This window comes from Marinomonas vaga (assembly GCF_055388305.1).
Genome location: NZ_AP043903.1, coordinates 333,358 through 391,028, shown reverse-complemented (window position 1 = coordinate 391,028; position 57,671 = coordinate 333,358). Strand labels below are relative to the sequence as shown.

Genomic DNA, 57,671 nt, shown 5'->3' with positions numbered 1-57,671 from the left:
ATTTTTCGTACGTCGCCCCGTCTTTGCGTGGGTCATCTCGATCGTCATCATGTTGGCTGGTATTCTGTCCATCACTCAGTTGCCGATCTCTCAATATCCAAACGTAGCCCCCCCGTCTATCCGGATTTCTGCCACCTATACTGGTGCTTCGGCTGAGACGGTAGAAAACAGTGTGACGCAAATCATCGAGCAGCAGTTAACAGGGCTCGATGGTTTGCTGTATTTCTCTTCGAGCAGTAGTGCCAGTGGCCGAACCAGTATCGATGTGACCTTCCAGCAAGGTACTGATGCGGATACTGCTCAAGTGCAAGTACAAAATAAGGTGCAACAAATCACCTCAAGTTTGCCTAATTCTGTTCAGCAAAACGGTGTCACTGTTACCAAGTCTCAATCTGACTTTTTGTTGATTCTGGCTTTGTATGATGAGACAGACACAGATACAGCCAACGATTTGTCTGATTACCTAGTGTCCAACATGCAGGACCCTATCTCGCGAATCGAAGGGGTGGGTAGTGTGCAGGTGTTTGGTTCCTCATACGCCATGCGTATTTGGTTAGACCCACTTAAGCTTGCGACATACAACCTGATGCCATCCGATGTGTCCAGCGCGATTACCGCACAAAACACTCAGGTTGCCGCAGGTAGCTTAGGAAGCTACCCCATCGAAGAGGGGCAAGAGCTTAACGTAACGGTAACTGCTCAGTCTAAGCTTCAAACCCCGGAAGAATTCGAAAACATCATTCTTAAATACGATGATAATGGTGCCACCGTACGTTTGAAAAACGTAGCGAAGGTTGAACTGGGTAGTGAAAACTACAACTTCTCCCCTCGTCTAGATGGCCATCCATCCTCTGGTATGGCGGTTATGTTGGCACCGGGTGCCAATGCTTTGTCTACTTCTGAAGCGGTTCGTGCTGAGATTGATGAGCTAACACGTAACCTGCCTGAAGGCTATGAAGTGGCTTTGCCACGAGATTCAACAGACTTCATTAAGATCTCTATTAAAGAAGTTGTTAAAACGATGTTTGAGGCGATTGTCTTAGTTGTCATCGTAATGTTTATCTTCTTGCAAAGCTGGCGCGCTACCTTGATCCCTGCCATCGCTGTACCTGTGGTGTTATTGGGTACTTTTGGTGTGCTGCAGTTGTTTGGCTACTCCATTAATACCCTGACCATGTTTGGTTTGGTGTTGTCTATCGGTCTGCTGGTGGACGATGCGATTGTGGTGGTGGAGAACGTGGAGCGGGTCATGGAGGAAGAGAAACTCTCCGCCCGAGAAGCTACCATTAAATCCATGAAAGAAATCACCAGTGCCTTGATTGGTATCGCGGTGGTCTTGTCAGCGGTATTTGTACCTATGGCATTCTTTAGTGGCTCCACAGGTGTTATCTATCGTCAGTTCTCGATCACCATTGTGTCTTCGATGATTTTATCTGTCGTGGTCGCCTTGACGCTTTCTCCTGCATTGTGTGCCACCTTGCTAAAACCAAGTCACCACAAAGAGAAGCGTGGTCTTGGTGGTTGGTTTAACCGTAACTTTGATCGTTTGAATACTCGTTACACTGGCGGCGTTGCTCGCATGATTCGTAAACCATTGCGTTGGTTGGCGGGTTATTTGGTCATTATTGCTGGTATGAGCTACCTAATGGTGAATGTGCCGACTGGCTTCCTACCAACGGAAGATCAGGGTTCCATCATGGTTATGGTGTCTTTGCCTGAAGGGGCATCAATGGCTCGTACCGAGGAAGTGATGGAGCAGGTGCAAACCCATTTCCTTGAAGGTGAGAAGGACTATGTGAAGTCGATCTTCACGATTTCTGGATTCAGCTTCATGGGCACTGGACAAAATGCGGGTATGGCATTTGTACTGTTAAAAGATTGGGATGAGCGTACGACACCGGGCAGCAGTGCTTCGGCGATTGTTGGTCGTTCGTATGGTGCTTTTGCTCAGTTGCGCGATGCACAGATCTTCTCGTTGTTGCCACCGTCTATCATGGGCTTGGGGCAAAGCAACGGCTTTACATTCCAGCTTCAGGCAGCAGGTAATACTTCCCGAGATACCTTGGTGGAAATGCGTGATCAATTGCTGGCAGATGCCAACGCGAGCGCTATTTTATCTGGTGTCCGTATGGGTGGACAGGGCGAAACGGCTCAATTGCATATTGATATAGACCAAGAGAAAGCGTCTGCTTTAGGTCTGTCTATGTCTGACATCAGTAGTACTTTGTCATCTGCATGGGCCGGTAGCTATGTGAATGACTTCATCGACCGTGGTCGAGTGAAAAAGGTCTACATTCAAGGTGATGCGGAATACCGTGGCGCGCCTTCAGACCTGCAGCATTGGTATGTTCGCGGTGATGGAGACACTATGACGCCATTCTCTGCTTTCGCTGAGAGCGAGTGGACCTACGGGCCTAAGAGTTTGACTCGATTCAATGGTCTGCCTTCTTACGAAATCCAAGGCTCTGCTGCGGGAGGCTTAAGCTCCGGTGATGCGATGACCGAAATGGCCCGTATCGCAGACAATATGCCTCAAGGAGCGACCTACTCCTGGAGCGGCTTGTCATACCAAGAGCAACAATCTAGTGGCCAGACATACTTCTTGTATGCGGTGTCTATCTTAGTTGTGTTCTTGTGTCTGGCAGCCTTGTACGAGAGCTGGACAGTACCTTTCTCCGTGATCATGGTGATTCCGTTGGGTGTTATCGGTGCGGTGGCTGCGGTGCATTTGCGCGGCTTGCAGAACGACGTGTTCTTCCAGGTAGCCTTGTTGACCACCATAGGTTTGTCGTCGAAGAACGCTATCTTGATTGTGGAGTTTGCGGAGGCAGCTTATCGTCGAGGTGAAAACGTCTGGAATGCGGCCCGAGAAGGTGCCATGTTGCGTCTTCGTCCGATTATCATGACTTCTTTGGCTTTCATCGTAGGTACGCTACCTTTGGCATTGTCTTCCGGTGCCGGTGCCAACAGCCGTATATCAATCGGTACGGGTATCGTAGGGGGAACGCTATCTGCCACAGTGCTAGCGATCTTCTTTGTGCCTTTGTTCTTTGTGGTGGTTCGACGCATGTTCCCGAAACGCCCAATCGAAGATTGATCGATTCCTAAGCATTAAAAAAGGAGCCCATAAGTGGCTCCTTTTTTTGTGCTTGTTGGCATTTAGATCGCGTCAGTGTTGGCGGCTGGACTTTTGGAAAGTGACCTTGTTTGCATGGTTGCACAACTGACTGATTTCTGTGGGTTGGCCTTCTTGATTTAGTTTCACAAGTCCCATGCCTGAGTGATTTAGTAGGCGTTCCCCTTTGTCCGCGTTGTCCGGTTTGCGTGGAGTGATCCGTAAGGCGCGACGCTTGGTAAAGACGTTAAGGGGAGACCAAGGGGCATAAAGCCAGCGATTTAATCGGTCAAACCATTCCAATAAGCTGTGTGGGAATTCATTGCGCTGACCACTGCTGGTGATTTGCCAAATGTTTGGACTGCTTTTTTGCCCTCTCAGTTTGATGTCATAGGCAAAAGAATAGTGCACATCCCCAGATAAGATGACGAAATTGTTTGGAGTCTTAGCATGGGTAAATAAATTCATCAGGGCATAGGCGGAGCCTGGGTGAGCCATCCAGTTCTCCGCATCCACCATGAGCGGTTTGCCTATCCAGGCAAAGATTCGTTGAATCGACTCAATGAGTTTTACCCCAAAGACTGGGGCAGGGGACACCATGATAACGGAGTCAAGGTTCTTAATGTCTTGCTGTAAATCGGTGAGGGCTTCCCAGTCCATAAGCCCAGAAGGACGATTGATGTCTTGTTCTGAGCGCCAGCGACGTGTACGGGTATCGAGTACCACTAATTTGGGAGTGGTTGGCCACTCGTAATGCCATTGTTCAAATTGCAGTAGCTCGTCAATATAGTCGTCTTGGTTCTTTCCTTGTTGAGCAATAGCCTCTTGGGCGGCTTGGAAGACACTCTCGTCAAAGGCGTCTGGATTATTGCCCCAGCCTTGGCAGAGAAAGTAACCCAGCAGGGCATTACCAATAATGCGCTTAGAAAGGGGATGCTCATAGGCTGCCACTTCCCATGCGGCGGTTAGGTTCCAGTCATCAGTCACGTCATGGTCGTCAAACATCATTGCCGTAGGCAGGTGTGCAAGGACCCGCTGTACTTTGTGAAGTTGGCTGTTGAATTCCTCAATCGAGCGTTTTTCCAGCTGATAGCGGGTTTTGTGTTCTTCGTTTTCAATGGTGTCTGGCATCTCTAGGGAGATATGTTTCCAAAGGGATGGCGACCACACTAGCAAATACATGCAGACGACTTCAGCGAGGCTAATCAGGTGGTTGTGCGCTGTATCTGTGGTAAAGACAGGTTTGCGCTTGCCTTTGAAAAATTGGGAACGCACATCGTCTGCCAACTCACTTTGGGGAAGTAGTGCTTCCCTATGATAGAGGTAAGCATTCTCTCCGAGAGTATCCTTACGATCAGGTAGGCTCTCTTCATCAATGCCCAATAGTTCAATCGCCTGACGAATAGCGTGAAGCATTGGGCCAGCCACGTCATCCGCATAGATTTGATCACCAGACAAAATAAGTAAGTCCGGCCAATCGTTTGGGGCTGTTTGCTTCAAAAGCTCATCAGCTTGGGCTAAACCATCGCCTACCTGAGGGCGATTCTCCATGTTTTTGTAACCATAGTGGGCTTTACGACATGAGCCATGGAGTAGCGACGAGATCTGAACAGGGCGCTTAAAAGAAAGGGTGTCATGATTGCTGTAAAGTAGGTTATCCAACTCGGTAGGGACATCATGTCCGTTTTTGTCAGATAATGACACGTGATAACCGTAGGTCGTATCTGCTTTAAGATCGCACTCAGTTGTCAGTGTTATAAAGTTAAGGAAGAGTCTTTCCCCTATCTTAATAGTGTGTGTATGTTGTTCTGATGTTAGTGTGTCTTTACTATCGTTTATTGATATGGAAACTCTGTACGGTGCGCTAGTTGCCAGCCAGAAATGACAGGAGTTGCTCTCCACTTTTCGAACAATGGGCCCAGCTAAGATGGGGTCTAATGTCAGTTCGGTTAGATCCTTTGGCATACTTACTTTCCAATTCTGAGTGCGAGTCACCATGCTAGCGTAGATGAGGTCATATAAAAGTAATTTGTTATTAAAACTTATCCACCTTTTTTGCAAAAACTGCGCAGCTTGAAAGATTGCAACAGGCGCTAGGATTCGATAGCGTTATGAACTTAAGTTATTTTAGGTATCTCTGAGTTCAATTAGAGATGAATGTATCAGTAGTCGGTGTTTGTATGATTAGAAAGTCTGTATGTTGTTCGTTAGCCACCATGTTAGCTCTTGGTGCAACGTCCATGTTTGCACAAGCCAACAGTACAGCCTCTTCTTCTATTTCTTCTCCGATCAAAGATACCACCCCAAAACCTTTTACCTTTCCCTCCAAAACTCATTTTCTGATGGCCGTTGATCGTCAAATCGTGTCTCGTATTCAGTATCAAGATGTGTCTGAGTTGTTGGGTCTTGAAGATATGAACGTGGCGGATGAGGTGACAGTTTACCGTGGCATGCGCAAAGCCATGTTAAAGCACGCAGCCAAAAAATGGGATGCAGGTATGGCGGAGTATTACGGCCGTCAAGTTGATCGCATGTTGGGTTGGCGTGGACAATATAACGGCTCAGGGGAAGACATTGAGAATCGACTCATGTTGTTTCGCTATGCCCAAGAGTCAAAAGACGCTAGCCAAGTTATGAAGCGCTATGATGAAAAACTGGTGGCTGTGCTACAGGAGCCAGAGCAGCAGGAAGCAGTAGAGCTTGGTAAGTGTGATGATGAGTTGGTTTCTCAGGCAGATTATGGCTTTTATCAACATCTAGGCACTTCGGTTAAGCAAGAAGATCAGGCTATTGATTTAGCGATTTTGTATGAATCTCTTGAGCCTTGTGAGCGTTTCGTTGTCGAGCGTCGACTCGACAGTCATAGCCATCTTTCTGAATCTGTTATTGAACACAGCATCATCGACGTACAATCCACCCCAATTTCTCACGTACTTCTCTCTTATTCCCAAGATCAACGTTGAGTATCCTCTCAGGATCGGTGAAAATACGCGCCAGTTTTGAAAATCCTGATTTGCGCCGATTCGAGCGTAGTGTCTAGTCAATTTAACGAAGAAGATCATTGTCCATGTCCCATTCTGAATTTGTTCAGCAGGTAAACAGCCGCCGAACGTTTGCGATCATATCCCACCCTGATGCTGGTAAGACCACCATCACTGAAAAAGTACTGCTGTTTGGGCGTGCGATTCAGCAAGCGGGTACCGTTAAAGGTCGCGGTTCTAAGCAACACGCAAAGTCAGACTGGATGGACATGGAAAAAGAGCGTGGTATCTCCATCACCACATCTGTGATGCAGTTTCCATACAATGACTGCTTGGTAAACCTGCTGGATACACCTGGGCACGAAGACTTCTCGGAAGATACCTACCGTACATTAACGGCGGTGGACTCTTGTTTGATGGTGATTGACGCAGCAAAAGGTGTCGAGGATCGTACCCGTAAGCTAATGGAAGTCACTCGCCTACGTGACACGCCAATCGTGACCTTCATGAACAAATTGGACCGTGATATTCGTGATCCAATGGAGGTGTTAGACGAGGTGGAGAGTGAGTTGAACATGCTTTGTGCTCCAATCACTTGGCCAATTGGTTGTGGTAAAGCGTTTAAAGGGGTGTATCACATCCACGATGATGAGACGATTCTATACGCCACTGGACAAGGTCATACGATTCAAGAAGTTCGTAAAATTAAAGGTTTAGATAACCCTGAGTTAGACAAAGCGGTCGGTGAAGATTTGGCCGCACAGCTACGAGAAGAGCTTGAGTTGGTGATCGGGGCCTCTAACGAGTTTGATGAAGAGTTGTTCCTTGCGGGCGAGTTAACCCCAGTTTACTTCGGTACAGCATTGGGTAACTTTGGTGTGGACCACATGCTAGACGGCTTGACTCAATGGGCGCCTGCGCCGTTACCTCGTCAAACCAATGATCGTGAAGTGGTGGCAACCGAAGAAAAATTCTCAGGTTTCGTATTTAAGATACAAGCCAACATGGATCCGAAACACCGTGACCGTATTGCCTTCATGCGAGTAGTGTCTGGTACCTATACTCAGGGCATGAAAATGAATCACGTGCGCATTGGTAAGCAGATCAGTATTTCGGATGCGGTGACCTTCATGGCGGGGGACCGTTCTCGTGCTGAAGAAGCCTTCGCAGGGGACATTATTGGCTTGCATAACCACGGTACGATTCAAATCGGTGACACCTTTACTCAAGGTGAGAACTTAAAATTTGCTGGGATTCCAAACTTTGCCCCAGAGTTGTTCCGCCGTATCCGTCTAAAAGATCCGTTGAAGCAAAAGCAGCTTTTAAAAGGCCTAGTGCAATTGTCTGAAGAAGGCGCTGTACAGGTGTTTCGCCCATTCCAGAACAACGACCTAATTGTAGGTGCAGTCGGTGTGCTTCAGTTTGATGTGGTGGTGGCGCGCTTAAAAGCAGAATACAACGTGGAAGCCATTTACGAGAGTATCAACGTGGCCACTGCCCGCTGGGTCGAAGCGGAAGAAGGCAAAAAGTTTGAAGAGTTTAAACGTAAAAACGAAGCAAACTTGGCGCTTGATGGTGGGGATAACCTCACTTACATTGCGCCAACCATGGTGAACTTAAATCTAGCCAAAGAGCGTTACCCAGAAGTTGAGTTCCGTGCTACCCGTGAGCACTGATCAATACTTGACTGAATTACTTGGTTAAGTGGATAATGACCGCAATTATTTTTAGCGTAATAAAGGTGTTTTTCTCATTATGGTTGAGTCTGCGGATCCTATTTCTATGACCTCTGCTGCGGCTGATAAGCTTAAGTCATTGATTGTGGAGGAAGAAAACGAGCGCTTAATGTTGCGTGTCTACGTGACAGGAGGCGGTTGCTCCGGTTTTCAGTATGGTTTCGCCTTTGATGAAGAGTATCAAGAAGACGATACTGAAGTGGTACGTGATGGCGTGAAACTAGTGGTTGATCCCCTAAGTTTTCAGTATTTAGTGGGATCCGAAGTGGATTACTTAGAAAACCTAGAAGGTGCCCGGTTTACTGTCGCCAATCCGAATGCAGCATCCACTTGCGGTTGTGGTGCGAGTTTTAGCATCTAGACGCAATTTTGATTGAAACAGGTTACAGTAGAAACCCTCGTTTATGACGAGGGTTTTTTTATGGCAAAAGGAAGGTAAATGAAAACGCTAGCATGGGCCGGATTAATGGCCGCACTATTGATGTCTAATGCCTATGGCGAAGAAGGGGATTGGCGTATCGCCGCTGGAATTGGCTCCATGTATTTGGATGGCGAAAAACATGGTTACGACGACAGTAAATTAGATGCTTACGCGTTAGATTTGCAAGTTATGTATGTAGTGTCACCTTTGTTAGATATTTCGGCAGGCTATATGCATGGTGTTCGAGGGTTGACGGAGCAAAATGGCGATCCGATTGATGCTTCAATGATGTATCTTGATAGTCATTGGAAGCTTTCTGAGGGCTCTATTCGCCCCTATTTCGTTTTTGGCGTAGGCATGGTGGATGTGTCCAATGAAATAGGTAAGCAGATTCCTAGTGTTCGTGGTGGTTTAGGGGTCATGCATGAGCTAGTCGATAACTTGGATTTGAATTTTTCTTATGTGGCGTCTTCGGCAAGTGTTGAGGACGCAGAAATGGAGAGTATGACCACGATCGGTGTGGCGTACACATTTCGCTAGTGCTAAAAAAGTGCCCTGTGGCATTTAACTCAAATGGGTTGACGGTTAGAATCGTCGCCCATTTTTAAGCATTCAAAACTGGAGGTGACCAATGAAATTTACGTCTCGCGTTTCTATGCTGGCCGTAGCTGCAAGTGTTGTTGTTCCGCTTAGTGTTCAGGCGGAAGATGTGGTGCATTTTTATAATTGGTCGGACTATATCGATGAAGAGACTTTGCCCAGTTTTGAAGCACAAACGGGCAATAAGGTCGTTTACGATGTGTTCGATAGCAACGAAGTGCTAGAGGCGAAGCTGCTGTCAGGTCAATCCGGTTTTGATTTGGTGGTGCCGACGAATGACTTTTTAGGTAAGCAAATCCAAGCGGGGGCTTTTATGGAGCTGGATCGCTCTAAGCTGCCAAACTGGTCAAACTTAGATCCGCAAATTATGTCTTTGCTTGAAAACGTAGACCCAGATAACAAATATGGCGTTCCCTATATGTGGGGCACCACGGGCATTGGCGTTAACGTGGATAAAGTGAAAGAGGTGCTGGGTGACGATGCGCCGATTAATAGCTGGTCTTTAGTGTTTGAAAAAGAGTACCTAGAAAAGCTTCAGTCCTGTGGTGTGGTGTCTTTGGACGCTCCGACTGAAGTGATGAGTTCAGCGATGAACTACCTCGGACTTGATCCAAATAGCACGGCGAAAGCGGATCTTGCTAAAGCCACGGATCTACTTATGTCCGTGCGTCCTTACTATCGTTATTTCCACAGCTCCCGTTACATTAATGACCTAGCGAACGGTGACATATGTGTGGCGATTGGTTGGTCTGGGGACGTTGCCCAAGCAGCGGCTCGTGCGGAGGAAGCTGACAATGGTGTCAACGTGAGTTACACCATCCCGAAAGAGGGAGCCCTGATGTGGTTTGATATGCTTGCCATTCCCCGTGATGCTCGTAATCCCGAAGGTGCTCATGAGCTGATTAACTACCTAATGCGTCCTGAGATCACAGCGAACATTACTAACTATGTCTGGTATGCCAATGCGAACCCTGCGTCCATGTCCATGGTGGATGAGGAAATTGCAACGGACGAAAGTATCTTTCCTCCTGCTGATGTGAAAGCCAAACTTTGGTTGCCTGTTGTGCTGGATCAACGTACTGCTCGTACAGTGACCCGCAGCTGGAACCGTATCAAAACTGGCCAGTAATTCCGGCCCTAGCCTAGGACGAGCGTTTGCGTCCTAGGCTGCTTCCTTTTTATTATCTTAGTGTACCGAACTTAACCTGAAGCAGAGGGTAATTGATGATAGAGCCGAGCCTTTCTCGAGATGTGACCGATGAGAGCTTTCTTCAAATTCAAGGCATTGTAAAAACTTACGATGACGTAGTAGCAGTAAATGATGTGTCTTTGGACATTGCCAAAGGTGATATTTTTGCCTTGCTAGGCGCGTCAGGCTCAGGGAAATCCACTCTTTTGCGTATGTTGGCAGGCTTTGAAGCGCCAAATTCAGGGCAGATTCTATTAGATGGTGAAAACATTGTCCCGCTTGAGCCCTATCGTCGCCCGATCAATATGATGTTCCAATCCTATGCATTGTTTCCTCATATGACCGTAGCTCAGAATATTGCCTATGGTTTGAAGCAGGATCGTATGCCCAAAGCATTAATCGCAGAAAAAGTCGATGAAATGCTTCGCTTAGTGCACATGACAAATTATGCCAAACGTAAGCCTGATCAATTGTCTGGTGGGCAACGCCAGCGTGTGGCGTTAGCTCGAAGCTTGGCAAAATCGCCCAAGTTATTGTTGCTTGATGAGCCAATGGGAGCGTTGGATAAGAAACTGCGCAACCGCATGCAATTGGAAGTGGTGGACATCATTGAGCGAGTGGGTGTGACCTGTGTCATGGTGACCCATGATCAGGAAGAGGCCATGACCATGGCGAACCGAATCGCCATCATGGAAGAAGGACGCATCGTTCAGGCGGGCTCTCCGCGGGATGTTTATGAGGCGCCAAACAGCCTGCAGGCGGCGGAATTCATCGGCAGTATGAACTTGTTCCATGGAGTGATTTCTGTTGATGCCCAGGATCATGCGGTGATTGACGCAGAAGGCGCCTCAACGCAGCTTTATGTGTCCTATGGTGTGACCACGGCCATTGAAGACAAGTCCGTGGTGTTTGCCGTGCGACCTGAGAAAACCTTAATCAGTCGTGAACAACCTCAGTCTCAATATAACTGGTGTAAAGGTGTGGTGCATGATATCGCTTACCTAGGTGGTCATTCTGTGTACCATATTCGCTTGGAGAATGGGCAAATCCTGAATTCATTTATGATCAATTCGGATCGTTTTGCCGACCTGCCTACATGGGAAGATGAAGTGTTCGTGTATTGGTCTGACGACAGCGGATTGGTTTTGCGCCCATGATGAGCTTATTGGATACCTTGAAACGACGTGTGATTTTTGGAAAGCAATGGGTGGTTGCTATTCCGATGGTTTGGTTGGTGCTGTTTTTTGCTCTGCCGTTTGTCATCGTTTTAAAGATTGCCTTTGCGGAAGCGGCTATCGCTATTCCGCCTTATACCGCTTTGGTGAGTCTGGCTGATCAAGCGCTTGATTTGCATGTGTATCTAGGTAATTTCGTCTTTTTGACAGAAGACGATCTCTACATTCATGCCTATCTCAACAGTTTGGAGATGGCGGCCATATCGACCTTTTTGTGTTTATTGATTGGTTATCCTATGGCTTATCATATTGCCCGTGCTAAGCCTGAAAAACAGTCCGTTCTCTTGCTGTTAATTTTATTGCCTTCTTGGACCTCTTTTCTCATTCGTATTTATGCTTGGGTTGGTATCCTGAAGAGTAACGGGGTACTCAATAATATGTTGCTCTGGATAGGTGTCATTGATGAGCCGCTGGCGTTACTGAATACGAATATTGCCGTTTATATAGGCATTGTATATGCCTATTTGCCCTTCATGATATTGCCTTTGTACGCTAATTTGGTGAAACACGATTACAGCTTAATTGAAGCTTCTCAGGATCTGGGGGCGAAGCGTATTACGTCATTCTGGAATATTACTTTTCCTCTCTCTCGTAATGGCATGATTGCTGGCTCTATGTTGGTGTTTATACCTGTTGTAGGGGAGTATGTGATTCCAGAGTTGCTGGGCGGTAGTAATTCTATTGTGATTGGTAAAGTCATGTGGCAAGAGTTCTTTAATAACCGGGACTGGCCGTTAGCGTCTTCTTTGGCATTGATTATGTTGCTCTTGTTGATGATTCCGATTCACTTCTTTAGGCGTTACCAAGAGAAAGAGTGGGAGGCGGGTAAATGATAGCGCGACCTAGTTTTTCTCAAGTTATGTTTTGGTTTGGTATGGCATTTTTGTATCTGCCCATGCTGAGTCTGATAATTTATTCTTTTAATGAATCGCGACTGGTCACCGTTTGGGCAGGGTGGTCGGTGAAGTGGTACGGTGAGTTATTCCAAGATCGTGACTTGATGACGGCTGTTTGGCGCAGTTTGAAGGTGGCCTTTTGGAGTGCTAATGCGGCGGTAGTGCTGGGTGTTTTAGCATCGGTGGCGCTGACACGATTTGGTCGATTTAAGGGACGATCCTTGTTGCATAGCTTGGTGACGGCGCCATTGGTGATGCCGGATGTGATTATTGGTCTGTCTTTGCTCTTGTTGTTTGTGTCCATGTCGGATTTGATTGGCTGGCCACAGAATAGGGGGCTGCTAACCATTTGGATTGCCCATGCGACTTTCTGTACCGCCTATGCAACCGTGGTGATCACGTCTCGATTGAAAGAGCTGGATCGTTCCTATCTTGAGGCGGCCATGGATCTAGGGGCAACGCCATTAAAGGCTTTTATACAAATAACCCTGCCGATTATTATGCCGGCTTTGGTGTCTGCTTGGTTGTTGGCTTTTACGCTTTCATTGGATGATGTGGTGATTGCGAGTTTTGTGTTGGGGCCTGGTTCCACTACGTTGCCGATTGAGGTGTTTAGTTCTGTACGCTTAGGGGTCTCTCCAAAGATCAACGCTTTGGCAACCATCATTATCTTGATCGTTTCCTTGGTGACTCTGTGTGTGTGGTGGCTGTCTCGCCGCAAACTACAGAAAAGTAAGGGGCACGCTTAAATTAGGCGCTGGTATCAATGTCACCTTCATGATGAATGGTGGGTGACTGATGCTCTGACGCGGTGCTCCCTGTGCCGTAATTGCCAATGTATACATATCCAAAATTTGGATCAGCAATGAGCAATGGCAGAGCGTCTCGTTCTTTTTCGTACCAAATTTGCAATCCGGGTACCGATATGGTGTAAGTCGCTCGAGTGCTGACATTATTGTAAAGGCTTGAAAGAGGCTGCTGCTCGCCATCTTGATCCATTTCAAACGTCCAGTGTTCTGGCAGGCTTTGCAACTGTTCAATGCTGTAGGGGGTTGTAAGCTGCTGGTTTGGTGGGATGCCTTGTAACCTCTGTATGGCTGAAGTGTTGAGATGCTGGATTCGAAATAGCAGCATCAGCTTTCGTTGTTGATTGCTTTTGCCCAATAGAGTGAACTCAAAACGTTTTTCAATGCCTTTCTTTTGTTGAGCCTTTAGATGCTCTGTGTAATCGGTTGGAGAATCTTGTGCTTGCTCGAGAGGTGGTGTCTGTAGCGGTAATTCCCAGTCTTCTTGGTTGGCGGCAAGCTGAGAAAGTGCCGTGACATCCAGTTTCTGGTTCTCAAACTGCTCTAATAAAGTTTCCAAAATGTTAGCGATGATGCTATCCACAGGGGTGAGTTCAAACGCTGCGTCTGCGGTAAGGGTGATGTGTTGAACATAGGTTGCGGCTTCGCTTAGGGTCAAACTGTCATTAGAACTCACAGTACGGCGTCGACGTTGAAACACCGTATCATCCCTTTCAGGAAGTTGTCGTAAGCGATTTACCGTATCGATGAAGATCATATCAGCATCCAAAGCAGTGGTTATTTAAAGCTTATCGGCTGAAAAAGAGAAGAGTTGAGGCTGACAAGTGTCAGCCTCAGGGAATCTTAGCGAAGCAAGTTAGAAAGCTTTGGGTTTGGCTCAATCGCTGCGCGGTATAAAAGTGCTACTTTACCGATGGTTTGTACCACTTCACACTTCAAAATTTTGCTGGTTTCTTCTACGTGAGCATAACGTGCTTCACGGTCAGCGATGCTATAACGCACCTTGATCAATTCGTGGTCTTCCAGGGCGCGGTCGATTTCGGTCAAGACGGATTCTGTTAAACCGTTACCTGCAATCGTTACTACTGGATTAAGTGAATGCCCAATGAGGCGATATTGCTTTTTTTGAACGTTCGTCAAACTCATAATTAAAATTTCTCATCTTAGTTGACCCTCTTTATTGGAGGCTTCAGAGGTTAGGCGATATTATAGCGGAATATTGGTCTGATTAGGTATGATTGCAAGGCTCCTGAAGGCAAAAAGTCAGGTTGGCGGAATACGGGGAACGTTTCCGGCAGGGCTTTGTCCATAAACGTGCTGAGGTGTCTTCTGATATAGTAAAGTGCGTCCCTTGATTCGACCTTGGTCACGAAAATATACGTATCAGGGTTGGAACTATGGGAGTGAATCTTGTAATTTGGAATATGACCCCAATATGTAAGCTCATGTATGGGAAAAGTTTTCTCGGACATGGTAAATAATCGGTGGTAATGCTTATCGCTCACGATCAATGTGAATGCTAAGCTTATAAAGCGATACGGGACCAATTTGGTTCGGCTGTGCCCCTAACAACCGATGCTTTCGTTGACTCGAAATGTATCCAACTAGGACGACAATTAAGGGTTGTTTGCAGAAGTGGCGAAAACGCTTCGTTTGATGACCATTAAGAGGTGTACTCTTGAACGATATGCTAAAAAATATTTTATTGTGGTTGGTAATTGCCGCAGTGTTACTGACGGTGTTTAACAACTTTAATACCTCTACTGAGACAAATAGAATCTCGTACTCCGAATTCGTGCAAGAAGTGCATGATGGACGTATTGCCCGAGTGGTAATCGACGGATATACGATCAGCGGCTCTCGTACGGGCGGAGACAGCTTTGAAACTGTTCGTCCTGCAGCACAGGATCCAAAAATTATGGATGACCTGTTGAGCAACAATGTAGTTGTGGAAGGTCGTATGCCTGAGCAACAAAGCATTTGGACTCAGTTGTTGGTTGCCAGCTTCCCGATCCTCTTAATTCTCGCCATCTTTATGTTCTTTATGCGCCAAATGCAAGGCGGTGGTAGTGGCAAGGGCGGCCCAATGTCGTTCGGTAAGTCGAAAGCGCGCTTGTTGCCTGAAGATCAGATTAAAACCACATTCGCCGATGTGGCGGGTTGTGATGAAGCCAAAGAAGACGTGGAAGAGCTAGTGGACTTCCTGCGTGAACCAGGAAAATTCCAACGCCTAGGTGGTAAGATTCCACGTGGTATCTTGATGTGTGGTCCTCCAGGTACAGGTAAGACCTTACTTGCGAAGGCCATTGCAGGTGAAGCTAAAGTACCTTTCTTCACTATTTCTGGTTCTGACTTTGTTGAAATGTTTGTGGGTGTGGGTGCGTCCCGTGTTCGAGATATGTTCGAACAAGCGAAGAAACATGCGCCTTGCATCATCTTTATCGACGAGATTGATGCGGTAGGTCGTAACCGTGGCTCTGGTATGGGCGGTGGTAACGATGAGCGCGAACAAACCCTTAACCAATTGTTGGTTGAGATGGATGGTTTTGAAGGTAATGAAGGTATCATCGTGATCGCCGCTACCAACCGTCCAGATGTATTGGACCCAGCGTTATTGCGTCCTGGCCGTTTTGACCGTCAGGTAACAGTGGGTCTGCCAGATATCCGTGGTCGTGAACAGATTCTTAAGGTACACCTTCGTAAAGTACCTGTAGATGATGATGTGGTGCCTAAAAACATTGCCCGTGGTACACCAGGTTTCTCTGGTGCTGATTTGGCCAACTTGGTGAACGAAGCAGCATTGTTTGCGGCCCGTTCTAACCGCCGCTTGGTTAACATGGAGCTATTGGAGCTTGCAAAAGACAAAATCCTAATGGGTGCTGAACGTAAGTCCATGGTGATGAAGGAAGAAGAGAAACTGAATACGGCGTACCACGAAGCAGGTCACGCGATTGTCGGTTACTTGATGCCTGAGCATGATCCAGTTTACAAGGTGACTATTATTCCTCGTGGGCGCGCCTTGGGTGTCACCATGTATCTTCCAGAAGAAGATAAGTACAGCTTAAGTAAGCGCGGTCTAGAGTCTCAGATCTGTAGTTTGTACGGTGGTCGTATTGCCGAGGAATTGATCCATGGCTTTGACGGGGTCTCCACAGGGGCATCAAATGATATAGAGCGTGCGTCTAGTTTGGCTCGTAACATGGTGACCAAATGGGGTCTTTCTGAAGAGTTGGGTGCTTTTGCCTACGAAGAAGACGATCAGCAGAGCATGACGGGTAGTAAGAATAACTACTTCTCTGCAGAGACTGGCAAAGTATTGGATAAAGAAGTTAAAGATATCATTGATCGTTGTTACCAGAAAGCGACTGATATCCTTGTCGAGCACCGCTCGAAGCTTGATATGATGGCAGACGCTTTGATGGTGTACGAAACAATCGATGCCGATCAAATCAAAGAAATTATGGAAGGTAAAAAGCCTAGCCCTCCAGCAGGTTGGACTGATCCATCTGGTGGTAATGGACCAGGCAGCTCTGAGCCAGAAGTAGCTCCTGAGCAGGCTGATACAGCGGAAGCACCAAAAGATGCGTCTACTGACCAAATGACAGGTCAAACAGGCCAAGCTTCCGTTTCTCAAAAAACCTCTGGCGAAGCGTAAGCTTCGCCAGACACCTCATCAAACGCTATTTGGACACATAATGTCTGTGATGAAATTTGGCGATAAGTCTCTCGACTTATCGCTTCCTCACGTTATGGGGATACTCAATGTCACCCCTGATTCCTTTTCTGACGGTGGTCAGCACAACTCTTTAGAGGCTGCGTTACGACAAGCTGAAAAGATGCTTGAAGATGGCGCTAGCTTTATTGATATCGGTGGTGAGTCGACCCGCCCTGGCGCAGCAGAAGTCAGTGAGCAAGAAGAGCTAGATCGTGTATTGCCTGCTGTGGAAGCTATTGCTCAGCGCTTCGATACGATTATCTCAGTCGATACGAGTACACCTTCCGTTATGCTGGAGTCGGCAAAGTTGGGGGCTGGGTTGATCAATGATGTTCGTGCTTTAGAACGTGATGGCGCAGTGGCTGCGGCCGCGCAAACAGGTCTGCCTGTTTGTTTGATGCACATGCGCGGAACGCCCAAAGACATGCAGCAGTCACCCTCCTACGACGCGTTAATTGAGGATGTGGAGCAGTATCTCCTAGAGCGTGTTGCTATTGCGGAAGCGGCGGGGATTCAGCGGGAACAAATTCTGCTAGATCCAGGGATCGGCTTCGGTAAAAGTTTGGTCCATAATGCCACATTACTGAATTACACTCAGAGATTTGTGGACTTGGGGTTTGAAGTGCTGATAGGAGTGTCCCGTAAAACTATGATCGGTGACATTTTGGGTGTGCCGGTTGATCAGCGTTTGTATGGCACAATGGGGGCAAATGCTTCAACCTATCTTAAAGGTGCGCGAATTTTTCGTGTTCACGATGTGAAGCCCCATGTAGACATGTTGAAAGTGATGCATCAAATAGAAGAGAGTCGAAATGCGTAAATATTTTGGGACAGATGGAATTCGTGGTGAAGTAGGGAAGGCGCCGATCACACCAGAATTTATGTTGAAACTTGGTTGGGCCGCTGGGCAAGTGTTCAAAGAACACGATAAAAAGATCTTGATTGGCAAGGATACGCGCATTTCTGGCTACATGTTTGAATCTGCCCTTGAATCAGGCATCGTGGCGGCTGGGGCGGATGTGCGCTTGGTGGGGCCAATGCCTACGCCAGCCATTGCCTACTTAACGAGAACATTTCGTGCCAGTGCGGGCATTGTGATCAGTGCTTCCCATAACCCTTATACGGATAACGGCATCAAATTCTTTTCAGCCCAAGGTGGCAAAATATCGGATGAAATAGAGGAACGAATCGAATACTTCCTTGATCAACCAATGGAAGTGGTGAAATCCGAATTAATTGGTCGTGCTAAACGTATCGATGATGCGGCCGGTCGTTACATTGAATACTGTAAGGGTACTTTTCCGATTGGCCTGCAGCTGTCTGGACTCAAAATCGTAGTTGATTGTGCCGATGGGGCTACTTACCACGTGGCGCCGCGAGTCTTCTCAGAGCTTGGTGCAGACGTGGTGGCTGTTGGGGTGAACCCAGATGGCCTGAATATTAATGAAGTTAGTGGTGCGACTAAGCCAGAACTACTTCGTAAAAATGTTTTGGCAGAAGGTGCGGATCTCGGCATTGCTTTGGATGGTGATGGAGATCGTTTGATCCTCGTGGATGCCAAAGGTGTCGTCCGAGATGGGGATGATGTGTTGTATATCATTGCCAACCACCTAATGAATACCGGCCGCTTCAATGGCGGTGTTGTTGGTACTTTGATGAGTAACTTCGGCCTTGAATTGGCGTTTTCAGAAACGGGTATTGGTTTTAGCCGTGCAAAAGTGGGCGATCGTTATGTAAATGAGAAGTTGCTTCAGCATGGTTGGGTGTTGGGTGGCGAACCATCTGGACATATTGTCTGCCGAGATATCACCACAACAGGGGATGGCATCATTGCTGCGCTGCAAGTATTGCGCGCCATGGTGGAAGAAGAAAAGACACTGGAAGAGCTGTTAGAAGGCTTGGTTAAATTTCCTCAGCGCCTGAAAAACGTACGGGTGGCCGAGCGTTTTGCCCCTGCGGAAGAGCCTTCCCTACAAAAAGCCATTGCCCATGCCAATGAGCGTTTGAACGGTTTAGGGCGCGTATTGCTGCGTGCATCGGGTACTGAGCCATTAATACGTGTCATGGTAGAGGGGCGTGACCAAGTCATGGTGGATGAGTTGGTTGATATTCTCACGGAAGAAGTGCAAGCGGTAGCAAATCGCAAAGCTCAGTCAATTGGCTGATTTCTAAACCTAAATTCTTAAATAGCGCTTGATATGCTAAGGGCAATTGCCTAGAATGAGCGCCTCGAAATCAAGGGTATCAATATGACACGTCGTAAGATTGTTGCTGGTAACTGGAAGATGAATGGCTCGTTAGGGTCGGTTGTTGAACTAGTGAAGGGCATTAAGTCAGATGACGCCGTTGATGTCGTAGTCGCTCCTTCGTTTGTTTACCTAGCTAAGGTAAGTGAATTAGTGCCTCAAGCTGGTATTAAGCTGGCGGCGCAAAATGTGTCCGAGCAAAACAAGGGTGCATTTACGGGTGAAGTAAGTTTGTCCATGCTGAATGACTTTGCGGTCTCTCACGTGATTTTAGGACATTCAGAGCGACGTGCTTTGTATGCTGAAACGGATGCGATGATTGCGCAGAAGGTTGAAGCAACACTGGCAGCAGGTCTAACCCCAATTCTATGTGTGGGGGAAACCCTCGAGCAGCGCGAAGATGGCACAACCCTAGCGGTTTGTAATGGCCAAATTGATGCGGTATTGCAGGTTGTTGGAACAGAGCGTTTTGCTGATGTAGTCGTAGCTTATGAGCCAGTTTGGGCTATAGGCACAGGTAAATCTGCTACATCTGAGCAAGCACAAGAAGTGCATAAAGGTATTCGAAATCACATTGCTCAGTCTTCTGAGACGGTTGCTGAAAAAGTAGCCATCCTATACGGCGGCAGTGTGAAGGCATCTAACAGCGCAGAGTTGTTTGCTCAGCCTGACATTGATGGCGCTCTTATTGGTGGCGCGTCTTTGGATGCACAAGAATTTAATTCGATCATAGAAAACGCGAAGTAGATTAATGGAAACTTTAGTTTTAGTTGTTCATGTATTAGCCGCCGTAGCTATTATCGGGTTGGTGCTAATACAGCAGGGTAAAGGTGCTGATGCCGGCGCATCATTTGGTGGTGGCGCATCACAGACAGTATTTGGTAGCCAAGGTGGCAGTAGCTTCTTTGGTCGTATGACCGCAGTATTTGCGTTGGTTTTCTTCCTAACTAGCTTTGGTTTGGCGTTCTTTGCGAGCGAGCAAGCTAAAAATGTTAGTGGCGGTTTGGATTTTGTTCCAAGCGCTCCTCAAGTAGAAGAAAACGTTGATATGCCTAACCTAGATTCAGGTGAAGCAGAATCAACTCAAAACAACGATATTCCTACAGTAGAGTAATCAGAATCTACTGAGAAAGAATTGCCGATGTGGTGGAATTGGTAGACACGCTATCTTGAGGGGGTAGTGGCCTACGGCTGTGCCGGTTCGAGTCCGGCCATCGGCACCATTCTTGAGAGTCCTGCTATGATGTAGTAGAATAAGCTCTCGTTGACGCGGGGTGGAGCAGTCTGGTAGCTCGTCGGGCTCATAACCCGAAGGTCGTCGGTTCGAATCCGGCCTCCGCAACCAACCTAGTTTCTTTCGAGAAACTGAGGTCTGAAAAGATCTTGAAGTTTGGATGGCCCCTATATGGGGTTTTTTGTTATCTGAACTTTTGTTAAATGGGCCTAGAGCCCGTTTTTTGTTTCTAGGGTTTTTATTCGGAGAAGTTATTTGTCTACTAAGTTTACACAGCTTGAAGAGCTAATCAGACCAGTAGTCGAGGGTTTGGGGTTTGAGTTTTGGGGCCTAGAATACCTGTCTCAGGGAAAAGATTCGGTTCTTCGTGTTTTCATTGAAACGGACTCCGAAAAAGGCATTGATGTCGAGGATTGTGCGTCAGTGAGTCGCCAAGTAAGCGCCATTCTTGATGTCGAAGACCCCATTACAGGCGAATACAGCTTGGAAGTGTCATCCCCAGGTTTGGATCGCCCTCTATTTGACCTTAACCAATACCAGCGTTTTGTTGGATCGGTTGTGTCGTTACGGTTGCGCGTACCCTTTGATGGTCGCCGTAAATTCAAGGGTCAGCTCAGTGGTATTGAAGGTGATGAAGTGGTTCTTCTCGTGGACAACGAGGAATACTTATTGCCAATTGAGTTGATCGAAAAAGCAAACATCGTTCCTCAGTTTTAATTTATTTAACCTTTAAGAGAGGCTAAAAGGATGAGCAAAGAAATTCTTTTGGTAGTAGAAGCAGTTTCAAACGAAAAAGATGTGCCTAAACAGGTGATTTTTGAAGCTGTAGAGACTGCATTAGCAAGTGCCGCAAAGCGTCGTTTTGAAGGCGATGTAAAAGTACGCGTATCCATCGATCAACGTACAGGTGAATACAAAACTTACCGTCAATGGGACATCGTTGCAGACGAAGATTACTCTGCACCAGATTCTGAATTGACAACTGATGACATGGAAGAGATGGGGCAAGCACTGGGTGCTGGCGAAATCTACGAAGAAGAAATTGAATCAGAAGAGTTCGGCCGTATTGCTGCGCAAACAGCGAAACAAGTGATCGTACAAAAAGTACGTGAAGCTGAGCGTGCGAAAATGGTGGCTCGTTACAGCGAGAAAGTTGGCAAACTCGTTCATGGTCAAGTTAAGAAAGTGACCCGTGACAGTTTGATTATCGATCTAGGGGAAAATGCAGAAGCGTCTCTACCAAAAGATCAGCTGATTAATCGCGAAACTTTCCGTATGAACGATCGTGTCCGTGCTTTGTTGCAAGAGATTCGCGAAGATTCTCGTGGCTCACAATTGGTTCTTTCTCGTACGTCTCCTGAGTTTATGGTGGAGCTTTTCCGCCTTGAAGTGCCTGAGATTTCAGAAGAAGTGATTGATATTCGTGGTGCCTCACGTGATCCAGGTCTACGTGCGAAAATCGCTGTGAAAACCAGTGACCGCCGTATAGACCCAATCGGTGCTTGTGTGGGTATGCGTGGCGCACGTGTACAAGCGGTATCGAATGAAATGAATGGTGAACGTGTTGATATCGTGCTTTGGGATGATAACCCAGCACAACTTGTTATTAATGCTATGGCGCCAGCTGAAGTTGACTCAATCGTTATTGACGAAGATGCGCACTCTATGGACGTGGCTGTGAAAAGCGACAACCTAGCGCAAGCGATTGGTCGTAATGGTCAAAACGTACGCCTAGCGTCAGCCCTAACTGGTTGGACGCTTAATGTTATGACCAGCGAAGATGCTCAAGAGAAACAGCAAGAAGAATCTCAAAAATTGATCGACTTGTTTGTGACAGCCTTGGACATCGATGAAGACCTAGCGATTATGCTGGTCGAAGAAGGCTTTGCAACGCTTGAGGAAGTTGCATACGTACCTATGGAAGAAATGTTGGACATCGACGGATTTGATGAAGATTTGGTAAACGAGCTACGTACTCGTGCTAAGGAAGCGCTACTAAACCAAGCGCTACAGGCAGAAGAGCAATTAGACGGTGCGAAACCTGCTCAAGACCTTCTTGAGATGGAAGGTATGGATAATCACCTAGCTCTTGTATTGGCGTCGAAAGGCGTTATTACCATGGAAGATTTGGCTGAACAGTCAGTTGACGAGTTACTCGAAATTGAAGGTATGAATGAAGAACGCGCAGCAGCATTAATTTTAACCGCGCGCGCGCCTTGGTTTGCTGAATCTGAATAAAATCTGAGTAAAAAGGGGGAACTTAATGACAGTTCAAACCGTTAAGATACTATCCGAGCTGGTGAACACACCAGTCGAGAAGCTATTGGCTCAGATGCAAGATGCTGGTCTGCCACAAAGAAGTGCAGACCAAGAAGTCTCTGATGTTGAGAAGCAAATCCTGCTAAACTATCTGAAACGCCAACACGGTGATTCAGAAGAAGGTGATGCAGGTCAGCGTATTACCCTGCAGCGTCGTACAAAAAGTACGCTTTCTGCTGGCGGTGCTGGAAAAACAGTCAATGTGGCTGTGAAAAAGAAACGAACTTATGTTAAACGTGATAATGCCGAAGATGAGTTGCAGCGCCAGCAAGAACAAGCTGCTGCACAACGTGAGGTAGAAGAAAAAGCACGTATCGAGGCGGAACGTGCTCGCGAAGAAGAACTTGCGAGACAGGAAGCAGAGAAGGCAGCCAAAGCGAAAGCAGAAGCTGAAGAATTAGCTCGACAAGAAGCACAGCGTAAACAAGCAGAGCGTGATGCTGCAGAGCGAGCTGCAAAGCAAACGGAGCAAAACGACTCCGATATGGGAGCGGATACACTCGTGGAAACACCAAAAGAGACTAAGACCAATCGTAAGGTGTCTCAACCTGAAGGCGAAAGCAAAACCAGTGCTCCAGCGCCTAAAGGTAAAAAATCACCGCCAAGAAGCGACCGTGAAAAAGACAAGCCTCGTGGTCGTCAGAACGATCAGAAACGTGGCCGCGTTTCGCTAAACGGTGATGAAGAATTCTCTCGTCGCGGTGGCAAGCGTAAGCTTAAAAAGCCAGCAGTGAAACAAGAGCATGGATTCCAAAAGCCGACGGCACCAATCGTCCATGAAGTTGCACTGCCTGAAAGCATCACAGTCGCTGAACTTGCTGAGAAAATGTCTATCAAGGCAGCCGAAGTGATCAAGGTGATGTTTAAGATGGGCGCTATGGCGACTATCAACCAAACGATCGACCGAGACACAGCAACCCTAGTGGTTGAAGAAATGGGTCACACGGTTAAGTACATTGACGAAAACGCCCTAGAAAATGACATGATCGATGCCATCGATTATGAGGGTGAAGAAATCAAGCGTGCACCAGTGGTTACCGTAATGGGCCACGTTGACCATGGTAAAACATCTTTACTTGACTACATCCGTACTACTCGCGTTGCAGCGGGTGAATCTGGTGGTATCACACAGCACATTGGTGCTTACCACGTTGAAACAGATCACGGTATGGTCAGCTTCTTGGATACACCTGGACACGCGGCATTTACGGCAATGCGTGCACGTGGTGCGCAAGCAACGGATATCGTTATCCTAGTGTGTGCGGCAGACGACGGCGTAATGCCACAAACCATCGAAGCCATCCAGCACTCTCGTGCAGCGGGTGTTCCGATTGTTGTTGCGATCACTAAGTGTGACAAGCCATCTGCTGATCTAGATAAAGTGCGTAACGAATTGGTTGCACAGGAAGTTGTTCCAGAAGAATGGGGTGGCGACATTCAGTTCGTAGAAGTTTCTGCGAAAACTGGCCAAGGTATTGATGAACTTCTTGAAGCGATTCTTTTGCAAGCGGAAGTACTTGAATTGACGGCTGTACCAAGTGCACCAGGTAAAGGTGTAGTGGTTGAATCCCGCCTAGACCGTGGACGTGGTTCCGTAGCAACCGTACTTGTTCAAAACGGTACTCTACGTAAAGGTGACATCGTTCTTGCAGGCCTAAACATGGGCCGCGTACGTGCGTTACTAGATGAAAACGGTAAAGCGGTTGAGTCTGCTGGTCCTGCTATCCCAGTCGAGATTCTTGGCCTAGACGGTACACCAGAAGCGGGTGAAGAATTCATCGTTGTTGCTGATGAACGTAAAGCCCGTGAAGTAGCGAACTTCCGTCAAGGTAAGTACCGTGAAGTGCGTTTTGCTCGTCAACACTCCGCTAAGCTTGAAAACATGTTCTCTGAAATGGGCAAAGACGAAGTCAGCACATTGAACATCGTATTGAAAGCAGACGTACGTGGTTCCCTAGAAGCACTGATCAAGTCTTTGACTGATCTAAGTACTGATGAAGTAAAAGTGAACGTAGTGTCCAGCGGTGTTGGTGGTATCACTGAAACTGACGCGACCCTAGCACTGGCTTCTCAAGCAGTAATCTTCGGTTTCAACGTTCGTGCAGACAGCTCAGCGAAGCAATTCATCGAGCGTGAAAACGTTGATCTACGTTACTACAGCGTTATCTACAACATCATTGACGACGTGAAACAAGCCTTGTCTGGTATGTTGACGCCAGATCTACGTGAAGAGATCGTTGGTACAGCAGAAGTACGTGACGTATTCCGTTCGCCTAAATTCGGTCTGGTTGCAGGCTGTATGGTTATCGAGGGTACGGTTTACCGTAACGAGAAAATCCGTGTCCTACGTGACAACGTGGTAATCTACGAAGGTGAACTAGAATCCCTACGTCGCTTCAAAGACGCAGTTAACGACGTCCGTCAAGGTATGGAATGTGGTATCGGCGTTAAGAACTACAACGACGTGAAAGAAGGCGACAAAATCGAGGTCTTCAAGACAATCGAAGTCGCTCGTTCACTTTAATATAGGGTATCAAAATGGCAGGCGAATTCAGTCGTACTAGTCGTATTGGTGATCAGCTCCAAAAGGAGCTGGCATCCCTTATACAGTTTGAAGTGAAAGATCCACGTTTGGGCATGGTGACGATTAACGAAGTACGCGTTGCGAAAGATCTAGGGTATGCGGATATTTACTACACCGTACTTGGATTGGACGACAACGCGGAACGCTTGGCTGAAAACCAAGCGGCACTGGACAGTGCTAAAAACTTCCTGCGTCACCGTCTTGCGAAAGAAGTGAAGTTGCGCATTATGCCGCACCTGCGTTTCCACTACGACACCAGTGTTGTCAACGGTGCGCGCATGTCGGCATTGATCGACCAAGCGCTTCGTAAGGACCAAAAGAACCAAGATTCAGAAGAAGAGTAAGTACTGACCATGGGCAAAACGCAATGGCGCGCCATTGATGGCGTTGTTCTATTAAATAAGCCTTTGGGACTCAGCTCGAATCAAGCGTTACAAAAAGTTCGTCGTGTGTTCCGTGCTGCTAAAGCCGGACACACGGGCGCACTTGATCCCCTCGCAACTGGTATGCTGCCCCTTTGTCTGGGTGAGGCGACCAAATTTTCCCAATTTCTTCTTGATGCGGACAAGCGATACATTACCTGTATTGAGCTTGGTATTCGTACAACAACCGGTGATAAAGAAGGTGAAGAGCTTAGCAACGAGCCTGTGCCTCAATTATCGGATGAAGAACTGGAAGCGCTGTTGGATTCGTTTCGTGGCAATATCGAACAAGTTCCGCCGATGTATTCGGCCCTAAAGCATGAAGGCAAGCCCCTGTACGAGTATGCACGTAAAGGCATCACCATTGAGCGCAAACGTCGCGCCGTTGTGATTTCTAATTTAACCGTGCTAGAGCGAACAGAGAATACTCTAACCTTAGATATCAGCTGCTCCAAAGGGACTTATATACGTACCATTGGAGAAGACATTGGCGAGGCTCTAGGCTGCGGTGCGCACCTTAAAACCCTGCATCGAGTGTCGACCGCGGGTTACAACCCGGAAGACATGCTCACTATTGAAGCGTTTGAGGCGCTAGCTGAGCAAGGGGAGCCAGAGCTGGATAAGCACCTTATGGGTGCCGACACAGCGGTATTGCACTTGCCTGAAATTGTCATGTCTTTGCAAGAATCTAAAGATATTGTATTTGGGCGACTGCTTAACGACACCCGTGGTTTGCCAGAAGGGCAATTAATGCGCCTTTACGTCACCGAATCAAATGCCTTCTTGGGCCTTGGTGAAGTGAAAAATGGTAAAATTAAGCCACATAGATTAGTAAATACCAGTGAGTTAGCGCGCAACTAGTGTTATAATTCACGACCCTAGGATGACTGGAAATATGCTCGGCCACCCTGGATTCTTTTATAAGCATATTAATTCGGAGATTATGATTATGGCATTATCTGCAGAAGCAAAAGCAGCATTGGTTGCAGAGTTTCAAACTAAAGAAGGCGACACTGGTTCACCAGAAGTTCAAGTTGCATTGCTAACTAAGAACATCGAAGGTCTACAAGGTCACTTCAAAGATCACAAAGGCGATCACCATTCTCGCCGCGGTCTTATCCGCATGGTTAACCAACGTCGTAAGTTGTTGGACTACCTTAAGCGTAAAGACGCAGCACGTTACACTAGCTTGATCAAAAAGCTAGGTCTACGTCGCTAAGACCGAAGAGGGGCCATAGAAAATCTATGGCCCTTTTTTTCTTATAGGCCTCCCAGGGGACAGCCTGTACTTCAAATGTGTTTTTGACCTGATGTTAAGGTCCTAAAACAGAACACATCTGAGTACTGGCTAACAAAGAATGTCTTTGGGAGAAAGTTACAAAAAATTAAGTAAGGAATACGAGTGAGTATTACGACTAAAACGTTCCAATACGGAGCACATGAAGTAACACTAGAAACTGGCCGTATCGCACGTCAAGCGACTGGTGCAGTACTTTGTACTATGGGCGACGCGCAAGTGCTTGCTACCGTTGTTGGCGCTAAAAGCGCAAAAGACGGCCAAGACTTCTTCCCGCTTTCTGTACATTACCAAGAACGTACTTACGCAGTAGGTAAAATCCCTGGTGGTTTCCTAAAGCGTGAAGGCCGTCCTTCTGAAAAAGAAACCCTAACGTCTCGTTTGATCGACCGTCCGATTCGTCCACTGTTCCCGAAAGGCTTCATGAACGAAGTACAAGTGGTTTGTACGGTTATGTCTACTAACACAGACCTAGATGCAGACATCCCAGCGATGCTTGCAACCTCTGCTGCGTTGGCGATTTCTGGTATCCCATTCAACGGTCCTATCGGTGCAGCACGCGTTGGTTTCAACGACGAGTCTGGCTACGTATTGAACCCAAGCAACTCTGAATTGACTGAGTCTCTACTAGACATGGTCGTTGCGGGTACTAAAGACGCAGTGCTAATGGTTGAGTCTGAAGCACAAGAGCTGACAGAAGACGAAATGCTAGGTGCAGTACTTTACGCACACAAAGAAATGCAAACGGCTATCGCAACCATCAACGACTTCGCAGCAGAAGCTGGCAAGCCTCGTTGGGAATGGTCTGCAGAGCAAGCCAATGCTGACCTTGTTGAAACCGTTAAACTAGGTTTCGCAGCACAAATCGAAGAAGCTTACACAATCAGCGACAAAATGGACCGTTACGCGAAATTGGGCGAAGTGCGCGAAGCCGCAATTGCTCAGCTTGTAACAGAAGAAGGCCCATACTCTGAAGCAGACGTGACAGGCGTATTCGGCAAGCTAGAGAAAAACATCGTGCGTCGTCGTGTTATCGATGGCAAACCACGTATCGACGGCCGTGACAACAAAACTGTTCGTGGCATCAACGTTGAAGTGGGCATGCTTAAGAAAACTCACGGTTCTGCGTTGTTCACACGTGGTGAAACGCAAGCCATCGCGACTTGTACTTTGGGTACAAGCCGTGACGCTCAGATCGCTGACGGTCTAGCGGGTGAGTCTAAAGACAGCTTCATGTTGCACTACAACTTCCCTCCTTATTCTGTAGGTGAGTGTGGTCGTATGGGCGGTGTTGGTCGTCGTGAAATCGGTCACGGTCGTCTAGCGCGCCGTGGTGTTCAGGCGGTACTTCCTTCTGAAGAAGAATTCCCATACACCATCCGTGTGGTATCTGAGATCACTGAATCTAACGGTTCAAGCTCTATGGCCTCTGTGTGTGGCGCGTCTCTGTCTATGATGGATGCGGGTGTTCCTCTTAAAGCACCGGTTGCGGGTATCGCAATGGGTCTTGTTAAAGAAGAAGACGGCTTTGCAGTCCTAACTGACATCCTAGGTGACGAAGACCACCTTGGTGACATGGACTTTAAAGTAGCGGGTACTGAAGAAGGTATCACAGCACTTCAAATGGACATTAAGATCGAAGGTATCAACGAAGAGATCATGGACATCGCTCTTTCTCAAGCGATGGAAGCACGTAAGCACATCCTACGTGAAATGGCTCTAGTAATTGGTTACGCTCGTCCAGAGGTGTCTCCAAACGCACCATCTATGGCTACGATCAAAATCGATCCTGATAAGATCCGTGAAGTAATCGGTAAAGGCGGCGCAACCATCCGTTCTATCACCGAAGACACTGGCGCTTCTATCGACCTAGACGACGACGGTACAGTACGTATCTACGCACCAGATAAAACAGCATCTGATGCAGCACTGCTACGTATCCATGAGATCACTGCAGAAGCAGAAGTGGACAAACTTTACCAAGGTAAAGTCGTACGCCTAGCGGAATTCGGTGCATTCGTGAACATCCTTCCAGGCAAAGACGGCCTAGTTCACATCTCTCAAATCGCTGAAGAACGCATCCGTGCTGTTGCAGACGTACTAGAAGAAGGCCAAGACGTAATCGTTAAGGTACTAGACGTAGATGCACGTGGTCGTATCAAACTGTCTATGAAAGAAGTAACAGAAGAAGAAAAAGCAGCATTCGTAGCTGGTTAATCTTCTAACTTCTCGTTAGATCCTAAAAAGGAGCACCTCGGTGCTCCTTTTTTAATGCCTGCGGTTTTTAGAAAGGGGGTAAGATCTCCTAGATCATACCTCTCCAGATCTCCAAAACCTGCTAAACTCCCTTCCTACCCAAATCAGGAATTCCCAATGAGCCAACCCAATAACCCATTACACGGTCTGTCACTAGAAAAGATACTAACACATCTAGTCGAGCATTACGGCTGGGATGGCCTATACGACCGTGTCCGTGTGAACTGTTTTTCTAATGACCCTTCGATTAAATCTTCCCTAAAATTTCTGCGTAAAACGCAGTGGGCGAGGGATAAGGTGGAAGCGCTGTATATTGAAACGTTTAGCGGTTGATTCTCGTTATTCCCAAATCACATCCGCTTCATCTTCAATGGCGGCTTTGAGCATGTCGATCAAAGGAATGGCCCGATGGGCAAGGCTGACAGATGGCTCGTTTTGCTCGTCGTCTTCATCTGTAGAGCTCTGTTGAGCAGCTGTTTCTTTGTAGCGTGAGAGGGCGCTTTGCAATCGCTTTAATGCGTCTGGTACGTTTTCCGCAGTGATGGCTCCGGGAATCGCATTGCCGCTCCCCATCATCTGGATTAATTGCTGAGCAACGGAGCCAAACATGGTGATGTTGGCGCAAGCTTGGCATTTAAAAACGATCAACATGGCTCACCCTCTGATTGATGGAATCATTATAGTGTAGGGGAAAATGGATTATTGAGTATCCGTCATCCACTCTTGGAAGGCTTTCTGATCTTCTGCTGAAGCACGGTTATACCAGAGTTTCAGCATATCCAAGGCTTCTGTCTTTGCTTGTTCTTTGTCTGCCGCTTTTGCAGTAACAGAGGGGGCTTGATAGGTTTGAGTGAATGCGCGAATTTCGTCTTTGTAATCTCGAAACATCTGTGCCCCAGGTTGAGTGGGTAGCATGTGCATGTCGTAATTTAACGCCTCGCCACTGTCCTTATGAATGAGTGTGAACTCAGGGGATTCTGCGAATTTGGCTGCGTCATTTTTGCGGAATAAATGGGGGGCTTCTAAAAGGATGTTGTCATCCTGTGCCACTGTGATGTCGAGGATGATGGGCTCAGACTGGAAACGATCCGCGTCTGCACCACCTCCAATACGGTCATTGTAACGTACAACTAGTTGGCGTTTGCCTGGTTCCAGTTCGGCTTTGAAGTCGCCCCCAAGATTGCCGGTGCTTTCCAGATCTACGTACATGATCTCAAAGTTGCGTGGCACTTCAAATGTGGCCGCCGTTGTGGAAACACTCGTGATACCCAACAAGACACCCATCAATACAACACCCGAACGTACACCCACTTTCCTGTCTCCTTAACCGTAAAACTGCGTCATTCTTTAAGTAGACGTAACCTAGCATAAAGTCGTGGGTGTTGAACTTGTCCTAACGTTTTGCTGAAGGGATATACTTTGTTTTGCCTCAATGTGGTGGATGGCTATATCAGTACACGGACCAACCTATATGTTTACTCATGGATTCTAATGCAGCCACCCCAGCACAGGAGTTACCCACCTTGTTTAAGGCTGGAGACCAAACACAGATAGAAAAGCGTCCTGGGACGATGGCAACGATGCCGCCGCCCACACCACTTTTACCGGGTAAACCTACCTGAAAGGCGAAATGGCCCGCTTCATCATACATGCCACTGGTTGCCATGAGGGCGTTGACTTGCCTTGCTTCCTCTTCTGAAATCACTTGCTCCTGACTGATGGTGCAATAGCCCTTATTCGCAAGGAAGTTAAACGCTTTGGCCAAATCCACACAGCTCATGCGTAGGGCGCAATTGGCGAAGTAGCTTTTTAAGACGTCTTCGACTTCGTTTTCAAAGTTGCCGTTTGATTTCATTAAGTAGGCCATGGCGGCGTTGCGATGGCGAAATTCGTATTCGGAGTCTGCCACCTGTAGGTCCGTTTTGATCTCAGGATTACCTGAGATGCGGCGTACGAACTCACTCATGGCATAGTGTGGCGACGCAAAGCGGGACTGGTTCATATCGCTGATCACCAATGCCCCAGCGTTGATAAAAGGGTTACGGGGAATGCCGTGTTCGTACTCTAGTTGCACCAGTGAATTGAAGGGTAGTCCCGATGGCTCTCTGCCAACCCGTTGCCACATGTCCTTGCCATAGTGCTTCATGGCCAAGGTGAGACTAAAGACCTTAGAAATACTCTGGATCGAAAATGGCGTGTCTGCATCACCAATTTGATACAGGTCTCCCTCGTTGCTAAAAATGGCAATGCCGAATTGGTTTGGGTCTACACTGGCCAGTGCTGGAATGTAGTCAGCGACTTTGCCTTTTCCCATTAGAGGTTTAACGTCTTCGAAGATCTTGCTGAGGAGTGCTTGCATGGGGAGCCTTATTGTTCTGGCGTTATTATTTTGGGGGAAGATTGTGCCAGAATCTCTAGAAAACCAAAAAGAAATTTATCAAGCAGGGGGGAGGGGAACATCGCCACCTATTTCAGCTGCTGGGCCAGAGCCAACCATAGTATTGTTGGCTCTGGCCTAGCATTTGAAAGAGGTTGGTTTTACTTGCCCCCGTTTTGGTGATTAGGTATTGCTGCTTTAAACAATATGGCGCTTTCCCAACATATTAGATGCTGGCTATGTCAGAGCGTTTCTTAAATACAATGTAAAAAAAGCAAGAAAAATATAAGCCAATGACCAGAGCGCCGACCCATTGAATGCGAAGAAAGTCGAGCTGGAACAGCAGGGTTAGCGTGCACATCACGACAAAGTTTCCGGCAATGTAAGGGATTAGGCCGAAACGTTTCACGGTGATGTTCAAGTTGTCTGTATACAACCGAATTAACGAATCTAAAGAGTTTATCACCATCAATATACCCACAGTGACCATCATAATTTTGATGAACCCCGCAATGTGAAGGCTTTCAATATGATAGTGATAGAGGATCGTAAACCAGATGCCAATTGCAATCGATGGAAAGACCATCATGGCTAACAGTAGCTGCCAAGTGCGAATGCCGCTAACAAAGCGTGCGGTGAACTGGCCAATCATGATGCTCCAAGAAAACCACCAGAAAAGGTAAAACGCGTGGTAGTCATTTAACGGCAACATAAACTGATAGATGTTTGTGAAGTAGTCACCGATAAGGCCTGCGTTGTTTAGGAAGTCCTCAGGGTTTCCGTTATCGGTTAGGTAAGCGCGGAACCACATGATAATGATTAACGCGATAAAGAGAATGCTCGAGCCTAAACTGAGCAGTCTTAGCAACTTCATACTGCTGCTTGAGAACACTGCAAGCGCAATGGAAGCAAATACAATCCAATAGAAGCTGGAGACTACTGATTCTCCATCACCGATTTGAGGCAGATACCAAGGCAGGTTTACTAGCAGTAGGTAAGCGGTGAAGGCACAAGTGCCGATAATGACAATATTGTTGACTAACTTAACGATTGGGATTTCAAAGAATTGAACTTTTGGTTCGATCACACAAAAGTAAAAGCAGGTTAAGAAATAGAATCCCCAGATTAAAAATGCCCAATAACCGAATTCGATAGCGAGTGGGTTGGCGAAGCTGTATTCAGGATTTTCCGTTAGATTCGCGTAACCCCCAAACTCCGTTAATGGGAACATGATTAATCCGACATCAAGTCCTGAGGTGAACAAGATTGCGATAAAAACAAGGGTGCTGACAGGGGTTATCCCAACGCACTTTTTGTTCCACCATTTTAGGAGAATCACTGCTATAGCAGCGAAAGAGAATATTAGGCCCGACGATAAAAGGAAATTCATACACCTTCCGATTTTTTTTAATTAAACGTTTAATTAATAAAAATCCTATAGGATAAGCGGATGCTTTTCAAATGTGTAAAGAAATTGTCTTGTCTCTAGCTCTACTTTCTATGCATGCCTGAGGTTTGAAGTGAGCCGAATCCTCAATGGAAAAGCCAGTATTTATCATGACGACTAATAACCAGAAAATATGGGTGTAGTATGGGTTTGGGATAAAACTAAATGCAGACTCTTAGCCTGCGAGCAAGTAAAATTCATCTCCTTTTCAAGGTGCGAACCTCTGCAAAATGTGGGTTGGTTCGTATTCTCTTTTAATAGAAAGATCAAAGTATATGTCCTCTATAACTTCTCTCAAAGCCGTAGTGATTGGCGCAGGCCCAGCAGGTTTAATGGCTGCTGAGCAGTTAGCCAAGCAACAGATTCCAGTTACCGTGTATGATGCCATGCCATCCGTCGGTCGGAAGTTCTTACGGGCTGGGATCGGTGGTCTTAACCTCACCCATTCTGAAGGCAAGCCTGCTTTTATAAATCGATATCAACCTCGCGAGGCAGTGGCCCCTTGGTTAGACGTATTTGATAGTGAAGATTTAGTGCAGTGGGCAAAAGAGCTAGGTGTGGAGACGTTTGTGGGGAGCTCTGGTCGAGTCTTTCCTACCCAGAAAAAAGCGGCGCCTCTATTACGTGCTTGGCTAAAGCGTCTCAAAGAGTCGGGTGTCACCATAGAGACACGCCATCGATGGTTGGGGTGGAATGATCAGGGAGACTTGAGAATCCAGTCGCCTATGGAAGAGTTAACCGTTCGATCCCAGGTGGTTATTTTTGCATTGGGAGGCGGGAGTTGGGCCCGATTGGGCTCTGATGGACATTGGTTATCTGTCTTTGAAAAGCATGGGGTCGATTGTCAGCCGTTTCGCCCGAGTAATTGTGGCTTTAATTACCCATGGTCAGATACGTTTAAGCAAGAACAAGGCGGTCAGCCTCTTAAAGGCGTTGTGTTGACTTGTGGTGAACACACTAAGAAGGGCGATGCTACCTTGTCTCACTATGGGGTGGAAGGAAGCTTGATTTATGGCTTGTCAGCTCCTATTCGTGATGCCATTGAATTGGCTGGGGAAGCGTTAGTTCATTGGGATTTGTTGCCTGATCTGTCCCTTGATGAGATCCGTGCTAAGTTGAAAAAACGTCGTGCGAAAGATTCCCTGTCCAACGTGTTGAGAAAGCAGCTTTCTCTTTCCGGTGGTAAATTGGCTTTGCTTAAAGCCCTGATCACGAAAGAACAAATGCAAGATCTGGAAACATTACCAGCGCTCTTAAAGCATCTTCCCCAACGCTTACAAAGCTGTCGTCCAATTGATGAAGCGATCAGCACAGCAGGGGGTATTACCATGGACTCCTTGAATGACGAGCTCATGATAAAAGCCATGCCGGGAACATTTTGCATCGGTGAAATGCTGGACTGGGATGCGCCCACAGGGGGCTATTTGCTGACAGCCTGCTATGCCAGTGGTTTGGTAGCTGGAAAGGGGGCTGTGGACTATTTGAAGAATGCCTCCTCAGGGACTGAAAACATCCTGTAAAAGCGGTTAAACGAGCCCAACCGATTGCTTGCGACAGGTTACACTTGGGTAATCTGTTGCAAAAATGAGTTCCAACTATGAAAACCTTCTTCCTTGCGTGTTTTACCCTAGTATTAAGCGGCTGCGCTAGCTTGTCCCAGTACTCGGCCTATTCCGTGTCGAACAGTGAATTAGAGCAGGTGCTAGACAGTCAATTAGGGGCGCTACAGGCGAAATCTGACCTAGCTGGTATTCCTCTGACGCTGTCGGTAGATGATATGAAGGTGAACATCGGCCCAGAGGGGCGAGATGTGGTGCAACTTGGCACGTTTGCCACAGCGAATATGAAGGTGCTGGGGTTTGAATACCCGGCGAAGCTGGCACTTGAATTAGAAGGCACGCCCTATTATGACAGCGACAAAAAAGCCATCTTTGTACGTTCTCTGGCGTTATTAAATAGCTCTGTGGAAGCTGGGGGCTACAAGGGCAATTTGGCGCCCGTTAGCGATCAAGTCATGGCTCTGTTGAATCAATATTTAGACACTCATCCTGTGTATACCTTAGATACCAGTGATACGGCCGTTCGGCTGCTGACGAGTGTGCCTTTGGACTTGACCATCGAGCAAGGCAAGCTCACTTTGAAGCCCTAATCGGTGAACTAAACTATCTTAACCTCTCTTAATTACTAAATATTTCATGTGCTCTAGGTCAGTGTTAATTTAGCCGCGATTCGAATAGCTAATACCTGTGTATCTCTGAGTACAGGGTGTTCTAGAAGGCTTATCCACAATGCTTTTGCTGGCATGGGGTAGGCCTTTTCTTATTGTTATCTCCGCTTAAAACAGATCTTAGAGCCAATCATTATGAATAAAGTCAAACTAGCCTTGCTGACCGCTATGGTAAGCATTGCTAACGTGTTTACCCCTGTCCAAGCCAATGAAGAACCTGTTGATGTGCTGCTAATTGGTGGTGGCATCATGAGCTCAACTCTTGGTACTTATTTACAAGAGCTAGAGCCAAACTGGACCATTACCATGGTGGAGCGTTTGGGGGGTGTTGCTAAAGAAAGCTCCAATGGCTGGAACAATGCGGGCACGGGGCACTCGGCACTCATGGAGCTGAATTACACCCCTGAAATGCCAGACGGTAGTATCAATGTGGACAAGGCGATCAAGGTTAACGAAGCCTTCCAAATCAGCCGTCAGTTTTGGGCGTATCAGGTCAACCAGGGTGCTATGCATGACCCTGAATCCTTTATCCGTACCGTAAATCACATGAGCTTTGTGTGGGGTGACAAAAACGTTAACTTCCTACGCAAACGCTATGCCGAATTGCAAAAGCACACCTTATTCCAAAGTATGGACTACAGCGAAGATCCGCAGCAGATTGCTGAATGGGCACCGCTGCTGATGGAAGGTCGTGATCCAAACCAGCTGGTTGCGGCAACTCACTCGGTATTGGGTACAGACGTTAACTTTGGTGAAGTGACTCGTCAGTTAGTAGAAAATCTAAAAACCAAAGATAACTTCGATCTTCAGCTTCATTCTGAAGTCCGCGGCTTAGAGCAAAATGCGGACAAGACTTGGACTGTGACCATTGCAGATTTGGCCAACGGTGAAGCAGAGCGTACGGTAAACGCTAAGTTCGTTTTCATCGGTGCAGGCGGTGCATCATTGCCGTTGCTGCAAGCATCTGGCATCCCTGAAGGTAAGGTCTATGGTGGTTTCCCTGTGGGTGGCCAGTTCCTAGTGACGGAAAACCCAGAAGTGGTGAAGCAACACGTTAATAAAGCCTACGGACAAGCGGAAGTCGGTGCACCACCAATGTCTGTGCCCCACTTGGATGCTCGCCGTATTGATGGCAAAGAAGTTTTGCTATTTGGCCCATTTGCGACCTTCTCAACTAAGTTTTTGAAAAATGGCTCCTTATGGGATCTGCTGGGCGCAACCACAACAGACAATGTGGTGCCTATGATGCAAGTTGGGTTGGACAACTTTAACTTGGTTCAGTATCTGATCGAACAAGTGATGCTGGATGATGAAGATCGTTTTGCAGAGTTGCAAAAATATTACCCAACAGCGAAGAAAGAAGACTGGCGCTTGCTGACAGCGGGTCAGCGCGTACAGATCATCAAAAAAGACCCTGAGCAGGGTGGTCGTTTGCAATTCGGTACGGAAGTAGTGTCATCAGCAGACGCAAGTCTTGCGGCTCTGTTAGGTGCGTCTCCGGGAGCTTCCACCGCAGCGCCAATCATGTTGAATGTCTTGGAACAGGTGTTTGCAGATAAGGTCGCTGGTGAATGGAATGGCAAACTTAAAGAAATCATTCCTTCTTACGGCACTCAGCTAAACGGCAATGTGTCAGCAACCAACCGTGAGTTGATCCGCACCAGTGAAGCTTTGAAACTGCATTTACCGCGCGCTCCTAAAACCGCTGCGCCAGCGGGAGATGAGTCGGTGACAATGCCAAAGCAGGATGACATTGCGAATATTGAGCTTTAGTTAGCTTCACTCGCTAAAGAGTCACTCTAAAAAGCCTCGCCAGTGAATGCTGAGCGGGGCTTTTTTGTCACAGTGGCAAAGTTCACCCATAAAAAAAGCCCTAACTCATTGAGTCAGGGCTTTTTAGTGTTGCTTACGCTGTCTTAATTAAGCTTGGCTTAAATTAAGCAACTGGCGTGATGGCGATGTCGCCGCCTTTCACGCTTAGGTCTTCGCTTGGTGGCGCGAAAGACGTTAGGTTGATACCTGCAACGGCTTCTTTGTACTCATCAAGAGAAGGGAAGCGGCCAAGGATACAAGATAGAACAACCATAGGTGTTGAACCTAGTAGTGATTCACCTTTCTTCTCAGCTGTATCTTCTACAACACGACCTTGGAATAAACGCGTAGACGTTGCTATTACAGTGTCACCAGGCGCTGCTTTCTCTTGGTTACCCATACATAGGTTACATCCAGGGCGCTCTAGGTACATGATGTTCTCGTATGATTTACGAGCCGCTTCTTTCGGGTTCACATCATCAAATTGGAAGCCAGAGTATTTCTCAAGCAATGCCCAATCGCCTTCTGCTTTTAGCTCATCAACGATGTTGTACGTTGGTGGCGCAACCACTAGAGGCGCTTTGAAAGTGATAGGTCCTTTCTTCTCAAGGTTACGAAGCATGGCAGCGATGATTTGCATATCACCTTTGTGCACCATACAAGAACCAACGAAACCTAGGTCAACTTTACGGCCATCGTAGTAAGAGGTCGGACGGATCACATCGTGGGTGTAGCGCTTAGACACGTCTTCGTTGTTTACGTCTGGGTCAGCAATCATTGGCTCATCGATTGCGTCTAGGTCAACAACCACTTCAGCGTAGTACTTAGCGTTGTCATCTGGAGCAAGTGCTGGTGCGTCGCCAGATTTGATTTCAGCGATACGCTTGTCAGCAAGATCGATTAGACCTTGAAGCATGTTTGCTGCGTTATCCATGCCTTTCTTGATCATGATCTGGATGCGAGACTTAGCAAGCTCTAGAGATTCGATCATTGTTTCATCAGTTGAGATACAGATCGAAGCTTTCGCTTTCATTTCTGCAGTCCAGTCTGTGAAGGTGAAGGCTTGGTCCGCAAGCAGTGTACCGATTTGTACTTCGATAACACGGCCTTGGAAGACGTTCTCGCCTTGGAACTGCTTCAACATCTGCGCTTGAGTCGCGTGTACGATGTCACGGAAGTCCATGTATGGCTTCATTTGGCCTTTGAACGTCACTTTTACAGACTCAGGGATTGGCATTTCTGCTTCACCTGTCGCTAGGGCAACGGCAACCGTACCAGAGTCCGCACCGAACGCTACACCCTTAGACATACGAGTGTGAGAGTCACCACCGATGATGATCGCACGATCGTCAACTGTGATGTCGTTCAGTACTTTGTGGATTACGTCGGTCATTGGCGCGTAAACGTTTTTAGGGTCACGTGCAGTGATAACACCGAAGTTGTTCATGAAAGACATTAGCTTAGGAATGTTTGCCTGAGCTTTCTTGTCCCATACTGACGCTGTGTGACAGCCTGACTGGTAAGCACCGTCAACAGTAGGAGAGATCACAGAAGCGGCCATAGACTCAAGCTCTTGGCAAGTCATTGGACCAGTTGTGTCTTGGGAACCTACGATGTTCACTTTAACGCGAACGTCAGAACCTGTGTGAAGTGGTGTTTTAGATTTCACACCTACCGCATTGCGGTTAAAGATTTTCTCTACTGCTGTTAGGCCTTGGCCTTCGTTAGAGATTTCTTTATTTTGTGCGTAAACCGCTGGTGTTTCGATACCTAGCGTTTCTGCTGCGAACGTTTGTAGTTTCTTACCGAATGTTACTGCGTAAGAACCACCGGCTTTCATGAATTCCACTTTTTGTGGAGTGAAAGAAGAGGATACGTCTACAAGCTCTTTGTCGCCGTTGTAAAGCTTCTTAGCTTTTGTATCGATGGTAAGAACGGTACCTGTTGCAACAGAGTAAGCTTCTTCTAGAACTGGATCGCCGTTTTCGTCACGTACAACGTTGCCACTTGCATCCGTTTTCTTAACCCAGTTTTTCAGGTCTAGACCGATACCGCCGGTTACACCAACTGTCGTTAGGAAGATTGGCGCGATACCGTTTGTACCTGCAACCACTGGACGGTTGTTAACAAATGGAATGTATGGAGAAGTCTTTTCACCTGCCCAAAGTGCAACGTTGTTCACGCCTGACATACGTGAAGAACCTACACCCATGGTGCCTTTCTCAGCGATCAGCATCACTTTGGCGTTTGGATGCTTTTTACCTAGCTCAACGATGTCTTTTTGAGCTTCTGGGCTGATCATGCAAAGGCCGTGTAGTTCACGGTCTGCACGTGAGTGAGACTGGTTACCAGGAGATAGCAAGTCGGTAGAGATATCACCTTCTGCTGCGATGTAAGTCACAACGTCGATTTTCTCTGGGATGTCGTCAAGCTTAGTGAAGAACTCAGCTTTCGCGTAGCTTTCTAGAAGCTCTTTAGCAATGGCGTTGCCAGCTTTGTAAGCAGCAGATAGACGATCGTAGTCAGCGTCGTATAGGAATACTTGAGACTTAAGTACTTCCCCCGCAGCGGCTGCTTGAGCGTGGTCAGACAGTGCTACGTCTAGAAGTGCTGCGACAGATGGGCCGCCTTTCATGTGAGAAAGCTGCTCTAGTGCGAACTCAGGAGAGATCTCTGCAACCACTTCGTTGCCTAGTACGATCTCTTTTAGAAATGCTGATTTTACAACGGCTGCTGGGGTTGTACCTGGCAGAGTGTTGTAGATGAAGAAGTTTAGAGACTCTTCACGGTGCTCGTTTGCCGTATCTTTGATTTGATCAATGATTTCAGACAGCAACTCAGCGCCATCGATTGGTTTTGGGGCAAGGCCCAGGTCCTTTTTACGAACCTCAATTTCTTGTAGGTAATCAGTATATAAACTCATAGCGCCAAATTTCTCTCTCAAATCTAGTTTTGGTCAAGTATCAAGATATTAAAAAGCCGCGAACACCTCAACGGAAAACCGCTGTACACAGCTAATACCCACCATCATCTAAAAAAATATAGTTGGTGTTTATTGATATCTCACCTTTATAAAGAGAAATTTGGCACCTGTATGTCGTTTATTGATCCTGAGCCAAGACAAAGCGCTTAATGTCAGTGAATTCTTCATTAAATGGCTGTGGCTGTTTGGCGTAATGTCCTGCCTTACAGTCACTCAAAACAGTAAGCGCCTGATCAAAATACTCTTGCTTGTCTGTGACCACATTTAACCGGGTCGTTAGAGGTTGCCATAGGAGGTCTGCAAGGGATTTAGGGACAGACTTCTCTCCTTGAAAGCGCCAAAGGTCGGTTTTTTGATCGTAAGCGTAATAAGGCAACAGCTCTGTGCCGTGCTCCGCAATAAAATCGATGGCTTTTAGGATAAATTGGGCTTCACTGTCGTCGACAAAATAATTTAAATTGAAACGGACCCAGCCAGGTTTGACCAGCTTTTCTCCTTTCTTCAGAGCCAGTTGAATACGCTCTGATTCCGTCATATCAATCCCAAGCAACTGATGTCCATATGGGCCAGCGCATGAGCACCCGCCACGCATTTGAATGCCAAACAAATCATTCAACGCTGCGGTAATAAAACCATGGTGCAGATAACCCCTTGGGGTTTTTATCCGAAAGGCTGTGATGGTTAATCTTGAGGCACTTGGGTGACCCAAGCGTTCAATGTTTTCTTGGCCGCGCCAATGATCATCGATCAAATTGACAAGCGCTTGTTCTCGAGCCTCGATGGTCTCAGTACCCACCGCTTGTTTTAATTGAAACACCAAGCCTGCGCGAATGGCATCAATGATCCCAGGTGTACCGCCTTCTTCACGACGTTCCCCAACAGGTAGGAAAGTATGATCTTCTGGGGTAACGAAAGACACGGTACCGCCCCCCACATGGCTAGGGGTGGCGTTTTCAATGATGGCTTTTTTGACGACTAAAATGCCTGGGGTGCCAGGACCGCCTATAAACTTGTGAGTGGAAAAGAACATGGCATCTTTTGCAAACGCCGGGTTGGCTTCTGGGTTCATATTCAGTTCCACATAGGGGGCGGCAGCGGCAAAGTCCCAAAAAGAGAGGGCGTTGTAGCGGTGTAATAGCGCTGCGATGCCATCTTGATCGGTTAAAATGCCCGTCACGTTTGATGCGGCGCTAAAGCTACCAATTAGGCGTTTGTGTTGGTGTTGTTGCAGTTGTTGCTCTAATGAGGCTAAGCAAACCCCACCTTCTGGTGCCTCGGGGATGCGAATAACCTGCACCCCTAATTCACGCCACGGCAGCTCATTAGAATGGTGCTCATAAGGACCGATAAACACGCATACCTGTGCGGCATCCTCAGGATTCAGCTGGCGTAATCCCAATTGGCTAATGAGTGTGTTAATCGCTCCAGTCGCGCCGCTGCCACAGAAGATAACCAGATCTTCGTCACTGGCATTGACGGCAGTGCGAATTTGCTGGCGAGCTTGTTCCCGAAAAGCGGTGGTTTGCTGACCTGTGGCATTCGCTTCAGTATGGGTATTGGCATAAAGGGGCAGTACATGTTGACGGATAGCCTCTTCAATGAAGTCTAGGCTTCGGCCCGATGCCGTATAGTCTGCGTAGGTTAGCTTTCTTAAGCCGAATGGGGTGGTGATTTGGGTATCCTTACCAATCACACCATTACGAATACGCTCAAGTCGGGCTTCTGTATCATCCCATTGAGTGGCGGTTTGGGTAGCGTTTGAGTTCATCCCTTGTTCCTCTAGAGATGCGCCACCAGAGCGTTGGTTGTTACGTCTTAGGTAATGTCGGTAGGGGCAGTTGGGTGGTCCACTTGATCTGCTCCATTGCGAAATTAGACGTCACATCCGTCAAAGCTGTGGCACTGATTAATCGTTTATAAAATTGGTCGTAGGCGGGGATGTCTTTGACAAGCACCCGCAGCAAATAGTCGTATTCGCCTGCCATGCGATAAAACTCCATCACCTCTGGAAACTCAGAGACCACTCGAGCGAACTTTTCTGACCAGTTCACATCGTGCTGGTTGGTTTTAACTTGTACAAAAACAGACACCCCAAGGCCAAACTTTTCGGCATCCAGTAGCGCGACCCGTCGCTTAATATAGCCAGCGTTCTCGAGCTTCTGAACACGTCGCCAACAGGGAGTTTTAGACAGTCCAACCTGGTTGGCCATGGATTCGATTGAGATACTATCATCGCTCTGAATTAAGGCAAGTAGTTGCAAGTCTGTGTCATCTAGGTGCATTTTGTTCTACATTTTATGGTTTAATGGGAATTATTTTTCCAATTGTCGGCTTTTGGAGTTGCTCTTGCAACTGGGTTTCTCATTTAATGACTTTATGGGAATTAGTTACTTTGAAAAGTGGTGAAAATACTCTAAAAAATATTTGAAAATCCCCAAAAAAGACTCCAATTTCCAAGTAAATGCTTGTGGCAGCACAACGTCCTTCGTTACCCTGATGGCCTTTATCATCCAGACAGGGATTTATTATGAGTATTAGGCCTATAAGTGACTCCCTATGGCGGGACATTGAGCGAATTCAAGTACAGGCCTATTGCGATCTAGAACCGGAATCTCTAGCTGTGTTGCAGAGCAAATGGCTGCGTTCCCCTGAGAGCTGTTTTGTGTATCAAAAAGCCGATAAAACAGTAGGTTATCTGCTTGCCCACCGCTGGCATAGTTTGTCACCACCGAAGCTTTATCAAACATTACCGGAGGAGGTGTCCGGGGACATTTTGTTTTTGCATGACCTTGCCTTGAGCCAAGAAGCGGCAGGGGAGGGGATTGGCAGTAAGATGATTGAGTATTTGGTGGCGCTTGCAACGAAAGCAGACTATCGCAAAATTGTATTAGTGTCGGTGCAGGCGTCAGAACGCTTTTGGGGTAAACATGGCTTCCAAACCATTACCAGTGAGTCGGTGGATTCGGCTTATGGTGAAGAGGCTGCCTTAATGGTGCGCTCCTTGTAGTCTTATAGGCGGCAGATTTCTATTTAACAAAGAATTATCCTTGCCCAATGATTTGAGCTCTCGTAAAGTGGCGCCTAACTTAACTTAACCTGATTTACATCGACCGTGAAACGCTTTTCCCCTATTTTTTTGATCTTCTGCTGGCTGGCGTACTTTTCTGTACCCCTAGTCAATGCCGTGGGTCAAACGGGCCCACAGCGGATCGCAATCTGTACCACTTTAGGGGTTGAGACCTACTTTGTCTTTGATGACTCTACGTCTGATCGGGATAAAGCCAGTCAGCATTCCAGCTCTCATTCCTGCCCTTGTACGCACTTCTTTCTAGACACTGCCACAGTGCCAGTGTCTTTCTTTGGTGGCTTTAAAGCGTTAGCGGTTATATCGGCTCCTGTCACCCATTATGTTCCCACTCAACCCCAAGGCGTGTCTGCACGGGGCCCTCCTTCGTCTCTATTGTTCCGAGATTATTTAACACCAGCTTGATGCCCTAATGGAGTAGGGCATCACTTTTGTATGCTCGATTCACAGTAGGATTTTTGATGTTTACTTCGAAGGATTTTTATCGTTCTGTTTGGCGCTGGCACTTTTTTGCTGGCTTGTATGTGGTGCCGTTTTTACTCATGTTGGCGGTGACCGGTTTGGTAATGATTTTTGACCCCATTATTGAACGGGTGCAGCATGGGGATTTGTATCAGGTGGCGGAAGTGTCTGATACCCCATTAACCTATGAAGCCCAATATCAGCTGGTGGCGGACGCCTACCCAGCTAGCCCGATCCAGCGTTTGTATGTGTCCGATAACGCCAATGACGCCACGCGTTTTCAGGTGACGGTAGAGGGCGACACCCGTTCAGTATTTGTAGATCCCTACCAAGGAAAGGTACTTGGAGATATCAGTATTTCTGACTCTTGGTATGTGTGGGCTGATGACACCCACGGTACCTTTATGATGGGACTCACAGGGGATTGGCTGATTGAGATTGCCATTAGTTTTACGGTTTTGTTGATCATCACTGGGGTGTTTATGTGGTGGCCTAGAGCTGGCCAGTCAAAGTGGCGTGCAGCAACTCGCTTACAAGGGAAGGGGCGTACCTTTTGGCGTGATTTGCACAGTATTATTGGTGTCTGGGTTGCCGTGATTCTGCTGTTTTTTAGTATTTCTGGTTTGTCATGGACCAGTGTTTGGGGAGATAAACTGGTTCAAGCTTGGAGCACCTTTCCGATGGAAAATAGCGCTCGTAATGTCTCTTCCACCTTGACCCATGAAGACTTAAATCCCAAGGGGGTTAAGCAAATACCTTGGAACTTAGAGCAAGCACCTTTGCCAGAATCTTCCGTTGATAGCCACTCATCAGCCATCTTTGGAGAGGACACGATAACCTTGGATCAAGTTGTTTCGAACGCTAAATCTCTGGGATTCACTCGCTTTCAGTTGCACTTTCCCCAAGGGAAAACCGGTGTTTATACGGCCACTGCCAGTACCATGGGCAGGGACATTAACAATGCTTTGGACGATCGTACCGTCCACTATGATCGCTATTCTGGTGTGGTTGTTGCGGACGTAGGGTTCATGGACTACAACTGGTTTGCCAAGTCTATGGCCTTTGGTATTGCTCTGCATATGGGGCAATTTGGGGTTTGGAACTTGGTTGCCTGTACGCTGTTTTGCTTATCTGTGATCTTGCTGAGTCTGTCTGGGGTGGTTATGTGGTGGAAGCGTCGCCCAACCAATGCTCTGGCTGCGCCGCCTATGCCGAAGAACCTGAAACGTTGGAAGCATGCAGTTTGGCTTTTGCTGCCTATTTCACTGCTGTTTCCTATGGCTACCTTGGGCATTTTGGTGGTCTTGGTGGCCGATGGCTTGATTCTGCTGTGTGTTCCTAAGTTGCGTAGAATCTGGGCTTGATGCAAGGATGGAAACGCAGCATAAGTTAATGTGCTGCGTTTCAACTTTACCTAGGCGTTGGCTTGCTGAAGCTCTTGGCGAATGATTTCAGCCCCTGCATGGAGAGCTTGAAGTTTGCCTCGAGCAATGTCTCGCGATAGGGGGGCCATACCACAGTTAGTGCATGGGTAGAGTTTGTCTGCATCAACAAACTGTAAGGCTTTACGGAGGGTGTCTGCCACTTCTTCTGGGGTTTCAATAGTGTTGGTGGCCACATCAATGGCGCCGACCATGACTTTTTTGCCACGTACCAACTCAATCAATTCCATCGGCACTCGAGAGTTATGGCACTCTAGGGAAATGATATCGATAGCAGAAGCTTGTAGCTTAGGAAAAATCTCTTCGTATTGTCGCCACTCTGAGCCTAGAGTTTGCTTCCAATCGGTGTTGGCCTTGATGCCATAGCCATAACAAATATGGACTGCGGTTTCACATTTAAGCCCTTCAATGGCACGCTCCAGACAAGCGATGCCCCAGTCGTTCACTTCATCAAAAAACACATTAAAGGCAGGCTCATCAAATTGAATGATATCGACGCCTGCGGCTTCTAGTTCCTTCGCTTCTTCATTGAGGATTTTGGCGAATTCCCAAGCAAGCTTTTCACGGCTTTTATAGTGGTCATCATAAAGGGTATCCACCATGGTCATGGGGCCCGGAAGAGCCCATTTAATGGGTTGTTGGGTTTGTGAGCGTAGGAACTTAGCATCCGCCACAAACACTGGCTTTTGACGGGATACCTCACTGACTACCACGGGGACACTGGCGTCGTAGCGGTCACGGATTTTAACGGTTTTACGGTTTTCAAAATCCACGCCATGTAGATGTTCGATAAAAGTGGTTACAAAATGCTGGCGGGTCTGCTCCCCATCACTGACGATGGTTACGCCTGCCTGCTGTTGTTCTTGTAAAGCCACACGAAGGGCGTCTTCTTTGCCATGGGTGAGTGCGTCCCCTTCAAGTTTCCATGGGGACCATAGTGTTTCCGGTTCGGCTAACCAGGATGGCTTTGGCAGACTGCCTGCAGTGGATGTCGGTAAAAGTGTTTTCATCGGTAAATTTTCCATGCTAGTAAATTAAAGAGCGACTTGGGCTGACCACTGTTCTAGTAGAGTTTGGTAGGGCTTAATAAAGTGCTCTTGGGTGAACTTTCCTTGCTCTTTAGCTAATGCGCTTCGCTCCTCACGGTCGTACACGATTTGCGTCAAGGAGTGATCGCTATTGTTTAAATTAGGTTGATAACGCTTTCCAGCCACAGCATTGGCGTTATAAATCTCCGGACGATAGATCTTTTGGAAGGTTTCCATGGTCGCTATGGTGCTAATCAATTCTAGGTTGCTGTAGTCATTAAGTAGATCCCCTACAAAATAGAATGCCAATGGGGAAACACTGTTTGGCGGCATAAAGTAGCGCACCGACAGCCCCATTTTTTTGAAATACTCTTCTGTGAGAGAGGTGTCGTTTGGCTGGTATTCGTAACCCAATACCGGATGGTGGTTTTCGCTTCTGTCATAGGTCTTATTGTCGGAAACACTCAGACAAATAACGGGCGGTTTTTTAAATTGCTCTTGATAAGTGGGTGATTGGATAAAGCTTTTAAACAGTTTTCCATGGAGCTCACCAAAGTTCGCTGGCACGCTAAATTGAGACTGACCTTGATTGTGCTCTAGGAGCAGTACGCTGAAATCATAATCACGCACATAGGATGAGAAGTTGTTACCGACAATCCCATCTAATCGCTTCCCTGTTTGCAGATCTATGATGTTAGTTTTCAGCACTTCCATAGACGGAAAAGACGTGTCTTGGCCTGCGACGGCTAGGTTTACCGAAATGATCTCCAAAACCACTTCGTAACGGTTCCCCGTAGGATTGTCCCAGCTCGCCAGAGAGTTGAATCGGTTGTTAATCATTTTCAACGTATTGCGCAGATTTGACTCACGTTGCTTACCCCGAGCGAGGTTCGCAAAGTTAGTTGTAAGTCGGGTATTGCTCGCCGGTTGATAGTCTTTGTCGAAGCGTAAACGACTGATATCAAATTTAAATTCGGTATTCATAGTGGTCTGTTCTCCTTTCGATGCAGGTACAGATGGGCTGTTTTATTAGGCCCTAGGCAGCCCTTTGTTCATCCATGAGGTGTCATTGATTAGGAGAATTTATACGCGTCAGAACCTTTAAACAAAAACGTCTTTGCCTCAGTTTTCATTGAGTGAAATTCATTATTAAAAATTAATCATTAAAATTCCGTTATTTTTTGGTGTGCTTCTACCTAGCATCTTTCCACTTTTTTGCTAGGTTTTAATGAAAGCTCAAAGGTTTCATCTCCGTTTTTGAGCGGAGTACTTTGCGCGGCACTTCATCACCCTAGAAGGCAAAATAACGATGCATAACAAGGTTGCCCAGCAAGAGAACGGTTTTGAAACAGTATTTAGAGATTCCAAGGACGGCTTAGCGATCTTCAAAGGAGACATTTTTGTGGACTGTAATCAGTCCATGTTGGATTTGGTCGGTGCGACTCGTAAGGATCAGTTTGTTGGTTCTACGCCAATGATGTTTTCACCCATAATGCAACCTGATGGTCGTATGTCCGAAGAAAAGGCATTGGCCATGATTGGGCAATGTTATGAACAGGGCAGTGTTCGTTTCGAGTGGGTTCATAAAAAGCTAGACGGGACAGAGTTTTGGGCGGAAGTGCTGGTGACCAAGATGATCTTAAATGGCGAGCTCGTTTTGCATACTAACTGGCGAGACATTTCAGAAAAGAAAAAACTGGAATTGGAAACGCAAACCCAAAAAGAAACGTTTGAGACTTTATTTAATGAATCCGAAGATGGTCTTTGTTTGTTGACCACTGAGTATTATTTAGACTGCAATAAAGCCTTCACCCATTTATTTGCAGCGTCTGATAAGCAGGAGATTGTTGGTATTACTCCAGTGGACCTGTCTCCTGAGTATCAGCCTGATGGCCGAGCTTCTACTGAAAAAGCGGCAGAGATTATTCAAACAGCTTTTACTAAAGGAACCATTCGGTTTGAGTGGGTTCATAAGAAATTTGATGACACAGAATTTTGGTGTGAAATCATTCTTTTTAAGATCAATTTAAATGGCATAGACGCGCTCTATGCCATTACCCGAGACATTTCCGAGAAGAAGGCATTACAGCTTGAGATAGCAAAACAAAAGGACTCTTTTGAAACCTTATTTAAAGAATCGAAAGATGGGTTAAGCATCATTGCTGATGGTGTGTTTTATGACTGCAACGATTCCTTTCTGGAATTATTTGGTTATCCCTCTAAGGAGGAAGTCATTGGCCTTACGCCGTTGCAGGTATCAGCAGAGATTCAAGAAGACGGTGAGGCCCTTGAGACCGCCGCAGAGCGTCGGATTTCAACCGCATTCCGTGAAGGGTCTACGCGCTTTGAGTGGCATCATTTGCGCAAGGATGGTTCCAATTTTTGGGGAGAAGTGATTCTTACCAAAATCATGCTAAATGATGCAGAAGTGCTGTATGGCATCACCCGTGACATGACAGAAAAGAAAGCACTGGAAACAGAGATCTTTGAGCGAAACATAGAGCTTAAAGCCTCGAATGATCACTTAGAAGATACCATTGAACACTTGCAACAGACCCAGAAAAAACTCGTTGAAGCAGAGAAAATGGCCAGCCTCGGATCTTTGGTGGCGGGGGTTGCCCATGAGATTAATACGCCGGTGGGCATAGGTTTGACGGGAGTGACTCAATTAAAAGATGAGTGCAAAGCGATTCAAAAGCGTTATGAGCTTGGACTCTTGAATGAAAATGACTTTACTGAGTTTTTGGCAACCGCCAGTGAGATTTCCGACATCGTTAATAAAAACCTAGAGCGTACCGCCCATTTAGTGCGCAGCTTTAAACAAGTCGCAGTGGATCAAACCAGTGAAGAAGATCGCCGGGTGAATATCAAAGATTACTTTGATGAAGTGGTGTTTAGTTTGGGCTCTGTGTTGCGTAAAGCGAATGTTTCTGTGTCAGTAGAGTGCCCGCAGAATTTGAATGTGCTGACAAACCCTGGGCTGTTGTCTCAAGTGCTCACCAACTTGATACTAAACTCGGTGAAACATGGGTTCAGCCATAGAGGAAATGGCAACATTAATATTCTTGTGGAAGAGCTTACATCAGAGGAATTTCGAATCACCTATCGGGACGACGGTAAAGGCATCAGTGCCAGTAATTTACCTCGAATCTTTGATCCCTTTTTTACCACAGGTCGCGAGGATGGAGGAACAGGCTTAGGCCTGCATATCATTTACAACATTATTACCAATGCTCTAGAAGGCTCCATCGTTTGCCAAAGTGACGAAGGGAAGGGGGTTGAGTTTCTGATTCAATTCCACGTCACCGCGCGCCTGTGACAATCACTTAGGGTGTGTTTCACTCCCCGTGAGATCTGATTAGAATCCCAGTTACCTTGAAGGATGTTTTAAGTTAAGAGTGGGGAGTTATGGAAATAAAACGTGATGATTTAAGCGGTGGTGAGGTCATAGGCTTATTAGAAGAACATCTTGCTGATATGTATGCCACCTCGCCCCCAGAAAGCGTTCATGCGTTGGATGTGGAGGCGCTAAAAGCCCCTGAAATTACGTTTTATAGTGGCTGGATCGATGGCAAGCTGGCGGGCTGTGTGGCACTAAAAAGACTCTCTGAGTTAGACGTTGAACTGAAATCCATGCGCACGGTTCATGGCTTTCGTGGTCAAGGGGTGGCGTCTCAGTTGTTAACCCATGTATTGAATCAAGCTAAAGCAGCGGGTTATCGGGGGATTAGTTTAGAAACCGGCACCCAAGACTACTTTGCTCCAGCACGCAATCTGTACCAAAAATTTGGTTTTGAAACCTGTGGCCCGTTCAGTCATTACAAACTGGACCCTTGTAGCCATTTTATGACCATGGGGATTCAGCAGGAGAGCTAGTGTTCACCTGCTTGTTTCCCCTGTGATAGTGGATACCTCACTTATACTTTGAAACTGCCCACGTGGCTTTGTAGCGCTTGATACAGCTCTGAAATGTGTTTCGATTGTTGGTTTATGTTGATCGACACATCTTGTACCGCATTGGTTTGCTCTTTTAGTGAGACCAAATTTTCATTGATTTCATTGGCCACTTGAGATTGTTCTTGAGTGGCTTGAGCTGTTTGCGCCGCCATGCTTTCCACTTTTTCAAATGACTCATGCAGGGCATCAAAGATACTGATCACTTGATCAAAGTTTTCAGAGGTTGTCAGAGCATTGTCACGACTGCTTTGTGTGGAAGAGGAGGATGCTTTCACACTGGTGTTCAGTTGGGAGATCATCGCCTCAATTTCGTTAGTACTGTCTTGAGTGCGGGTGGCAAGGGTACGGACTTCATCTGCCACCACCGCAAAGCCTCGGCCTTGTTCACCTGCTCGTGCCGCTTCAATGGCAGCGTTTAACGCTAGCAAGTTCGTTTGCTCTGCGATATTACGAATCACCTCCAATACGGATGCGATCGCTTCTGAACTTTTTTCTAACTCGTTTGAGTGGGCTAAGGCTTGTTCTATTTCATTCACTAAACGAGAGACAGCTTGATGGGAGTTTTGGACTGCATCAATGCCTTGTTTAGTGAGATGATTTGAGTCCGTGGCCTCTTTAGCTGTCATGTTGGCAGCCCCCGCCATTTCTTGGTTAGACATATTCATTTCATGGCCAGCACTGACAATAAATTCTGAAGAGGTCACCAGAGAGTGTGTAATGTCTTTAGTTTGATCAGAGGCACTTTTTAATTGGGTGGTCATGGCTCCAAGGGCTGTGGATTGCTCTCCAATACTGGCGATCATCTTGCGCAAACTCTCAACGAAATTGTCGAACTCATTGGCCAAATCCCCCAGTTCATCTTTGGCTGTGGAGTTCATACGTTGCGTTAAGTCCCCATCACCTTCTGCAATTTCTCTGATTCGATTACTAAGATGCTGAATATTACGAGTAAGACGCAGGGGCACTAAATAGCCAAATACCAAGGCCGCAACAAAGGCAATGGCAATAATCACAATGGCTGCTGACTGGTAGCTGGCGATTTGTTCAACCGTTTTCTTTTCTATTTGGCGGGAGTAGTTTTGTACTCTTTCACCGGCTTGATCGAGCATGGTTCGGATGGCTTCAAAGCTTTCTTCCACCGCTGCCAGCTCAACAACTGAGGTTTGCATTTCGGCCTTATCATGTTCGTCCAAATAGGTTTGTGCCGCTTGTACCCATTCATTGAACTTCACATCGAAGGTGTCGTATTGATCAATGATCTCGGGTTCACTTTTGAGGTAGATTCGGTAAATATTGAAGTTTTCAATGACCTGAGCGGCATTACTGTGGAAGCTTTGTTCCGCCTCTTCATAGGTGGTTAGGCCATTGCGAGCGTGTTGAAACGCCAGTCTAGCTTGGTATAAATCCCGATCCGCATTGAGCACCGCGGAGATGGCCTCTAAGTGACGTTCGAGCTTGGCTTGGGTGAGCTCGTCTGCGGCATTACGAGTATGTGTTCGTAAGGATTCTCCAGCGTCATCTAGCATAGAGCGAATGTCTGAAAACTGCTGTTCAATAGCGATAACTTGAGTGGATCGAGTGCGTGACGAATTAGTCACATGGTTTAAGCGATCGCTGCGTTCCATCCATTGTTGAAACAGGTTATCGAATTCCGTAAATGGCTCGACCAATTCTACAGGCTCATCTTGGAGGTATTGGCGATAGAGCTGGAAACGATCAAATACTTGTTGAGCGTTTTCATTGAAATCTGCGAGGTTTTGTTCCGGATTGCCTTCTCCGGTGATTAAGCGTTCTTGTGCTAAACGGGCCTGATAAATGTCCCGGTCAGCATTCAGTACTTCTGAGATGGCTTCAAAGTAATGCTCTGCTTGGGTGCGCATGGCGTTGGATTGAAAGGCGCTCATGAGTACCATAAAGCCAAATAATCCCAATAAAATTAACGCCAAACAAACTATCGGGAGCATAACTTTTAATCGAATGGAGTGTATCCGCATAGCAAGATCCTTTGCTGAGTAATTATTTTTTAAACAGTCTAGGATACGTAAAGAATGTGTGCAAAAAACAGCCAGTTAAAATGCCAAATAAATTCAATGTCACCCAAAATTATGTTTTCTTGCCGTGGAAAGTCATACCATCCTCTTTCAATAGAAGGCGTTTCCCCCTTTGAAACAAGATTAATAGCTGAGAGTTGAGAGATGACATTACAGGATTTGTTGGATCACTTTAATCAAGGCCTACCGTTAAAAGCCGGTGATCCCGTTCACAAGGTATTAGTGAAATACAGTAACGAAGCCATGCGTATCACCGCAGAATTAAACTCGGCTTACCATGAGCCAGCTAAAGTCCGACAACTCATTTCCCGCTTAATCGGGAAAGAAGTTGATCGCACTTTTATGATGTTTCCACCGTTTAATTCTGATTTCGGCAAAAACATAACCCTAGGTAAAAACGTTTTTATTAATGCGGGGTGTAAATTCCAAGATCAAGGAGGGATTAACATCGGTGATGGGGCGTTAATTGGCCATAATGTGGTGTTGGCGACGGTTAATCATGGTTTAAATCCTGCTCAACGCCATTGGAATTTCGTTGCACCCATTACCATTGGTAAGAATGTCTGGATTGGCGCCAACGCAACGGTGTTACAAGGGGTGACCATTGGCGACGATGCGGTTGTTGCTGCTGGAGCTGTGGTGACCAAAGACGTGCCAGCAAGGACTGTCGTTGGAGGCGTGCCCGCTAAGGTGATTCGCCAGATCACTGAAGACGAGTTCCAATGATAAAAGGCGGGACTTCCCGCCTTGTTAGTAGGTTTGAATTTATAAGAACATGCCACCGGATGCTTCGATGCGTTGGCCCGTCATCCAGTGGGATTTTTCATTAAGTAATTGAGCCACCACTCGGCCAATGTCTTCTGGCAAACCTACCCGTCCTAATGCTGTGAAGCTTGCCACCATCTTATTCATCTCAGGATTATCACGTACGGCACCGCCACGGAAATCCGTCGCAATGGCGCCAGGGGCTAGGGTGTTCACTGTGATTGAGCGATCGCTGAATTCCTTCGCCATATAACGGCTCATCACTTCAACACCTCCTTTCATGATGGCGTAGCTGGCGCTGCCCGGTAGGCTAAAGCGCGCCAAGCCAGATGAAATATTTAAAATTGATCCCCCTTCATTGATCATGGGATACAAGGCTTGGGTTAAGAAGAATGGGCCTTTCAAATGCAGCTGGTACATTTCATCGAAGTCGGCTTCGGTGCTGTCTGTAATCATACTGTGAAGTCCAGTGCCTGCATTGTTGAATAAATAATCGATACTCGCCCGATTAAAGGTAGTGTTCAGCTCATGCTTTAGACGGGCGACAAAATTAGGAAAGGTATCTGTCTTTGAGGTATCTAAGGAAAGTGCTGCAGCATTAACGCCAAGCGCTTTTAAACGATTCACAACGTCTGATGCGGCATCCGCTTGGCTGTGATAGGTGATAATGATATCGACCCCTTCTTGTGCCAGAGCTTGTGCGCTGTGCTGACCAATCCCGCGGCTTCCGCCTGTAATAAGAGCAAGTTTGTTCATGGGTGTTTCCTCTGTATGTGAACGACAGGATCAGAATAGGCGGGATACTGTTCTTGATAAATGATCTAAAGTTGTTTTAACTGTTCTTGAAATGTGAACAGTTGAGGGTGTTATGGATACATTAGAGGCCATGAGGCGGTTCTTGGTGGTAGCTGAGACGGGCAGTTTTACCGACAGTGCAGATCGTTTAGATGTGCCTAAGTCCGCTATCTCCAGTTCAATTCAACGGCTTGAGAAGCGTTTAGGGATTCGTTTGTTTCATCGCAGTACTCGACGGGTCACATTAACGTCCGCTGGTGAGGATTATCTGCCTGAATGTCAACGGATTCTGAATGAATTGGAGCAATTGGAAAGTACCTTTCAGTCCGACGATCAAGTCATTAGAGGGGCGTTAAAGGTGGATATGGCAAACCGGTTTTTCATTTCTACCGTGTTGCCCCATTTAGCGGATTTTTTAGCGCAATATCCGCTGATTGATTTACGTATTCATACCTCGGATCAGCGAATTGACCCCATAAAAGAGGGCATTGATTGCTTGGTACGAGCGGGAGAGTTGACGGACAGTTCTCTAATCGCGCGGCCCCTTGGACGTTTCAATATGGTGAATTGCGCCAGTGCAGAATACATCGAAAAACATGGTCGACCAGAATCCTTGGAAGACTTACAGCAACACAAGTTGATTGAATACATGCCTGCCGGAAGTGATGTGCCAAGAGGATTTGAGTACGAAGCGGATGGACATACTTATTTAGTGCAGATGCCCACTTCGGTGACAGTGACTAATACGGATGCTTACCGTGCCTGCTGTCTAAAAGGATTAGGCATTGTGCAATTGCCTGAAAATGGCATTAAAGAAGACTTGTCCAGTGGTCGTCTGGTGGAAGTGTTACCTGAATTTCGACCCGGTTCCATGCCCGTGTCGATCTTATATCCGTCTCGCCGCTTGCTTCCCAAGCGAGTGTCGGTGTTTATGGATTGGCTGAGTACATTGATGCAGAAATGATAAGACGGTAAAGGTAAGCGTCAGCGTGTGAGCACGCTGACGCTGCAAGGGGTTAGCCTTTGGTCTTCAGCTCGTGAAGCTCTTCACTGAACCAAATTTTGCGCTTGAAGCGCGGGTTCTTGGAAGACATATCGATCTTGTATGGGTTGGCTTCTTGGGTCTGTGGCAGATCCAAAACATTGCACAACTCTTGGGCAAGCCATTTTTCCACTTTTAGCACGACCATTTTCTTACGCAGACGACCTTGCTCGTCACGGTTCAAAATGGTTGGCAGGGTGTTCAAGGTTAGAATTTCACCTAGGGCTGGATGAGCCATACGTTCACGGCCTTCGTTGCTGGCATAGAAATGAGATACAGCGAATACCATGCGTTCTGGGTTGATTTGCTTCAAGAACTGGCAAGATTTAATGATGGTGGAACCAGTGCGCACCATGTCATCAAACAAGACGATACTGGCACCGTCTAGACCCTCAAACGTATGCTCACTTTCTTTGTGCAGGGTAATATCCACTTTACGTTCATGGGTTCGTTCTTTGTCCAGCATGATGAACTTCGCCTTCGGCAGGCCAAGGGTATTGAACATCTGCTTCACGAAGTCACGGGCACCTTTGTCCGGTGCGCACAATACAAGACCTTCACCTTGCTCTCCGTAGTTTAGAATATCGGAGTTCAATAGGTAGTGAGCATAGATTTCGTAAGGGATTAGGTTGTGGAAGTTACCTTCAAAGACTTCGTTGAAAATCTTTTGTACTGAGTCTGAGTGATTGTGAATGGTCATCACAGTATCGACCCCAGACAGTTTCAGCATCTGCGCGTAGAGCTTTGCTGTAAAAGGCTGTCCATCAAATTTTTTGATGTCCTTGATGTCACGCTCAAAGCTTGTCTCTCCCAACTCTTTGTGGGGACCACGGTCTTGGGCGCTGTAGAATAAATCAGGCTCAACCAATACCACTCGGTCGGCACCGTTCTCTTTGGCGGCACGAGCAATAATGAAGTTTGCCATCGCCAGCTCTTGACGGCTTTGGATACGGCTTGTGGTGCTGACGATGATTACTGCTTTACCTTTCAGCTTGCGGCCAATGTTTTCAAAGTCTGTTTCATCAGAGATGAAGCGTGGGCAAAACTCTGAATTCATAAACTGCTTCATGCTGATGATATCAGCGATGTCTTCATGCTGACCCATGGCATAGGCAACATCAATGGCAAAAGGGTTATCAGAGGAGTTACTAACAACGACGACGTTAGTTGACTGGCTGGTCGACAAAGTCATGGAAGATCCTTTACGAGGGAAGTGGTGTTTCCGACAATTTTAATATGTGTGAGTGTTTTGTGGTAGGACATCTGCGACATAATTGACATCAATTCGCTTAATCTTGCTACGGATGCGCTTTTAATTCACAGATCGGCTATTATTTGCGCCAATACCGTCCCCCAATGATTAGGCCATGACAACGTGACAGACACCGAAAAAAGTACTTTCTCATGGGCCATGTGCCCTGACTGCCAAGGGCGTGGAAAACGCAGTCGCCGCTTGCGCAAAAAAGTACGGTTAGATTATCAAAAAGCCTTAGCTGCCTTTGAAAGTGGGGCGAGTGATCAAGAGCCTGAGCGGCCTAAAGGGCATTTAGAGTCCTGTGCTGCCTGCGCGGGCTCAGGTCTTGTCTCAGTCACCAAGCCACTGGCTGTTAATTCAGAGCAATATCCCCATGTGGCCATCATTGGAGGTGGTATTGGTGGAGTGGCTTTGGCGGTTGCCTGCCAGCATCGTGGTATTCCTTTTACCTTATATGAGCGAGACAGTGGTTTCGGCGTACGCTCTCAAGGTTATGGTTTAACCTTGCAGCAAGCCAGCCGAGCGATACAAGGTCTGGGGATCGAGTCTTTAGAAGATGGTGTCGTCTCAACCCGTCATATGGTGCATACCCCTGAAGGTAAAGTTGTCGCCGAGTGGGGAATGCGTAAATGGGTACAAGACGGTGGAGAGCGTAGTGCCGCAAAACGAACGAATATCCATATTGCTCGTCAATCTCTTCGTAAAGCCCTGATTGAACAACTGGGTGGCGACGAGAATGTCACCTGGAACCACCAGCTTATGTCCTACGAGACCGGTACAGATGGACAAATGTTGCTGACATTTGATCATCAAGGGCAACAAAAAACCGCCACAGCAGATCTTATTGTGGGGGCTGATGGCATCCGTAGTGTGGTGAGACGCCAATTGATCGGCGATGAAAAAACACCTTTGCGTTATCTAGGGTGCATTGTGATCTTAGGGATCTGTGCCTTGGCCGATCTTGGGGATCTACAAAGTGACCTTCTAGACAAAGCGACCGTCTTTCAAACCGCCAACGGTAACGAGCGCATTTATATCATGCCTTATAAAGCAGACTCGGTTATGTGGCAACTGAGCTTTAGACTGCCTGAACAAGAGGCCATTGCCTTAAATGCTTTAGGGGCCGATGCTTTGAAAGCCGAAGCGCAACGTCGAACCCCTTGGCACGATCCCGTAACGCAGATACTGGCAGCGACGCCAGCCAGTTTAGTGTCCGGTTATCCTGTGTATGATCGAGATGCCTTAACCGCGCTGGATTTTGAACAAGGGCTTCAGGTGACCTTGCTAGGGGATGCTGTTCATCCTATGAGTCCTTTTAAAGGGCAAGGGGCGAATCAAGCCTTGCTAGATGCCTTGTCTTTAGCCCGGGCAATCACAACAGGTTGCTGGCCGCAATCCGGCTGGCGGGAGAAGGGAATACGTCAATCTGTGTTGGCGGAATACGAAGCTGAGATGCTGGCTCGAAGTCTGGTGAAGGTGGAAGATTCTGCCGCGGCTGCTGAGTTTTTACACTCGGACATTGTTTTGCATAAGGTAGATGAGCCCCGTGGCCGCAGTGTGAATCTGCAGCGAAAATCATCTTCTTAAAGGAGCGTAATAAAAACATGGCTATCAGATCTGCAAGTCTAAATGACTGGGAAAGTATTTGTGCGTTAGTTGATGCGGCATACTCGCCTTATATTGAAATTATCGGGCAAGCACCAGCTCCTATGTTGGCGGATTACCAGCGTTGTATTCAGTCTCAGCCGACTTTTGTCATAGAAGAGGAAAATGAAATACTGGGACTACTCGTGTTAGAGGTGTCTGAAAAAGGGTTTTACATTGAAAATGTCGCCATCAGCCCTATCGCTCAAGGGCGTGGCTTTGGTAAACAACTCCTCCTTTTTGCAGA

At 47.0% G+C, this 57,671-nt stretch carries 50 protein-coding genes and 2 tRNA genes (2 of these 52 only partly in view); 37 read left to right on the top strand and 15 right to left on the bottom strand.

Features of this window, described 5'->3' with window-relative positions; translation table 11 throughout:
- A protein-coding gene (locus tag ACZ5DR_RS01800) for an efflux RND transporter permease subunit (protein ID WP_464543848.1) crosses the window boundary here: on the top strand, positions 1 to 3,097 show its 3' portion. Its footprint begins 11 nt before the window's first position; only the last 3,097 of its 3,108 coding nucleotides appear in the window; the start codon falls outside the window, past its left edge; the stop codon is at positions 3,095 to 3,097.
- A 72-nt stretch (positions 3,098 to 3,169) separates the two neighbouring features.
- Here the strand turns inward: ACZ5DR_RS01800 and ACZ5DR_RS01795 are convergent, their stop codons facing one another.
- Positions 3,170 to 5,080, bottom strand: a complete 1,911-nt coding sequence (locus tag ACZ5DR_RS01795) for a DUF7800 domain-containing protein (protein WP_464543847.1) — start codon at positions 5,078 to 5,080, stop codon at positions 3,170 to 3,172.
- Between the two features lie 215 nt (positions 5,081 to 5,295).
- Between ACZ5DR_RS01795 and ACZ5DR_RS01790 the strand changes: the two genes are divergently transcribed.
- The 8 genes from ACZ5DR_RS01790 (at position 5,296) to ACZ5DR_RS01755 (ending at position 12,922) form a co-directional block, all read left to right on the top strand.
- On the top strand, positions 5,296 to 6,078 hold the full coding sequence (locus ACZ5DR_RS01790) for a hypothetical protein (RefSeq protein ID WP_377364467.1): 783 nt from the start codon (positions 5,296 to 5,298) through the stop codon (positions 6,076 to 6,078).
- Positions 6,079 to 6,182: 104 nt separating this feature from the next.
- Positions 6,183 to 7,772 carry a peptide chain release factor 3 gene (prfC, locus tag ACZ5DR_RS01785; RefSeq protein WP_377364469.1) on the top strand — a complete coding sequence of 530 codons (1,590 nt, stop codon included), beginning with the start codon at positions 6,183 to 6,185 and terminating at the stop codon, positions 7,770 to 7,772.
- 79 nt (positions 7,773 to 7,851) lie between these two features.
- A complete protein-coding gene (gene erpA, locus ACZ5DR_RS01780; RefSeq protein WP_452600438.1) occupies positions 7,852 to 8,193 on the top strand; it encodes an iron-sulfur cluster insertion protein ErpA in 342 nt (113 codons plus the stop codon).
- A 78-nt stretch (positions 8,194 to 8,271) separates the two neighbouring features.
- Positions 8,272 to 8,793 (top strand): outer membrane beta-barrel protein, encoded by a 522-nt coding sequence (locus ACZ5DR_RS01775; RefSeq protein WP_377364471.1) that lies wholly within the window; start codon positions 8,272 to 8,274, stop codon positions 8,791 to 8,793.
- A gap of 91 nt (positions 8,794 to 8,884) precedes the next feature.
- Positions 8,885 to 9,982: a polyamine ABC transporter substrate-binding protein gene (locus ACZ5DR_RS01770; protein ID WP_377364473.1), complete on the top strand. Its 1,098-nt coding sequence runs from the start codon at positions 8,885 to 8,887 to the stop codon at positions 9,980 to 9,982.
- A gap of 95 nt (positions 9,983 to 10,077) precedes the next feature.
- Positions 10,078 to 11,199: a polyamine ABC transporter ATP-binding protein gene (gene potA / locus ACZ5DR_RS01765; protein ID WP_377364475.1), complete on the top strand. Its 1,122-nt coding sequence runs from the start codon at positions 10,078 to 10,080 to the stop codon at positions 11,197 to 11,199.
- Positions 11,196 to 12,110, top strand: coding sequence for an ABC transporter permease subunit (locus ACZ5DR_RS01760; protein WP_464543846.1), 915 nt, complete (start codon positions 11,196 to 11,198; stop codon positions 12,108 to 12,110). The genes potA and ACZ5DR_RS01760 overlap by 4 nt, the downstream gene beginning before the upstream one ends.
- Entirely contained in the window at positions 12,107 to 12,922 is an 816-nt protein-coding gene (locus ACZ5DR_RS01755; RefSeq protein WP_377364477.1) for an ABC transporter permease subunit, read from the top strand. Before ACZ5DR_RS01760 ends, ACZ5DR_RS01755 begins: the two co-directional genes overlap by 4 nt.
- A 1-nt stretch (position 12,923) precedes the next feature.
- On the opposite strand, the gene ACZ5DR_RS01750 is transcribed toward ACZ5DR_RS01755, so the two are convergent.
- Both ACZ5DR_RS01750 and ACZ5DR_RS01745 read right to left on the bottom strand, forming a co-directional pair.
- Positions 12,924 to 13,736, bottom strand: coding sequence for a hypothetical protein (locus ACZ5DR_RS01750; protein WP_377364479.1), 813 nt, complete (start codon positions 13,734 to 13,736; stop codon positions 12,924 to 12,926).
- Between the two features lie 86 nt (positions 13,737 to 13,822).
- Positions 13,823 to 14,125, bottom strand: coding sequence for a YhbY family RNA-binding protein (locus ACZ5DR_RS01745; RefSeq protein ID WP_377364481.1), 303 nt, complete (start codon positions 14,123 to 14,125; stop codon positions 13,823 to 13,825).
- Positions 14,126 to 14,657: 532 nt separating this feature from the next.
- Here ACZ5DR_RS01745 and ftsH point away from each other — a divergent pair.
- From ftsH to ACZ5DR_RS01670, 15 genes are all read left to right on the top strand, one after another.
- A complete protein-coding gene (gene ftsH / locus ACZ5DR_RS01740) occupies positions 14,658 to 16,634 on the top strand; it encodes an ATP-dependent zinc metalloprotease FtsH (protein ID WP_377364483.1) in 1,977 nt (658 codons plus the stop codon).
- A gap of 40 nt (positions 16,635 to 16,674) precedes the next feature.
- Positions 16,675 to 17,514, top strand: coding sequence for a dihydropteroate synthase (gene folP / locus ACZ5DR_RS01735; protein ID WP_377364485.1), 840 nt, complete (start codon positions 16,675 to 16,677; stop codon positions 17,512 to 17,514).
- On the top strand, positions 17,507 to 18,859 hold the full coding sequence (gene glmM, locus ACZ5DR_RS01730; protein WP_377364487.1) for a phosphoglucosamine mutase: 1,353 nt from the start codon (positions 17,507 to 17,509) through the stop codon (positions 18,857 to 18,859). The genes folP and glmM overlap by 8 nt, the downstream gene beginning before the upstream one ends.
- 84 nt (positions 18,860 to 18,943) lie before the next feature.
- Positions 18,944 to 19,687, top strand: coding sequence for a triose-phosphate isomerase (gene tpiA / locus ACZ5DR_RS01725; protein ID WP_377364489.1), 744 nt, complete (start codon positions 18,944 to 18,946; stop codon positions 19,685 to 19,687).
- Between the two features lie 4 nt (positions 19,688 to 19,691).
- Complete coding sequence (gene secG, locus ACZ5DR_RS01720) at positions 19,692 to 20,054, top strand: preprotein translocase subunit SecG (RefSeq protein WP_377364491.1); 363 nt, start codon at positions 19,692 to 19,694, stop codon at positions 20,052 to 20,054.
- Positions 20,055 to 20,077: 23 nt separating this feature from the next.
- Positions 20,078 to 20,163 (top strand) — tRNA-Leu (locus ACZ5DR_RS01715).
- Positions 20,164 to 20,208: 45 nt separating this feature from the next.
- Positions 20,209 to 20,285, top strand: a tRNA-Met gene (locus ACZ5DR_RS01710).
- Positions 20,286 to 20,429: 144 nt separating this feature from the next.
- Complete coding sequence (gene rimP, locus ACZ5DR_RS01705; RefSeq protein ID WP_377364493.1) at positions 20,430 to 20,891, top strand: ribosome maturation factor RimP; 462 nt, start codon at positions 20,430 to 20,432, stop codon at positions 20,889 to 20,891.
- Positions 20,892 to 20,921: 30 nt separating this feature from the next.
- Positions 20,922 to 22,412 carry a transcription termination factor NusA gene (nusA, locus tag ACZ5DR_RS01700; protein WP_377364495.1) on the top strand — a complete coding sequence of 497 codons (1,491 nt, stop codon included), beginning with the start codon at positions 20,922 to 20,924 and terminating at the stop codon, positions 22,410 to 22,412.
- 25 nt (positions 22,413 to 22,437) lie between these two features.
- Positions 22,438 to 25,017, top strand: a complete 2,580-nt coding sequence (gene infB / locus ACZ5DR_RS01695) for a translation initiation factor IF-2 (protein WP_377364497.1) — start codon at positions 22,438 to 22,440, stop codon at positions 25,015 to 25,017.
- A 14-nt stretch (positions 25,018 to 25,031) separates the two neighbouring features.
- Positions 25,032 to 25,421 carry a 30S ribosome-binding factor RbfA gene (gene rbfA, locus ACZ5DR_RS01690; protein WP_377364499.1) on the top strand — a complete coding sequence of 130 codons (390 nt, stop codon included), beginning with the start codon at positions 25,032 to 25,034 and terminating at the stop codon, positions 25,419 to 25,421.
- 9 nt (positions 25,422 to 25,430) lie between these two features.
- Positions 25,431 to 26,360, top strand: coding sequence for a tRNA pseudouridine(55) synthase TruB (gene truB / locus ACZ5DR_RS01685; protein ID WP_377364501.1), 930 nt, complete (start codon positions 25,431 to 25,433; stop codon positions 26,358 to 26,360).
- Between the two features lie 88 nt (positions 26,361 to 26,448).
- The gene (rpsO, locus tag ACZ5DR_RS01680; RefSeq protein WP_377364503.1) at positions 26,449 to 26,718 is read left to right on the top strand and encodes a 30S ribosomal protein S15; all 270 of its coding nucleotides are present in this window, start codon (positions 26,449 to 26,451) and stop codon (positions 26,716 to 26,718) included.
- A gap of 183 nt (positions 26,719 to 26,901) precedes the next feature.
- Positions 26,902 to 29,013: a polyribonucleotide nucleotidyltransferase gene (pnp, locus tag ACZ5DR_RS01675; RefSeq protein WP_377364506.1), complete on the top strand. Its 2,112-nt coding sequence runs from the start codon at positions 26,902 to 26,904 to the stop codon at positions 29,011 to 29,013.
- A 156-nt stretch (positions 29,014 to 29,169) separates the two neighbouring features.
- Complete coding sequence (locus ACZ5DR_RS01670) at positions 29,170 to 29,385, top strand: VF530 family protein (protein WP_377364508.1); 216 nt, start codon at positions 29,170 to 29,172, stop codon at positions 29,383 to 29,385.
- Positions 29,386 to 29,391: 6 nt separating this feature from the next.
- Here the strand turns inward: ACZ5DR_RS01670 and ACZ5DR_RS01665 are convergent, their stop codons facing one another.
- The 3 genes from ACZ5DR_RS01665 to glsB form a co-directional block, all read right to left on the bottom strand.
- The gene (locus tag ACZ5DR_RS01665) at positions 29,392 to 29,703 is read right to left on the bottom strand and encodes a DUF1840 domain-containing protein (RefSeq protein ID WP_377364510.1); all 312 of its coding nucleotides are present in this window, start codon (positions 29,701 to 29,703) and stop codon (positions 29,392 to 29,394) included.
- Positions 29,704 to 29,751: 48 nt separating this feature from the next.
- Positions 29,752 to 30,363, bottom strand: a complete 612-nt coding sequence (locus tag ACZ5DR_RS01660) for a YccT family protein (protein WP_377364512.1) — start codon at positions 30,361 to 30,363, stop codon at positions 29,752 to 29,754.
- Positions 30,364 to 30,502: 139 nt separating this feature from the next.
- Entirely contained in the window at positions 30,503 to 31,411 is a 909-nt protein-coding gene (gene glsB, locus ACZ5DR_RS01655; RefSeq protein ID WP_377364514.1) for a glutaminase B, read from the bottom strand.
- Between glsB and ACZ5DR_RS01650 the strand changes: the two genes are divergently transcribed.
- Positions 31,410 to 31,571 carry a hypothetical protein gene (locus ACZ5DR_RS01650; protein WP_377364516.1) on the top strand — a complete coding sequence of 54 codons (162 nt, stop codon included), beginning with the start codon at positions 31,410 to 31,412 and terminating at the stop codon, positions 31,569 to 31,571. The genes glsB and ACZ5DR_RS01650 overlap by 2 nt on opposite strands.
- Before the next feature lie 84 nt (positions 31,572 to 31,655).
- On the opposite strand, the gene ACZ5DR_RS01645 is transcribed toward ACZ5DR_RS01650, so the two are convergent.
- Entirely contained in the window at positions 31,656 to 32,660 is a 1,005-nt protein-coding gene (locus tag ACZ5DR_RS01645; protein WP_377364518.1) for a BCCT family transporter, read from the bottom strand.
- Between the two features lie 491 nt (positions 32,661 to 33,151).
- Here ACZ5DR_RS01645 and ACZ5DR_RS01640 point away from each other — a divergent pair, with 491 nt between their 5' ends.
- From ACZ5DR_RS01640 to mqo, 3 genes are all read left to right on the top strand, one after another.
- Positions 33,152 to 34,396, top strand: coding sequence for a TIGR03862 family flavoprotein (locus tag ACZ5DR_RS01640; RefSeq protein ID WP_377364520.1), 1,245 nt, complete (start codon positions 33,152 to 33,154; stop codon positions 34,394 to 34,396).
- Between the two features lie 77 nt (positions 34,397 to 34,473).
- Positions 34,474 to 35,025, top strand: coding sequence for a YceB family lipoprotein (locus ACZ5DR_RS01635; RefSeq protein WP_377364522.1), 552 nt, complete (start codon positions 34,474 to 34,476; stop codon positions 35,023 to 35,025).
- A gap of 213 nt (positions 35,026 to 35,238) precedes the next feature.
- On the top strand, positions 35,239 to 36,876 hold the full coding sequence (gene mqo / locus ACZ5DR_RS01630) for a malate dehydrogenase (quinone) (protein WP_377364524.1): 1,638 nt from the start codon (positions 35,239 to 35,241) through the stop codon (positions 36,874 to 36,876).
- A 163-nt stretch (positions 36,877 to 37,039) separates the two neighbouring features.
- Here mqo and ACZ5DR_RS01625 read toward each other — a convergent pair whose 3' ends face one another.
- The 3 genes from ACZ5DR_RS01625 to ACZ5DR_RS01615 all read right to left on the bottom strand — a co-directional run bounded on the left by ACZ5DR_RS01625 (position 37,040) and on the right by ACZ5DR_RS01615 (position 42,180).
- Complete coding sequence (locus tag ACZ5DR_RS01625; protein ID WP_377364526.1) at positions 37,040 to 39,838, bottom strand: bifunctional aconitate hydratase 2/2-methylisocitrate dehydratase; 2,799 nt, start codon at positions 39,836 to 39,838, stop codon at positions 37,040 to 37,042.
- 178 nt (positions 39,839 to 40,016) lie between these two features.
- Complete coding sequence (locus ACZ5DR_RS01620) at positions 40,017 to 41,666, bottom strand: aminotransferase class V-fold PLP-dependent enzyme (protein ID WP_377364528.1); 1,650 nt, start codon at positions 41,664 to 41,666, stop codon at positions 40,017 to 40,019.
- 40 nt (positions 41,667 to 41,706) lie between these two features.
- A complete protein-coding gene (locus ACZ5DR_RS01615; RefSeq protein ID WP_377364530.1) occupies positions 41,707 to 42,180 on the bottom strand; it encodes an Lrp/AsnC family transcriptional regulator in 474 nt (157 codons plus the stop codon).
- Positions 42,181 to 42,425: 245 nt separating this feature from the next.
- Here ACZ5DR_RS01615 and ACZ5DR_RS01610 point away from each other — a divergent pair, with 245 nt between their 5' ends.
- The 3 genes from ACZ5DR_RS01610 to ACZ5DR_RS01600 all read left to right on the top strand — a co-directional run bounded on the left by ACZ5DR_RS01610 (position 42,426) and on the right by ACZ5DR_RS01600 (position 44,809).
- Positions 42,426 to 42,905, top strand: a complete 480-nt coding sequence (locus ACZ5DR_RS01610; protein ID WP_377364532.1) for a GNAT family N-acetyltransferase — start codon at positions 42,426 to 42,428, stop codon at positions 42,903 to 42,905.
- A 105-nt stretch (positions 42,906 to 43,010) separates the two neighbouring features.
- On the top strand, positions 43,011 to 43,388 hold the full coding sequence (locus ACZ5DR_RS01605; RefSeq protein WP_377364534.1) for a hypothetical protein: 378 nt from the start codon (positions 43,011 to 43,013) through the stop codon (positions 43,386 to 43,388).
- A gap of 56 nt (positions 43,389 to 43,444) precedes the next feature.
- A complete protein-coding gene (locus ACZ5DR_RS01600; protein WP_377364536.1) occupies positions 43,445 to 44,809 on the top strand; it encodes a PepSY-associated TM helix domain-containing protein in 1,365 nt (454 codons plus the stop codon).
- A 50-nt stretch (positions 44,810 to 44,859) separates the two neighbouring features.
- Here the strand turns inward: ACZ5DR_RS01600 and ACZ5DR_RS01595 are convergent, their stop codons facing one another.
- Together ACZ5DR_RS01595 and ACZ5DR_RS01590 are read right to left on the bottom strand one after the other, a co-directional pair.
- A complete protein-coding gene (locus ACZ5DR_RS01595; RefSeq protein WP_377364537.1) occupies positions 44,860 to 45,897 on the bottom strand; it encodes a methionine synthase in 1,038 nt (345 codons plus the stop codon).
- A gap of 24 nt (positions 45,898 to 45,921) precedes the next feature.
- Positions 45,922 to 46,899, bottom strand: coding sequence for a DUF1852 domain-containing protein (locus tag ACZ5DR_RS01590; protein WP_377364539.1), 978 nt, complete (start codon positions 46,897 to 46,899; stop codon positions 45,922 to 45,924).
- 325 nt (positions 46,900 to 47,224) lie between these two features.
- On the opposite strand from ACZ5DR_RS01590, the gene ACZ5DR_RS01585 reads away from it, so the two are divergent.
- Both ACZ5DR_RS01585 and ACZ5DR_RS01580 read left to right on the top strand, forming a co-directional pair.
- Positions 47,225 to 49,234, top strand: a complete 2,010-nt coding sequence (locus tag ACZ5DR_RS01585) for a PAS domain-containing sensor histidine kinase (RefSeq protein WP_377364541.1) — start codon at positions 47,225 to 47,227, stop codon at positions 49,232 to 49,234.
- Between the two features lie 89 nt (positions 49,235 to 49,323).
- Positions 49,324 to 49,791, top strand: a complete 468-nt coding sequence (locus ACZ5DR_RS01580; protein ID WP_377364543.1) for a GNAT family N-acetyltransferase — start codon at positions 49,324 to 49,326, stop codon at positions 49,789 to 49,791.
- Positions 49,792 to 49,832: 41 nt separating this feature from the next.
- Here the strand turns inward: ACZ5DR_RS01580 and ACZ5DR_RS01575 are convergent, their stop codons facing one another.
- Positions 49,833 to 51,836, bottom strand: a complete 2,004-nt coding sequence (locus ACZ5DR_RS01575; protein WP_377364545.1) for a methyl-accepting chemotaxis protein — start codon at positions 51,834 to 51,836, stop codon at positions 49,833 to 49,835.
- Positions 51,837 to 52,067: 231 nt separating this feature from the next.
- On the opposite strand from ACZ5DR_RS01575, the gene ACZ5DR_RS01570 reads away from it, so the two are divergent.
- Positions 52,068 to 52,649, top strand: coding sequence for a DapH/DapD/GlmU-related protein (locus ACZ5DR_RS01570; protein WP_377364546.1), 582 nt, complete (start codon positions 52,068 to 52,070; stop codon positions 52,647 to 52,649).
- Between the two features lie 39 nt (positions 52,650 to 52,688).
- Here the strand turns inward: ACZ5DR_RS01570 and ACZ5DR_RS01565 are convergent, their stop codons facing one another.
- A complete protein-coding gene (locus ACZ5DR_RS01565) occupies positions 52,689 to 53,444 on the bottom strand; it encodes an SDR family NAD(P)-dependent oxidoreductase (protein ID WP_377364548.1) in 756 nt (251 codons plus the stop codon).
- Positions 53,445 to 53,556: 112 nt separating this feature from the next.
- On the opposite strand from ACZ5DR_RS01565, the gene ACZ5DR_RS01560 reads away from it, so the two are divergent.
- Entirely contained in the window at positions 53,557 to 54,447 is an 891-nt protein-coding gene (locus ACZ5DR_RS01560; RefSeq protein WP_377364550.1) for a LysR family transcriptional regulator, read from the top strand.
- Positions 54,448 to 54,499: 52 nt separating this feature from the next.
- Here the strand turns inward: ACZ5DR_RS01560 and ACZ5DR_RS01555 are convergent, their stop codons facing one another.
- Positions 54,500 to 55,717: a ribose-phosphate diphosphokinase gene (locus tag ACZ5DR_RS01555; protein ID WP_377364552.1), complete on the bottom strand. Its 1,218-nt coding sequence runs from the start codon at positions 55,715 to 55,717 to the stop codon at positions 54,500 to 54,502.
- Positions 55,718 to 55,900: 183 nt separating this feature from the next.
- Between ACZ5DR_RS01555 and ACZ5DR_RS01550 the strand changes: the two genes are divergently transcribed.
- Positions 55,901 to 57,367, top strand: a complete 1,467-nt coding sequence (locus tag ACZ5DR_RS01550) for an FAD-dependent oxidoreductase (protein ID WP_377364554.1) — start codon at positions 55,901 to 55,903, stop codon at positions 57,365 to 57,367.
- Between the two features lie 17 nt (positions 57,368 to 57,384).
- Positions 57,385 to 57,671: the 5' portion of a GNAT family N-acetyltransferase gene (locus ACZ5DR_RS01545; RefSeq protein ID WP_377364556.1), read on the top strand. The gene runs 175 nt beyond the window's last position; 287 of the gene's 462 nt are visible here — the first part of the coding sequence; it begins with the start codon at positions 57,385 to 57,387; the stop codon falls past the right edge of the window.

Excerpts from the sequence above, each read along its gene's own strand:
- ACZ5DR_RS01795 (WP_464543847.1), bottom strand. The coding sequence starts at position 5,080 with ATGCCAAAGGATCTAACCGAACTGACATTAGACCCCATCTTAGCTGGG.
- ACZ5DR_RS01790 (WP_377364467.1), top strand. The coding sequence starts at position 5,296 with ATGATTAGAAAGTCTGTATGTTGTTCGTTAGCCACCATGTTAGCTCTT.
- prfC (WP_377364469.1), top strand. The coding sequence starts at position 6,183 with ATGTCCCATTCTGAATTTGTTCAGCAGGTAAACAGCCGCCGAACGTTT.
- erpA (WP_452600438.1), top strand. The coding sequence starts at position 7,852 with ATGGTTGAGTCTGCGGATCCTATTTCTATGACCTCTGCTGCGGCTGAT.
- ACZ5DR_RS01775 (WP_377364471.1), top strand. The coding sequence starts at position 8,272 with ATGAAAACGCTAGCATGGGCCGGATTAATGGCCGCACTATTGATGTCT.
- ACZ5DR_RS01770 (WP_377364473.1), top strand. The coding sequence starts at position 8,885 with ATGAAATTTACGTCTCGCGTTTCTATGCTGGCCGTAGCTGCAAGTGTT.
- potA (WP_377364475.1), top strand. The coding sequence starts at position 10,078 with ATGATAGAGCCGAGCCTTTCTCGAGATGTGACCGATGAGAGCTTTCTT.
- ACZ5DR_RS01760 (WP_464543846.1), top strand. The coding sequence starts at position 11,196 with ATGATGAGCTTATTGGATACCTTGAAACGACGTGTGATTTTTGGAAAG.
- ACZ5DR_RS01755 (WP_377364477.1), top strand. The coding sequence starts at position 12,107 with ATGATAGCGCGACCTAGTTTTTCTCAAGTTATGTTTTGGTTTGGTATG.
- ACZ5DR_RS01750 (WP_377364479.1), bottom strand. The coding sequence starts at position 13,736 with ATGATCTTCATCGATACGGTAAATCGCTTACGACAACTTCCTGAAAGG.
- ACZ5DR_RS01745 (WP_377364481.1), bottom strand. The coding sequence starts at position 14,125 with ATGAGTTTGACGAACGTTCAAAAAAAGCAATATCGCCTCATTGGGCAT.
- folP (WP_377364485.1), top strand. The coding sequence starts at position 16,675 with ATGTCTGTGATGAAATTTGGCGATAAGTCTCTCGACTTATCGCTTCCT.
- glmM (WP_377364487.1), top strand. The coding sequence starts at position 17,507 with ATGCGTAAATATTTTGGGACAGATGGAATTCGTGGTGAAGTAGGGAAG.
- tpiA (WP_377364489.1), top strand. The coding sequence starts at position 18,944 with ATGACACGTCGTAAGATTGTTGCTGGTAACTGGAAGATGAATGGCTCG.
- secG (WP_377364491.1), top strand. The coding sequence starts at position 19,692 with ATGGAAACTTTAGTTTTAGTTGTTCATGTATTAGCCGCCGTAGCTATT.
- nusA (WP_377364495.1), top strand. The coding sequence starts at position 20,922 with ATGAGCAAAGAAATTCTTTTGGTAGTAGAAGCAGTTTCAAACGAAAAA.
- infB (WP_377364497.1), top strand. The coding sequence starts at position 22,438 with ATGACAGTTCAAACCGTTAAGATACTATCCGAGCTGGTGAACACACCA.
- rbfA (WP_377364499.1), top strand. The coding sequence starts at position 25,032 with ATGGCAGGCGAATTCAGTCGTACTAGTCGTATTGGTGATCAGCTCCAA.
- truB (WP_377364501.1), top strand. The coding sequence starts at position 25,431 with ATGGGCAAAACGCAATGGCGCGCCATTGATGGCGTTGTTCTATTAAAT.
- rpsO (WP_377364503.1), top strand. The coding sequence starts at position 26,449 with ATGGCATTATCTGCAGAAGCAAAAGCAGCATTGGTTGCAGAGTTTCAA.
- ACZ5DR_RS01670 (WP_377364508.1), top strand. The coding sequence starts at position 29,170 with ATGAGCCAACCCAATAACCCATTACACGGTCTGTCACTAGAAAAGATA.
- ACZ5DR_RS01665 (WP_377364510.1), bottom strand. The coding sequence starts at position 29,703 with ATGTTGATCGTTTTTAAATGCCAAGCTTGCGCCAACATCACCATGTTT.
- ACZ5DR_RS01650 (WP_377364516.1), top strand. The coding sequence starts at position 31,410 with ATGGGGAGCCTTATTGTTCTGGCGTTATTATTTTGGGGGAAGATTGTG.
- glsB (WP_377364514.1), bottom strand. The coding sequence starts at position 31,411 with ATGCAAGCACTCCTCAGCAAGATCTTCGAAGACGTTAAACCTCTAATG.
- ACZ5DR_RS01645 (WP_377364518.1), bottom strand. The coding sequence starts at position 32,660 with ATGTTCCCATTAACGGAGTTTGGGGGTTACGCGAATCTAACGGAAAAT.
- ACZ5DR_RS01640 (WP_377364520.1), top strand. The coding sequence starts at position 33,152 with ATGTCCTCTATAACTTCTCTCAAAGCCGTAGTGATTGGCGCAGGCCCA.
- ACZ5DR_RS01635 (WP_377364522.1), top strand. The coding sequence starts at position 34,474 with ATGAAAACCTTCTTCCTTGCGTGTTTTACCCTAGTATTAAGCGGCTGC.
- mqo (WP_377364524.1), top strand. The coding sequence starts at position 35,239 with ATGAATAAAGTCAAACTAGCCTTGCTGACCGCTATGGTAAGCATTGCT.
- ACZ5DR_RS01625 (WP_377364526.1), bottom strand. The coding sequence starts at position 39,838 with ATGAGTTTATATACTGATTACCTACAAGAAATTGAGGTTCGTAAAAAG.
- ACZ5DR_RS01620 (WP_377364528.1), bottom strand. The coding sequence starts at position 41,666 with ATGAACTCAAACGCTACCCAAACCGCCACTCAATGGGATGATACAGAA.
- ACZ5DR_RS01615 (WP_377364530.1), bottom strand. The coding sequence starts at position 42,180 with ATGCACCTAGATGACACAGACTTGCAACTACTTGCCTTAATTCAGAGC.
- ACZ5DR_RS01610 (WP_377364532.1), top strand. The coding sequence starts at position 42,426 with ATGAGTATTAGGCCTATAAGTGACTCCCTATGGCGGGACATTGAGCGA.
- ACZ5DR_RS01600 (WP_377364536.1), top strand. The coding sequence starts at position 43,445 with ATGTTTACTTCGAAGGATTTTTATCGTTCTGTTTGGCGCTGGCACTTT.
- ACZ5DR_RS01595 (WP_377364537.1), bottom strand. The coding sequence starts at position 45,897 with ATGAAAACACTTTTACCGACATCCACTGCAGGCAGTCTGCCAAAGCCA.
- ACZ5DR_RS01590 (WP_377364539.1), bottom strand. The coding sequence starts at position 46,899 with ATGAATACCGAATTTAAATTTGATATCAGTCGTTTACGCTTCGACAAA.
- ACZ5DR_RS01585 (WP_377364541.1), top strand. The coding sequence starts at position 47,225 with ATGCATAACAAGGTTGCCCAGCAAGAGAACGGTTTTGAAACAGTATTT.
- ACZ5DR_RS01580 (WP_377364543.1), top strand. The coding sequence starts at position 49,324 with ATGGAAATAAAACGTGATGATTTAAGCGGTGGTGAGGTCATAGGCTTA.
- ACZ5DR_RS01575 (WP_377364545.1), bottom strand. The coding sequence starts at position 51,836 with ATGCTCCCGATAGTTTGTTTGGCGTTAATTTTATTGGGATTATTTGGC.
- ACZ5DR_RS01570 (WP_377364546.1), top strand. The coding sequence starts at position 52,068 with ATGACATTACAGGATTTGTTGGATCACTTTAATCAAGGCCTACCGTTA.
- ACZ5DR_RS01565 (WP_377364548.1), bottom strand. The coding sequence starts at position 53,444 with ATGAACAAACTTGCTCTTATTACAGGCGGAAGCCGCGGGATTGGTCAG.
- ACZ5DR_RS01560 (WP_377364550.1), top strand. The coding sequence starts at position 53,557 with ATGGATACATTAGAGGCCATGAGGCGGTTCTTGGTGGTAGCTGAGACG.
- ACZ5DR_RS01555 (WP_377364552.1), bottom strand. The coding sequence starts at position 55,717 with ATGACTTTGTCGACCAGCCAGTCAACTAACGTCGTCGTTGTTAGTAAC.